This is a genomic window from Gemmatimonas aurantiaca (genome assembly GCF_037190085.1).
Taxonomy (GTDB): Bacteria; Gemmatimonadota; Gemmatimonadetes; order Gemmatimonadales; family Gemmatimonadaceae; genus Gemmatimonas; species Gemmatimonas aurantiaca_A.
On record NZ_JBBCJO010000011.1, the window covers coordinates 57,672 to 113,608 of the forward strand.

A 55,937-nucleotide genomic window follows, 5' to 3' on the forward strand; every position below is an offset into this window, starting at 1 on the left:
TTCATAGGACTGCCCTGGAGGTCGATATCTAAGTGATACGGAATATTGACCTGATCTCACAAAGATGTATCATTTAGTCATCCCTCAGACCCCACCGCATGTACGCTCAGATGGTCAACACCGGCGTCGCGCGCGTCGAATCCCGCGACGAGATGTCCCCCGAAGCCCGGCGCTTCCAGGATCGTGTGGATGCCGACATCCGCATCGAGCCGCGCGAATGGATGCCCGAGGCCTACCGCAAGACGCTCGTCCGGCAGATCTCGCAGCACGCACACTCCGAGATCGTGGGCATGCTGCCCGAAGGCAACTGGATCACGCGGGCGCCGTCGCTCGAACGCAAGGCCATTCTCCTGGCCAAGGTTCAGGACGAAGCCGGCCATGGGCTCTATCTCTACAGCGCCGCCGAAACGCTCGGCGTCTCGCGCGATGAGCTCACGCGGCAGCTCGTGACCGGCGCGGCCAAGTACTCGAGCATCTTCAACTATCCGACGCTCACGTGGGCCGACATCGGTGTGATCGGCTGGCTGGTGGACGGCGCGGCGATCATGAACCAGATCCCGCTGCAGCGCTGCTCGTACGGACCGTATTCGCGCGCGATGATCCGCATCTGCAAGGAAGAGAGCTTCCATCAGCGGCAGGGCTACGCCAGTCTGGTGGTGCTGTCCAAGGGATCGCCCGAGCAGAAGGAGATGCTGCAGGACGCGCTCAACCGCTGGTGGTGGCCGTCGCTGATGATGTTCGGCCCGCCGGATGCGGAGTCGGTGCACAGCGCGCAGTCGGCGCAGTGGAAGATCAAGCTCTTCTCCAACGACGAACTGCGTCAGCGTTTCGTGGACCAGACCGTGCCGCAGGCCGAGTATCTGGGCATCACGGTTCCCGACGCCTCGCTGGCCTGGAACGAAGAGCGTGGACACTACGATTACGGCACGATCGACTGGGCGGAGTTCCAGGCGGTGGTGGCGGGGAACGGTCCGTGCAACCGGCAGCGCATGCAGGCGGTGACGTCGGCGTATCACGACGGTGCATGGGTGCGCGAGGCGGCGGTGGCACATGCCAACAAGCAGGCGAACGCGCGCGCCGAGGCTTCCACCCTCCAGCAGAAGGCATCGTGATGAAGGAGTGGCCGTTGTTCGAGGTGTTCATCCGCAGCTCGCACGGGCTGGCGCACCGTCATGTGGGCAGTCTGCATGCGGCCGATGAAACCATGGCGATGCAGGCCGCGCGCGATGTGTACACGCGCCGCGGGGAAGGCACGAGCATCTGGGTGGTGCGTTCGACATACATCTCGGCGAGCGAGCCGGAAGACAAGGAGCTCAACTTCGAGTCCGCCGGCACCAAGCCGTATCGTCATCCGACGTTCTTCGAAGTGCCCGAAGAAGTGGGGCACATGTGAGCGCAGCGGTGGAAAGCCTGCTGCGTATCGGCGACAACGGCCTGGTCCTGTCGCATCGCCTGCAGGAAGCGGTGGGCCGTCTGCCGATTCTCGAGGAAGAACTCGCTTCGGCCAACGTGGCGCTCGATCTGCTGGGACAGGCGCGGCTCTGGCTCGCCCTGGCCGGTGAGATCGAAGGCGAAGGCCGTGATGCCGATGCGCTGGCGTTCTTCCGCGACGTGCGCGCGTTTCACAATGCGCTGCTGACGGAACAGCCCAACGGCGATTTTGCGTTCATCGTGGCGCGGCAGTTCTTCTTCGATGCGTGGCACTATCAGGTGCTGCGGGCGTTGTCGCGCGCGGCCGATCATCGGGTGCGCGAGATCGCGTCGAAGGCGCTCAAGGAAGTGGCGTATCATGTACGACGCAGCGGCGACTGGGTGGTGCGGCTGGGCGATGGCACCGAGGAGAGTCACCAGCGCATGCAGGCGGCGGTGGACGAGCTCTGGCCGTATGTCGACGAACTGTTCACCGACGACGACGTGGATGTGGCCGCCCATGCCGCGGGTGTGGGTGTGTTGCATGCGCCATTGCGGGCCGCGTGGGATACCCTCGTGCGCGACACGCTGGCCGCCGCGACGCTCACCGTGCCGCCGGCGTCCAAGTGGCCGCAGCGTGGTGGCAAGCAGGGACGTCACAGCGAGCATCTCGGCTACATTCTCGCCGATCTGCAGTACATGCAGCGTGCGTATCCCGGGCTGGCCTGGTAGGCAGAGCGTCCGATGATGTCCTCATCAACGATGTCCTCCATGAGCCGTCCCTCGGTCGAAGAGATCTGGGAATGGCTCGCGCAGGTGCCCGATCCGGAGATCCCGGTGATCTCGGTGGTGGATCTCGGCATCGTGCGCGATGTGGCCTGGGAACGTGGAGCAGACGGCAACGATCGTCTCGTGGTGCGCATCACGCCCACGTATTCGGGATGTCCGGCCACGCAGGTGATCGCGCACGATGTGCAGGCCGCGCTCGCCGAACATGGTGTGCCCGACGCTGAGGTGCTGATGCAGTTGTCGCCGCCCTGGACCACCGAGTGGATGTCGGAAACGGCCCGCGAACAGTTGCGGGGATTCGGCATCGCGCCGCCGGGATATGGTGGACACGACGAAGTGCTGGTGCCGCTCACCCGGCGTCGGGCCCCCGCGGCCATTGCCTGTCCGCGCTGTGGTGCCACCGAGACGCGTCTGGTGAGCGAGTTCGGTTCGACACCGTGCAAGGCGCACTACACCTGCCTCGCCTGTCTCGAACCGTTCGACTACTTCAAGCCGCTCTGAACAGGCGCCTCCTGGGTGCTCCCCTTGGGCAGCCGCTGCGGCCCTTCTTTCCCCGAAGACCACGTGATGCACGAATTCCATCGACTGCAGGTGCGCGATGTCCATCATGACACCCGGGACTCCGTGGTGTTGTCGCTGGACGTGCCGGACGACATGCGCGAGGCGTTTCGCTTTCAGCCGGGTCAGTATCTGACATTCCGTCAGACACTGGACGGGGAGGAGTGCCGCCGGTCGTATTCGATCTGCTCGGCGTTGCAGGACGAGGCGTTGCGGGTGTCGGTGAAGCGTGTGCCGCAGGGGCTGTTCTCCACGTGGGCGAATCAGACGCTCGCGCCGGGCACGGAGCTCGAGGTGATGCGGCCCAGTGGTCGTTTCACGGTGCAGATCGATCCGACGGTTTCGCATCACTATCTGGGGATCGCCAGCGGCAGCGGCATCACGCCGGTGCTGAGCATTCTCAAGTCGGTGCTGATGGGCGAACCGAAGAGTCATTTCACGCTCATCTACGGCAATCGGGCCACGGGATCGATCATGTTCCGCGAGGAGCTGCACGATCTCAAGGACCGGTTCCCGGATCGTTTCAGCATCGTGCATCTGCTGACGCGTGAATCGCAGGACATCGATCTGTTCAACGGCCGCATCGACGGCGAGAAGATCACGCGCCTCTTCGATCGCTGGATCGATATCGGCAGCATCGACGCGGCGTTCATCTGCGGTCCGGAATCGATGATGTTGAGCAGCGTGGCGGCGCTCAAGCAGGCGGGGCTCACCCAGGAGCAGATCAAGTTCGAACTGTTCACCACCGACGACAGCACACCGCGTCGTCGGCGTGCGGCGGACGGGGCCGCGGCCGCCGGCAACGGGGCGCTGGCGCACTGTGAGACCACGGTGATCGTCGATGGCCGTCAGCAGACGTTCGACATGCCACGCTCGGGCGAGACGGTGCTCGACGCCGGCCGTCGGGCGGGTGCCGATCTGCCGTATTCGTGCAAAGCGGGCGTGTGCTCCACGTGCCGCGCCAAGGTGGTGGAAGGCGAGGTGGAGATGGATCGCTGCTACGGGCTCGAGGACTATGAGGTGGCGCGCGGATACATCCTCACCTGCCAGAGCTATCCGCTCACCGATCGGCTGGTCGTGGACTACGATCAGTAGGAGGCCCCCCTCGCCGAGCCCGCGGAAACGGGAATACATTGTGCGATGTCCACGCCTCTCATCGATGCCCGCGCGCTGAGCCGGCGCTATGGCACGACCATGGCGCTCGATGGGTTCACGGTGTCGATCGCGCCGGGCATCACGGGGTTGGTGGGCGCCAATGGGGCGGGCAAGAGCACGTTCATCCGGATTCTGCTGGGGCTCGTCGAGCCGAGCAGTGGTGAAGTGACCGTGCTGGGCCACGATGCGAGGCGCGCGCGTGAGGCCATCCGCGCGATCGTGGGGTACATGCCCGAACACGACTGTCTGCCGCCGGAGATGACGGGCGCGGAGTTCGTCGCATTCATGGGACGTCTGAGTGGATTGCCGGCGCATGCAGCGCGGGAGCGCAGCGCGGAGGTGCTGCGGCATGTGGGGTTGTTCGAGGAGCGCTATCGGCCCATCGGCAGCTACTCCACCGGCATGGCGCAGCGCGTGAAGCTCGCCCAGGCGCTGGTGCACGATCCGCGATTGCTGATTCTCGATGAGCCCACCAACGGACTCGATCCGGCGGGACGCGAAGAGATGCTGGCCCTCATCCGGCGCACGGGACACGAGTTCGGAATGTCGGTGCTGGTGTCGTCGCATCTGCTGGGTGAGCTCGAGCGCATCGCTGAACGTATCGTCCACATCGAAGGTGGGCGGCTCGTCCGCGCGGAATCGATGCACGAACTGACCGGCGAACGCGCGACGCTGCTGGTGGAAGTGGACGGCGATCTGCCGCTGTTCATGGCGGCGCTGCGGGAGCGCGTACCCGTCGATACGGAGATCCGCCTGGAACGCCAGCGGGTGCTGATCACGCCCGCTGTTGGTGAGGGGGTCGGTGCGGGTTCCGGTGCGACGGCTGACAGGGCGACCGATGCGATCTCCGATACGATCTCCGACATGCTCGCCGACGCCGTGCGGGATGCCGCCGTTGCCACGGACGCCGGGCTGTTGCGCCTGCAGCGGCAGCGCGCGCGGTTGGACGATCTCTTTCGGGAGAACGTGCCATCATGACCGCGCCCGTCATTCACGATCTGGGCTATCGTCGGTACGACGGTGCACGGGACGGCGCGCGCGGTGCGTGGTGGGCGCTCTTCTGGCAAGGATTCCGCACGATGTTCGGTCTGGGCCGACCGCTGCGCGCGAAGATGATTCCACTCTTCGTGATCGTGATGACGCTGCTGACGTGTCTGGGCAGTGTGGTGGCGTCGGCGGCATCGGACGGCCAGTCGCCTATCCGCTACGGCTTTCTGATCGGATCGCAGCTCCTGCTGTTCGTGCTGTTCCTCGCGGCGCAGGTGCCCGAAGTGATCTGTCGTGACCGGCAGCATCGCGTGTTGTCGCTGCTGCTCACGCGGGCATTGTCGCGGCGTCAATATGCGACGGCGCGACTGGCCGCCGTCTGGGGTGCCACATGGGTGGTGGCCATGGCGCCGCTGCTCGTGTTGTATGTGGGAGAGATCGGCATTGCCGCCGATCCGGCGGCGCAGTTCGCCGAAATGGGCAACCGGATGGGACCGGTGCTGTTGCACGGTGTGCTCACCGCGTGGGTACTGGGATCGTTTGCCGTGTTCATGGCCAGTCTGACCGCACGTCGCGGATACGCCTCCGCGCTCGTGGTGGGATTCTTTCTCGTGACCGCCGCGGTGACGATCGGTGTGGAGGATCTCGACGTGATCCCCGCTGGAGTGAGCGAGTTTCTCGATCCCCTGCGGGCGCTGCGCACGATGGCGATGCTGTTGTTTCACGAGACCACACGCGCCATGGAGCTCACACCACCACCCGCGGTGATGGTGTTCGTGATGGTGTTCGTCGTGATGGGTGGCATGGCCGCCGCACTGGCGTTCCGTCGTATGGAGCGCTACGAGGCATGAGAGTCGAATGAGGGTCGCATGAACCCATCGCCGCTGCTGTTCGATCGTGTGACACAGTGGTACGACGACGTCGTGGCGGTGAACGACGTGTCGACCACGGTCGAACCGGGAATCACCGGATTGCTCGGCCCCAACGGCGCGGGCAAGAGCACATTGCTGCAACTGGCGGCAGGACTGCAGTCGCCCTCGTCGGGACGCGTGCTGGTGCATGGTGACAATCCCACGGGACACCCCCGGGTGTTTTCACGTCTCGGTATGGTGCCCGAGCGTGAATCCCTGCCGGAACGACTCGATGCCCGCGCGTTCGTGGAAGCGCGGGCCACGTTGCTGGGGATGCATGATGTCCGTGATGCCGCGCGCGCGGCGCTCGCGGCGGTGGAACTGGAAGACGTGGCCGATCGGCCGATCGGTGCGTTCAGCAAGGGGATGCGTCAGCGTGTCAAACTCGCGGCGGCACTGGTGCACGACCCCGACGTGCTGCTGCTGGACGAACCGTTCAACGGTCTCGATCCGCGGCAACGTGCGCAGACCATCCGCCTGCTCGAATCCCGTGCGGCGAACGGGGCGACGATCCTGCTGTCCAGTCACATCCTCGAGGAAATCGAAGATGTGGCCTCCCGCATTCTGGTGATGGTGGCGGGACGTCTGGCGGCCAGCGGCGATCATCGGACGTTGCGGCGACTGATGACCGACCGGCCGCACTCGGTCCGGGTGCGTGCGCAGCCCATGCGGGCACTGGCCGCGGCGCTGGTGACCTTGCCCGAGGTGCTGAGCGTGGAGATCGGGGCGCGGGAGCTTACGGTGCGCACGTCGGACTTCGCGTCATTCGCGCGCCAACTCGCCCGCATCGCACAACGCGAGGCCATCACCTTGCACGAGGTACAGCCGGCCGACGAGTCGCTGGAGCATGTGTTCGCGTATCTGGTGAACCAATGAACACGACCTCACGCGCGACACATCCGTCACCGGCTCCGCGTGCCGGATCTCCCTCATTCGTTGCCACGGGATGGGTACTGGCCCGCATGGCGTGGGCACGCACGATGTCGCCGCCGGTGATCGCGGCGGTGGCCGGGCTCGTGGCGCTGCCCATGGTGTTCGCGCTGCTGTTCGCGACCGGCGCGAGTGCAACGGTTGGTGTGACCGGCGACGCCACGGATTTTCTGCTGCAGCGTTATGGATCGCTGGTGAGCGGCCTGGCCACTCCGCTCATCGCGCTGCTGCTGGGCACGGGGGTGTGGAATGCCGAAGCCGAAGACGGCACGCTGTTGTATCTGGTGACGACGACCACGCCACGGTGGTGGATCGTGGCTTCACGATGGTTGTTCGCGGCCATGCTCACCGGCGTGTTGTCGGTGGTGGCCGTGTGGGGCACCGGCATGATCGTGCCCGGTGATCAGAACGCCGATGGCCTGGTGACCGCCTTCTCCGTGGCCGTGCTGTTCGGCAGCGCGGTGTACTCGGCGCTATTCACATTGCTGGCGCTGCTCACCCGTCGGGCGCTGATGGTGGGGCTGCTCTACGTCATTGTCTGGGAAGGGGCATTGGCGGCGACTTTCCAGGCGCTGCGGTATCTGTCGGTGCGTCAGTGGATGATCACCGTGGCGGCATCGCTGACCGGTCAGAATCACGTCCCGCTCGAAGGAGGACCATCGACCGGGTTCGTGATCGTGTCGGCCATCGTCGTGGTGCTGGCAACGATATGGCTCGGCGGCCGTTCACTGCATCGACCGCGTATCGCACGATCGTGAGAGGCCGTGGGGGAACACGGGTCGTGTGATCCGTGTTCCCCCGCGCTGTTCTCAGCGGAACGACGCGACGCGATCGACGGTGTGGCGATGCGAGACAAAACCGTCTTCGGCCGCGCGTCCTACGGCCACGAGTGCGGTGATGGTCGCCTGCGCCGGAATGCCCAGCAGGGTCTTCACCTTGTCGGGATCGAAGCCGAGCATGGGCGAGGTGGCGAGTCCTTCACTCTCGGCGATGAGCAGGAGGTAGCCGAGGGCGATGTTGGCTTGGCCGTTGGCCCACTGGGCGCGGGCTTCGGCGGGCATGGCGCCCAGTCGCTGCTGCAGCCCGCTGATGGTGGCGTCGCGCTTGTCGGCGTCGAGATCCGGGTGCACGATCTCGTTCAGCGATGCGAGGGTGTCGTCCATGTCGGCATACATCGCGATGACCACGGGCGCTTCGGCCACCTGCTTCTGATTGAACGCGGCGTCGCGGAGCTGGCCCTTGAGACTCTGGTCGCGGACGACGATGAAGCGCCACGGCTGGAGGTTGTGCGCGGACGGCGCGCGTCCGGTGAGCTCGAGGAGGCGACGGACTTCTTCGTCGGTGACGGGGATGTCCTGATAGGCGCGTACGGACCGTCGGGCGAGGGCGGCCTCGGCGGCGGTGCGGGGCGCATGTTCGTGGAGGAGTCCGGTGTTCCCGACCAATCCTGCTGCTGTGTCTGTGGTGAGCATCTCAGTGTTTTCCTGTTGGCGCAACGTTGTTCGTGAAAACAGATATATGGGTAAGAGTGAAGGACCACAGGGTGATCGTCAATCGATCGGGCAGTTCTGTCGGATGCGGCGGAGGAGCGTGGTCAGCTGAATCCGCTCCGGCTCGGCGAGCCCGGAGAAGATGGCCGATTCGGCGTCCTGAGCGGCAGGGGTGACGGCGGCCAGCAGTTCGCGGGCTTTGTCGGTCAACATTGTGTGCACGATTCTGCGATCAGTATCATCACGGTATCGAGACACCAATCCGGCATTATCAAGGCGATCGAGCATTCGGGTAATATCGGGACCCGGTGCGGCCACATGGCGCCCCAGTTCACTGCAGCCACCGCCCTTACCGCTCCGCAGCTGGATCACCAGCAGCAGCTCGTACTGCGCCGCCGTGATGCCGAACGGCTCCAGCGCGCGGGCCATGGTCCGCTCCATATGCGCGGTGGCGGCCCGGAGCGCGTGTACCGATGCGGCTGGCGAACTGCACAGCTCGGCTTCAGTTGCGGGGGAAAGAGAGGCGGTCTGCGTCATCCTGGAAGTTTACTGCAATGGGTCATGTGCAACATTATTCATGTTGCAACGAACATTGTCAAGACAATCCATGAAAACGACAGGGCGGAGAAACGGCGATTGCCGCCCAAGTGCCAGAAATCGGGGGGCCGCAGTTTCGCCAACTGCGGGCCGAGCATACATTGCGCTCTCCGCCTGATGGCGGTGTCGGCGCCGTCGCCAAGTGGTAAGGCAGGAGACTGCAAATCTCCCACCGTCGGTTCGATTCCGACCGGCGCCTCATTAGGGCAGTTCTGGGTTTGGAGTCTAGGGTTTCGAGTATGCACAACGGGGCGGTCCATGCGGACCGCCCCGTTGTGTTTTGGCGGATCGGGAGTCGCGGGTCATCGGTCCCGTAACACTACGGAACCTGCCTCCCGAAACCCGGCCGTTCCTCCCCAACCCCCCACGACCCAAAACTGGCGAGTGAGTCAGCGTTGGTGGGCGCGCCATGCCATGAGGAATTCCTGAACCGCGCCCCGTGCGTACAGCGCAAGCTGCATCGTGTCAGTTGGTGATTGCATCGCGACCTTCCCGCCAAGTTCGAAGATCGCATATCCGCGACAGCCATACTGCGCCGGATCTGCAAATGCCCCTTCAAGGATTGCCAGCGCCTCGCCTACGAAAGGGTTGTTTGCGACGGGGCTCTGCGTTGAATCACGGGCTACGGCCCGCGGGCCACCGGGCCACCTCGTCAACAACCAGACGATGTCGAAGGCGTCCTTGTTTTTCTGCCGATTCCTGAGTGCCAGACTCTTGAGTACGAGCAATGGGAGTATGTTCGCCACCCAAACCTGAACTCGCGCTCTTCCTGCCGAAATCTCATCGGGAGGTCCAAGCAGGTCGACCTCGAGCGTACGTTGCTGAATATCTTCCAGGGCCAATTGGCCCGCCGGAAGTCGAAATGCACCGATCTCGTCTCCGGGTCTATTGGGCGACTCCTCACCAATTCTGCCGGCGGCAGGAGCACCACCAATGCTCGTCACCCCGTCTGCGGGCGCGAGAAACTCCATCGCAATCTTTATCCCGTCGACGGTCCGTACCCACTGCCATGTGCTCTCACCGACTCCGTCGTTCCGCTTCCTCGGCTCGAATCCGAGCGCTTTCAGGTTTCCGAGCAACGACGCGTAGAGGGTGTCGTCGTTGGTGAGTTCAACCTGTACGCAAAGATCGATGTCGTTCGTTCCCGGATGGAGCTCCTCCCGGAACAGTGCGTCGATGTGCTCGCTGTCGAGTAGTAGTGTGGGAGCGAGCCCGCCGATCAACACGAGACGAGGGAATTGCTGCCCATCTATCGCTTTGACAATTGTCGCGAGCGCCCGATGGCACGCACCAAGGATGTCGTGATTGTAGTCAAGACGCGTCGGATTGACCGATTGTTCGTCAGCGGGCGACATCGATGGTCGGGATGAAGGGCGACATGATTCAGTGGCAACCAGGACGCTAGATAGTGGTGCTTGTCAGAGCCATCGAATTCCGAAGGGCTATCGCGATCTCTTCGTATCGTCCTCGTCCATCGCGTAGTGTCTCGATGACAGCGCGGGGTCGTGATACTAGTGACAGTCCTCGCCACAAATCAGCAGCTGGCGGCAGATCTTGTTCTTCGTGCAGCGCATGTCGAAGTCTCGCGTTCTCGTCAGCTTCAACGTCATCGTTGCCGTTCACAGCTGCCCTCATAGACAACGACAGACGGTGGAGTGCCCACGGATCTTTGGCGGTCTGCCGTATCGTGATGGATCCGCCGTCGGAGACTACCTGACCGCCAAGCGCGGTTGCAACCGCATCGACTGGTGTCGCATTGGGGATCCAGATGGTTGCCATCGGATAGGTCGTGAGCGTGGGCTCGTACAGATTTGCCGCCGCCGCTCCGGCGAGCGCCCAGGTTTTCACCGAATCGTTCAGTCGTGCCAGTCCTTGAAGGAGTTCCTGTGGTGTGCGTGACCAGACATAAACCTGGCTCTCTTCGACGGGGGCGTGGTCCTCGGCGCTCCACAGATCCAGGAGGCCGGCTGCGTCGATCACATTCCAGCTCCTGGTGCGTCCGCCGCTGCGGGTCGGCTCCAGGATCTTCTCCCGTTCGAGGCGATGCAGCACGTACGTCGCCTGCGGCTGAGTGACTCCAGCCAACGCCGCGAGTTGTGTTGTCGTCACGCCGTGCTCGAGGCGGCCGGGGGTCGTGGCGAGGAGGAGCAGCGTCTCCGCACAGCGGCCGGAGAGTCCAATGAGGCGAGTGGGTCGCACACCCGCTTCATTCGGAGTGGGCGATGCCGATGTATGCCTGCGCCCCTCTACGTGGATGAAGAATGGCGGAGCCTGCAGGTGCAGGTGTCCCGTCAATTGCTCTGCCCAGGAGACGCCTGCGTTTGCGAGTTCGTCGCGGATCGTGCCCGGCAGGCTCCGAACCGTGAGCAATGTGTGCATCGGGCCGATCTTTCTGGACAACTCCTTTGCTCGCCGCATCCCTTCGGGCCCCGAAATCCCCGAGGCGGGGATCACTCGGTAGACTATCGACTTGGTTCCCGGGCTTTGCAGGGTCATGCGGACGCCGAGCGGGTCGATGTTGACCCGCACTCCTGGCAGGGTGCGAAGCCTGCGGACGAGCCAGTCTGGGATGCGGATCATGATAACTGGATGTTGTATAATAAACGACCTGTTTATTATACATATTTCGTTTATTATCACAAGATGGCAATTGACAGACCATCGCTTGAGGTCGTGATAACGGGGCGGTCCATGCGGACCGCCCCGTTGTGTTTTGGCGGATCGGGAGTCCCGGGTCGTCGGTCCCGTAACACGGGACCCGTATCCCGAAACCCGGCCGTTCCTCCCCAAACCCACCACCCACCACCCGCTACTACCAGTAGATGTTGATGTCGTACAACGACGCCCCGCCACGCGGGTCATGGATGCGGATCACCGCCGTATAGTTGTTCCAGGCGGCCGGCTGCTGCACGACATCCACGCTGCCACGACCCACCTGCGTCTCCGTCCGCACGGTCACGGCCCGCGAGGGAAGACCGTCGCCCCGCAGATTGCTCGAGACATCGCGCGCCGGCTGACCACTGCGCGCGATGGCGTCCACCCGACGACCGGAGATGCGAAGCTCCACCACGTCGTCCACCTGGCCGCTCCAGCGCAGGAACCCCGACTCGTTGCTGCCGTTGTTTCCCCGTCCATGGCGGTCGTCGTCGCGACGGTTGTCCCAGCGATCATCACGTCGGTCATCACGCCGATCGTCGCGTCGGTCGTCACGCGGGTCGTACCGTGGATCATGACGGGGGTCATACCGTGGATCAGGTCGCGGGTCATATCGCGGGTCATACCGATCGTTGCCGCCACGCGAGTCGTACCGATCGTCGCCCTGCCAGTACGCAGTGAGCCGATAGTTGTCGGCTCCGCCCCGCGGATCACGCACACGGATGGTGGTCGTATACCCGTTGCGCGCCGACGGCTGTTCGATGACGTCCACATCGCCGCGCCCATCGTTGAGTCGGATGTACACATCGCCCCGCCCACGCGGCAGGGCGGTGCTCACACGGGCCCGGTTGGGAAGACGGGCGTCGGTCCCGCTCACGCGCACGTCGTTGCCGCGCATGGTGATGTACACCTCGCGGTCGACGCGGCCCGTCCACGTGAACAGGGTGCGATTGACCGTGGCTGCATGAGCCGGCGCCGCGCCGGCGACACCAACGGTGGACGTGAGCAGTGCGGCGGCGAGCGAGCGGTTGATCAGACGATGCAGGGTCATGGTACGGTCTCCCGAAGTTGGTTGCCCGTCCAATACGCATCGGCAATGCCAGTGCATAGTGCTTTGGTCGTAGTCCCGATGAGGGATATCGGGCGTGCTTTACACGGTCCTCTGCAAGTTGTTGTCGTTTCATCGCTTCCCATCTCTTGTCGAACCGAGGTCCGAGCGCCTATTGTGGGTCGAGGCGCTTCCTGGAGGCCTTCGACAGTTGGCCAACTGTCCACGATTTCGGACAGTTCCTGTGAACGCCAGCGGACGATCGCATGACGACACCTTTGCTTCTCATCCTGGTGGCGGCGCTGGCCTTTCTGGCCACGCATGTTGCCTACGAGTGGCTGGCCAAGCGCCTGCTGATCGTGTCCGGCGCCGAGTATCTGATACTCGGGGTCCTGCTTGGTCCGCAGGTCACTGGCCTGTTCACGCCGGCCGCGATCGAGGCGTTCCAGCCCATCGCGATTCTCGGCATCGGCTGGATGGGAATCACGGCCGCATTGCCGCTGCGCCTGCAGCGACTGGTCCGCATCCCGGCGGTGCACTACCGGCTCGCGCTGGTGGAGGCCATCGCCACGCTGGCGCTGGTGACGGCGGGTGCGGTGTCGGCACTGCATGTGGCCTTCGAAGTGGATGTAGCCATGGCGCTGGCCCCCGCATTGTGCCTCGGCGCCATCGCCGTGGCGTCGACACCGGCCGGTCTCGATGTGGCCTATGGTGACCAGCGCAACGACTCCCGTCGTCGTGCGCCGGTGCTGCTGCAGATCGAAGTGGCCAATGGCATGGACGCGTTCCTGAGTGTGCTCGCCTTCGGCATCATGATCGCGATGATGCATGTGGCGGCGCCGGTCATGATCCGCGCGCTGACCACCACGGAATGGGTGGTCGTGACGCTGGGCATCGGCGCGGTGGGCGGCACGCTCTTCCATCTCTTTCTCGGCAACGAACGCAGTCCCGACCGCCTGTTCATCTCGCTGGGCGGTGCGGTGATCCTCACGTCGGGCGCGGCGGCCTATCTCAATCTGTCGCCCACGCTGGCGGCGTTCGTGATGGGAGTGATTCTCGTCAACTCCCTGCGGCACACGGGACCGGTGGAAGAGGTGCTGCGTGGTGCGGAGCGCCCGCTGTACTACGTGCTGCTGTTGCTGGCCGGTGCATCGTGGGCGCCGGCATCGAATGTGGTGTGGTGGCTGGTGATCATTCACTACGTGGTGTTGCGCACACTGGCCAAGTTGTGGGGCACGGGGATCGTCACCTGGCTCAATGGCGCACAGTCGGAAGTGGGACTCGACTGGGGCCGCGCGCTGATCGGGCAGGGGCGTCTCACGATCGCACTGGCGCTCGACTACTCGCGACGTGGTCTTCCGTATGGTGACGTGATCTTCACGTGCGCTGCGGTCTCCGTGGTGTTCACCGAGTTCTTTGCCGCACGTTTCGTGCGTTCGGTAGCGGCACCGCTGGTGGCGCCGCTGGAGACCCTGTCGGCCACCACCGAAGCCGTGGTGGGGACGGTGACGGAAACGATGACGCACGCGATCCCCGGATTCCTGCGCCAGGAGCGCGGTGAATCCCGGCCGGATTCCGAGTCGCGTTCCGATTCGCATTCAATAGCGCATTCGGTGTCGCATTCCGATTCGCCTTCCGACGACGGAGCGCGCTGATGCGTCGTCTCGTCATTCTGCTGGTGCTCTACGCCGTGATGGGTGGCGTGTTCGTGCTCGGTGGCATCGAGGCGGGCACCCCCACGCTGATGCTGTTCGGCTTCCTCATCCTCGGCGCGTACAGTGTGGGCGAGCTGGTGAAGCCGCTCGGCATTCCGAAGATCGTCGGCTATCTCGTGGCCGGTGTGCTCTTCGGTCCGCCGGGGTTGGGATATGTCTCCAAGCCGGTGCTGGCCGAACTGAACGCGGTGAGCAATCTCGCGATCGCGCTGATCGCGTTTCTTGCCGGCGCCGAGTTGCAGATGTCGGAGATCAAGGCGCGGGGCGCGGCCATCATGAAGATGGTGTCGGTGGAACTGGTGCTCACGTTCGCCTCGGTGACGGCGGTGATGGTCGCGCTGCGTGGTCTGCTGCCGTTCATGGCGCAGGCTCCCATGTCGGAGGCCATCGCGTTCTCGATGCTGTTCGCCGCGGTGGCGGTGGTGCACTCGCCGGCCGTGACGATGGCGCTGCTGACGGAAACGCGGGCGAATGGTCCGGTGGCGCGCTACACCCTGGGTGTGGTGCTGGTGATGGACGTGGCGGTGGTGCTGATCTTCTCGCTCGTGCTCGCGGCCGCGCGTTCGCTGGTGCCACCGGCGGGCGACGATGGTGGTGTGCAGATCGGCGCCGTGGTGTGGGAGATCGGCGGATCGGTGATCGTGGGCGCGGTGCTCGGCGCAGGCATCGCGGCGTATCTGCGATTCATCAGCCGCGAGCTGTTCATCTTCGGCCTGCTGGTGGCGCTGCTCGGGGCGGAGGTCGCGCGCATCCTGCACGTGGAGACGCTGCTCACGCTACTGGTGGCTGGCTTCGTGGCGGAGAATGCCGGTGGCGGGCGCGGTGCGGAGTTGCGTCACGCGCTCGAACGTGCCGCGGCGCCGGTGTTCGTGGTGTTCTTTGCGCTGTCGGGGGCAAAGATCGATCCACGCACGGTCCTGCCGTTGTGGACGATCGTGGTGCCGGTGGTGCTGGTGCGCATGGCCGGCATCTGGTCGGGCATGCAACTGGGTGGCCGGTGGGCGAGACTGGATCCCTCGATTCCGCAGCGCGCGTGGATGGGATTGGTCTCGCAGGCCGGGGTGGCGATCGGACTCGCCACAGTGGTGGCCGATGTCTATCCGGAGCGAGGGGGGCAATTGCGTGCGCTGCTGCTGGCGACGATTGCCATCAACGAGACGATTGGCCCGATTCTATTCCGTCTCGGCCTCAAGCGAGCGGGCGAGCTGACCGAAGGGGGCTGACCGAAGGGAAGAAGATGTTGCAGCCGTTGCTATGAATCTCCTCCCTGACCAGCTCCTTCCTGCGTCCTCTTGATATCGTGACGCGGTGGCGCCGAGTGTGTCCGGATGAGGCACCAGGCACCCTACATCGAACACGCGTCATTCGGATGAATTCGGCGCCCCGGCGTCACGATATCAAGAGGACGCAGGAGGGAGCTGGTCAGGGAGGAGATCGATAGAATTCCTTCGCTGGGGGTGCTACTTCAATTCATCGCTCGGGCGCGTCGGCCGAGTACGGCGCGCCCGATCCGTCGTAACCATCCGGTTTGCACGGCGGGGAGGGCAGGGGGTTCCTCACCCAACACCACGCGATAGCCGTCGATCTCTTCGTTCGCGTAGGCCAGAACCCGACGGACATCGTCTTCCGTCAGCGGTTCGAACGGCTTGAACTGGAACGGATGCCGGCGTGTTTCGTCGGAAAACGCATGCATGGCCGGCCACTCGCGTGAAAGCCGCGGCATGAGTTCGAGCACACTCGCGAGCAGTTGTTTGGGCGTGAGCTGCTCGCCGAACGAATAGGCCAGATACCGGTCCTGCGCGAGACGCCAGAAGGCGTCGGTGGCATCGTTGATGCTCACCGCATCGTATTCGAGCGCGGTGCACATGAGTCCCCACAACACATGCTTTTCGCGTCCCGACATGTTGCGCGTGGGGGACTCGGGCGCCCGGTGCCAGTGACGCAGGAATCCCCGGTCGAGCAGATAGCCCGTGGGGAATCCATGTCGCCACATGCGGAGGTTGAACTCCGTCCACTCGCCCCAGAACTGGCGGCGCGGATTGAAACCGCCGATGTCGGTGAAGAGACGACGATATCCCGCCACGAGCATGCCCTGGACGGGCATGTACCGGATGCCGTCGAGATCGACGTACGGTGTGGACTCGCGCGGCTTGAAACGCACGTCGGTGTCTTCCTCGAACGACGGAAGACCGACGATGCCCAGAGGCTTTTCGCGCAGCACACGTTCGATGCCCGCGAGGATGTCCCCGTGCAGCGTGAGGTCGTCGTCGACGAACGCCACGAGCGGCGTGCGGCAGACGGCCAACTGCACACGACGTCCACCACCGATGGTAGGATCGGTGGAATTGACGTACACCCGGATGGGCAACGTGGGCGCGAGCGCCCGGATGCGGGCCTCGATGGCCAGCGGCTCCTCCTCGGAGACGCTGTTGTGCACCACGACGACCTCGAAAGCCGGCTGTGCCGGCAACGAGGCGAGGGATTCCAGCAGACGACCGAGAAACTCGACGCGGGAGGGAATCGTGAGCAGCGAGAACGTCCAGCGCGGCGGTTCATGAGCCGCACGCGCATTGGGGCGCATTGGCGCCGTCACGCGGCGACCTGGTGCAGGCGGTTCAGCATATCGATCCATCCTCCTGGTCCTTCCGGACTCAACACGATGGCGCCGGGCAGCGACGCCAATGATCCGAGAGGACCACGGTGCGGGTTGCGTATCACGAAGCGCAGATCGGCTTCAGCAAGCAACGAGATGTCATTCTCCTCGTTGCCAATGGCCGCAAGCAGGGGTGGTACCCCGTGCTGCCGGAGTTTGTGCCGCAGCGCACGAAGCGCGGCGCCTTTCCCATGTGCTGCCGTGAGCGTGAGCCAACGTCCGCCGCGTCGCAGTTGCAGCGCATGCCGGGCAGCCTTGTCACGTAGCACTTGCAAAGCATCCACGTCAAGAACCTCGGGGTCGAGCAGAATGCTGTTCCGTCTCGCGGCGAGTGCACGCCGCACGGATGCCGGCGTGCGAAATCCCAATGCGCGCCATTCTGGCACATCGAGCTGCCGCACATCGGCGCGATGAAACGCCGGGACGTCCTGCATGAGCGCTTCGAGCGCCGATACATCGGCGGCGAACTGTTCGATGGCGAGTCGTCGGCGCCCCGCATTCGTGATTGCAAGCCGGTCGTCCGGTGTCATTGTTTCCACATCGATGCCGAGCAATGCGCCGTCCTCGGCGATGCAGGGACCATAGAGCCCCAGTGCGCGTTGCAGCACGGTGAGTTCGCGCATGGTGCGGCTCGATGCCAGCGCCACCTGCACCGGCGCGCCGCGGGCCGCGCCCAGTGCGGAGAGATGTGCACGCAGTTCGTGCGGTGCGCAGGGCAATTGCCCGCGTTCGTCGATGAGCGTGCCATCGACATCGCTCACGATGAGCAGTGGCCGGGAAGTCGCGCCCGTCGCGCGTTCGAGTGTGGTCATCAGGGTGGGGTCGGGGTGATGGTGCGATTGTTCTTGCCGTTGTCACTGCCATGGCCATCGCGCGACGCTCCGCGCAGCGCGAGCAGCGTCGCGCCGATCACGCCGGCGCAGAGCGATCCACCGAGCACGCCCAGTTTGGCGGCATCGAGATGCGTGCTGCTGCCGAATGCCAGGGCGGCCACGAACAGCGACATGGTGAAGCCGATGCCGCCGAGCATGGAGACACCGAACAACCCGTACCACGTCGCGCCGGCGGGCAGCGATGCCCAGCGCATGCGCACGGCCAGCCAGGCGGCGCCGGAGATGCCCAGCGGCTTGCCGATGAGCAGACCACTGGCCGTGGCCAGCGTGGCTGGCGCGGTGGCCAGCGCACTCAGATTGTCGGGGATGACGACGCCCGCGTTGGCGAGCGCGAACAGGGGAATGATGCCGTAGCTGACCGGGAACTGCAGGGCATGCTCGATCTGATGCTCCACGCTGCTGGCGCCGCGTGCGGGAATGGTGAACGCCAGCAGCACGCCGGCTATGCTGGCATGCACGCCGGAACGATAGACGGCCACCCACAACACGACCCCGAGCAGGACATAAGGCCAGGGACTGTGCACCCCGCGTTTGTTGCACAACATCAAAGCCCCCATGATCACGATCACGGCGGCGAGGGCGGCGGTGGAGACGGTGGACGTATAAAACAGTCCGATGACGAGTACGGCGCCGATGTCGTCGGCAATGGCCAGTGCGGCCAGGAAAATGCGAAGCCCCGCCGGAACCCGGTCGCCAAGCAGCGCCATGATGCCCAGCGCAAACGCGATGTCCGTGGCCATGGGAATGCCCCAGCCGGATGCGGCGGGGGTGCCCAGCGCGATGGCCGTGTAGATCGTGGCGGGGACGAGCATGCCGCCGATGGCGCCGACGATGGGCAATGCGGCCTGCCGGATGGACGTGAGGGCGCCGTCCTGCAGCTCGTACTTGATCTCCAGCCCCACCATCAGGAAGAACAACGCCATCAGCGCGTCGTTGATGACGTGATGCAGCGACATGCCGGCAATGGGGAGTTCCCATACCGCGTGATACGAGTCACCGGCGGAGGAGTTGGCCCAGATCATCGCCGCGATCGTCGCGGCCAGGAGCAGCAGTCCGCTGATGGACTGACTGGGCTTGGGCGCCTCGGTGGTGATGAAGCCGTCGTTCGTGGCTGAGTTCATCGCTGCAGTGGCCGTCGATGGGGTGTTACTCTCTTGGGGACAGGCGGGGACAGGTGCGGTGACCCGGCCGGTCCACGTTCCGTCTCAAAGTAACCTCACAAGGGGATCCCCGACTTCCGGACGTGGTACGAAGACATACCATCGTTCCGCTCTTCATCTTCATTCGCCGTTCCGTCTCCGACTCCCTCGCCGCTGCGTTTGCCGATGCCCGTTTCGCTCCGCTCCCGTGCGCTCTGGCTCATTCCGCTGATTGCGGGTGGACTGGCCGCGGCATTTGGTGGCGGCGTGTGGTTCGAGCGCCATCAGGCGGCGGCACGTGACGAATGGTCGGATGCGCGTCTGTTGTCGCAGGCCATCGATTCGGTGCGCGTGAATGCGCTCGACTCGCTGCCGAGCGACGAATTGATCCGGCGTGCGGTGGCGGGGATGCTGCGCGAATTGCACGACCCCTATGCCGCACTGCTGCGGGGGGAGGGTGTGCAGCAGTATCGCGGATCGCTGCTGGGTGAAGGGCGTGGGCTCGGACTCACGCTGCGTCGTCAGGACAATGGGGCCAGCATCATTCGCGTGGCGCACAATTCGCCTGCGTACGCGGCGGGGCTGCGCGCCGGCGACCGCATCCTGCTGGTGGACAGCGTACCCGTGCGCGAGGGGTGGGGCAAGCAGCGCGACAGCACCGAAGAGGTGCCCTCGCGTCATGTGGTGACGGTGTGGCGGGCGCCGCTGGGGGACACCAGTACGGTGACGCTGCATCGGACCACCTGGCACATGTCCGCCGTAGCGGAACAGGGGCTGCTCTCCGATTCGGTCGGGTATGTGCGGTTGTCCACGATGACGGCGCGTTCGGCGTCGGAGCTCGAACAGGCGGTGGAGGAGCTGGTCGATCGGGGAGCCCGTGCGCTGGTGCTCGACCTGCGCGGCAACGGCGGCGGCCTGTTCGAGGAGGGTGTGAAGGCGGCCGGGTTGTTCCTGCCGCGCGGCGCGGTAGTGGCGTCACTGGCGGGACGCGGCGGCGCGGCGCCACAGCCGCATCGGGCGCCCACATCGCGCTGGCCGTCGCTGCCGCTCACCGTCCTCGTGGACGCGGGGACGGCGAGTGCCGCCGAGGTGACCGCCGCGGCGCTGCGTGACTACCGGCGTGCGTTGCTGGTGGGCGTGCCCACGTACGGGAAAGGTGTGGTGCAGCGCGTGGTGACGTTGTCGAAGGAGTTGTCGCTGCGATTGACCACGGCACGCTGGCTCACGCCCAAAGGCGAAGCGCTCGAACGGCGTCAGGGCAAGGGCGCGGAGGCGCGTGGCGGCATCGAACCCGATGTGCTGCTCGACGATGCGGTGCGGCGTGACCTCACCAGCCCACCGACCACCTGGAATGGCACGTCGACGGCGCTGGTGAATCGCCTCGCGGATTCCCTGGCCATTCACGCGCTGAAAGAATCCTGGGCCATCACGCCGCTGGCGATGCTGGAAGCGCGCATGCGGGTGGCCCTGGCGCAGATGGTGCCTCGTGACGTGTCCGATCCGGTGGCCCGCACCGAGTGGGTCACGGTGGGCACCCGCATGGCGGTCCTGCGTGTGCTCGAAGCCGAACAGGCCACCGAGCAGATGCTGCGTTATGCCGTGCGGAGCGATGCGGCGTTGCGGGCGGGTCTCGATGTGCTGACTCCCGGCGCGGATGTGTCGCATGTGGTTCCGGCGCCGTTGCCTGCCTTGCTCGGGCGACGCGTGCTGGAGGTGCCTTGAGGAAGAGAGAGGGGATTGGGCGCGTGAGTCTGGCCGTGGGCCTGTTGCTCGCACTGACAGGCGGCGCGGAGGCACAGCGGCGGGAGACCGCTCCCCTCGATGCCTGGGTCGTCACCCGGTATCGCTCGGCGCACTTTCTGGTCGACAGCATGGCCACGTCGGCGTCGCTGACTCCGAGTGGACCGCTGCCACGCATCGAGAGTGTGCGCAGTGGTCGCACCAGCGACACGCTCTTGGCCGTGCATTTCGGAGTCCGCGAGACCGCGCCGGTCATGCCGGTCTCCTCGCGTGTGCGGCTGGTGGGCCCGAACGGTACCATCGTCCCGCTCACGGCCCGGGTGGCCGAACGGCGATTGTTCCGTGCGCCCCGGGTTCCCGATGCCGACCCGGCCATCGATGCGCAGTGGCGATACGGTTGGGCGTATCTTGTGGTACTGCCTCATGACGATGACCGGCCGGCCGGACGTTACCGAAGCTGGCTGTTGATGCCGGTCACGTCGATTCCAACCCCTCCGTGACGCTTTCGAAGTTTTCGTGGCTGATGCTGGTGGGTACGTCGCTGCTGACCGTGGCGGGCGCACCGCTCGCGGCGCAGAGTACCAATCAGCGTACCAACCAGAGCGGCAACAATGCTCCGTGGCGCAGTGCGTCCGCGGACTCGCTTGTGTCGCGGGCGATCACGCGACGCGGCGTGCAACTGGCCGACAGCACGCTGCTGTCGTATCAGGCCGATGCGCACGGGTTCCTGGCGTTCCTCGCGCAGTTCGGCGAGGGGCTGATCATTCCTCCCAAGGTGGTGCAGAGCGAGGAACTCGCCCTGTCGATCGCCTGGTGGCAACCCGGACGCAGTGCGCAGCGTCTGGTCGGGCGTCGCGATACGACACTGCTGCCTGCCAACGTGGGCTACTATCGCGATCGATACGGCGTGGTGCTCGACAATCTGCCCGATCGCATCCGTCTGGGCGATGGACAGGATGTGCGCGATGTCCCGCATCCGCTCGCGGCCACCGCGCAGGCCATCTACGAATACGCGATGGGCGACGCGGTGCGCATCCGCATCCCGGGCCGTGAGATCCTGGTGGACGAAGTGCGATTCCGTCCGCGTGATGCCAGTACACCGGCGGCCATCGGCTCGGTGTATCTCGATCGCGAAACGGCGGCCGTCGTGCGGTTGTCGATGACCTTCACGCGCGCGGCCATCATCGACAAACGCATCGAGACGCTGGTGGTGACGCTGGAGAACGGTCTCGTGTACGAGCGGTACTGGTTGCCGCGTCGGCAGGAAGTGGAGGTATCGCGCGGCAGCACGTGGTTCGATATCCCGGCACGCGGCATCGTGCGGGGCCGCTGGGAAATTTCGAACTACACGGTGAACGAGCGCATTCCCGCACCGGTGATGCTGCTGCCGCGATGGAGCTCCATGCCGCGCGACAGCCTCAGAGCGCATCCGTTCGAAGGACGGGTGATCGATGCCCTGCCACCGGAAATCCAGATCGCGAGCAGCGAGGACGTGGTGCGTGCGCGTGTGCAGGCGGAAGCCGCGGTGCGTGCGGCGATGCTGGCCCGTCCGGCCACGGCATCGGTGACGGGGCGCGGGGTGAGCGACCTGGCGCGCTTCAACCGTGCCGAGGGGCTGGCGCTGGGACTGGGTGGTGCCCATCGCACGGGCAATGGCATCCAGGTGAGCGCGCGGGCGCGGTTCGGGTTTTCCGATCATGAAGTGAAGGGACACGTCTCCATCGGACCGGCTCCGGCGTTCGGACGCACACCCACGCTGCAACTGTTCGTGGAGCGCGACTATCGCGAGCTGGCCCTGGCCGAGCGCGCGGGGGTGACCAATTCGCTGGCGTCGTTGCTGTTCGGCAGCGACTACACGCAGTCGGTGGACACACGCGCCGCGGGCATTGTCTGGCGTCGTGCACCGAACAGCGCATTCAGTTGGCGGTTGGCGGCCGAACAGGATCGCCTTACCCACGTGACGGCCGATCCGCTTTCGCGGCATTTCGCGCCAACGTTGCCGGCATGGCGTCTGGACGGCGCGCGTGCGGAGGTGCAGGGCACGGGTGGCTGGGTTCCTACAGAGCCGTCGGCTACCCGTGGTCTGTGGATGCTGAGCGCGAGTCTCGGGGCCTACCGCGGGAGCTTCGACCGGGAAATGCTCGAGCCGGTCACCGGGTCGCCCGGTGTGGAGACGCAGCGTGTGTCACCGCTGGTGGGTCGGGCGCAGGGGTTGTTGCAGCTCACGCGTTCCCTGGGTGGCGATCGCGCGCTCTTTCTGCAGACGTTCGGCGGTGTGGCAGGCGGTCGTGCGTTGCCACCGCAGTGGCTGGTCTTTGCCGGCGGACCGTGGACGGCGCCGGGTTACGATGCGCAGCAGTTCGGTGCGCGTGCCCTGCTGTCGCAGCGTGTGGAATTCCGTGCGCCGGTTCCCGCGCCGTCCATTCCGCTGGGCCGCTTCGGATCGTCACCGGGGCACATCACGCTGGCCCCGTTCGTTCAGGCGCTGGGCACCGCGTCGGGGACGCCAGAACGTCCGACGAGGGCCGGTATGTATCCGTCGGCGGGCGTGGGGATGCTGTTCTTCTACGACCTGCTGCGCGCCGATGTCGCACGCGGATTGCGCGATGGACACTGGCGTTTCTCCATCGATATCGACCGGAGCTTCTGGGGGATTCTGTAAGTGGAGGAGACCAAGCGGTACGATCGTGCGTACTTCGACAAATGGTACCGGCATCCGCAGCATCGTGTGAAATCGCCGGCCGAGTTGGCGCGGCAGGTGGCGTTCGTGCTCGGCACGGCGGAGTTCGTTCTGGGACGACCGGTGCGATCGGTGCTGGACGTGGGGTGTGGCGAGGGACAATGGCGGGGTGCGCTGCTCGAACATCGTCCCCGATTGCACTATGTCGGAGTCGATCCCAGCGCCTATGCCGTGCAGCGATATGGCCCGCGGCGTCATCTGTTGCTGGGCGGGATCGAATCGCTCGATACGCTGCCACTGCGCGAGTCGTACGATCTCGTGGTATGCTGTGGCATGCTCAACTATCTCTCCGCGGCGCAGCTCACGAACGGACTGCCACAGGTGACGCGGCGAACGGGCGGCATGGCCTATCTCGAACTGTTCGCGCGTGAGGACCGCTTCGAGGGCGACACCGAGTGGCCGACGCCAAAACCGGCGGCGTGGTATCGCGAGGCGCTACGGGCGGCCGCCCTGACGGCCATCGGGATGCAGTGTCATGTGCCGACACGCGACGCCGACCGGGTGTCGGCGCTGGAACGGCTCTGATCATACGGCGAGATTTCGGCGAGATTTCAGAGAGATCCCGGTAGAGATCTCTGCGGGATTCGAGCGGTACATCTCCCACCGATCCGATGCCTGGCACCACGACCGCACCAACCTCCGCCACCTGGCGCACTTTTCTCGATACGCTGCGCGACGAGCGTCGGGAATGTGGTGCGCCCCGTCCCCTGCGCGCGCTGGCGGAGGAATTCGCGCTGCGGGCGCTGGCGCTGATGTTCCCGCAGTTCGCGCCGCCCTCGCGGTTGAGCGTCGAAAGTGTGGACGAGGAAGCGGCGCATCTGGAAGCGTTGCTGCGTGCGGCGATCACGCCGCTGATGTCCGAGGCGGACCCGGTCGTCGTGTCGATGCTCGATCGATTGCCGGCGGTGCGGGCGATGCTGCTGGAGGATGCGCAGGCCATCACCAGCGGCGATCCGGCGGCGGCGAGCATCGAGGAGGTGATCATCGCCTATCCGGGTTTTCTGGCCACGGCGGTGCATCGGTTGTCGCACGAGCTGTATCTGCGGGAGGTACCGCTGTTCCCGCGCGTACTGTCGGAGTGGGCGCACCGTGAAACGGGGATCGACATCCATCCGGGCGCGCGCATCGGTGCGGCGTTTGCCATCGACCACGGCACGGGCGTGGTGATCGGCGAGACGAGTGAAATCGGCGATCGGGTGCGCATCTACCAGGGCGTCACGCTGGGCGCGCTGGCGGTGAGCAAGAAGCTGCAGAACCGCAAGCGTCATCCCACCATCGGCAACGATGTGGTGATCTACGCCAACGCGACCATCCTGGGCGGCATGACGCTGGTGGGGGATCGTTCGGTGATCGGCGGCAACGTGTGGCTGACCTCGTCGGTGCCCGAGCGCTCGGTGGTGCAGTTCACGAGCCGCGTAGAGCCGCGTCCGACGCCCGATCCCGACGGGAACGACGATGGGATCGAGTTTCACATCTAGCCACGCCATCTTCACCTTCAGTGCAGCATCCCACGACACCCGCACCTCCAGCCACAGGATTTCATGCGCGTCTCGAACATTCTGGAAACGATCGGTCGCACGCCGCACGTGCGGTTGCAGCGACTCTTTGGCGATGCGGAGGTGTGGCTGAAGCTCGAACGCGCCAATCCGGGTGGCAGCATCAAGGATCGTATCGCCCTGGCGATGATCGAGGATGCGGAGCGCCAGGGGTTGCTCGGGCCGGGCAGTGTGATCATCGAGCCCACGTCGGGCAATACCGGCATCGGGCTCGCGATGGTGGCGGCGGTGAAGGGATACCATCTCATTCTCGTGATGCCCGAATCGATGTCGATCGAACGGCGACGCATCATGGCGGCCTACGGTGCGTCGTTCGATCTCACGCCACGCGAGCAGGGCATGAAGGGCGCGATTGCCCGGGCACAGGAACTGGTGGCGTCCACCCCCCGCGCCTGGATGCCGCAGCAATTCGACAATCCGGCCAACGTGCGGAGTCATGCCGACACCACCGCGCGTGAGATCCTCGAGGATTTCCCCGAAGGCATCGACTATCTCATCACCGGCGTCGGCACCGGCGGGCATATCACGGGCGTGAGTGAGGTGCTCAAGCGGCAGTGGCCGACGCTCAGGACGCTGGCGGTGGAACCGGCCAAGTCGGCGGTGATCGGCGGCGGTGCCCCGAGTCCGCATCGCATCCAGGGCATCGGCGCGGGCTTCATTCCCGGCAACCTGCACACCGACACGCTCGACGGCACGATCGCGGTGAGCGAAGAAGACGCCTATCGGTTCGCGCAGCGTGCGGCGCGTGAAGAGGGCATCTTCGTGGGCATCTCGAGCGGGGCGGCACTGGCGGCCGTTGCCCAGACGTTGCCTTCGCTTGCGGCAGGCGCCCGTGTGCTCACGTTCTGCTACGATACCGGCGAGCGATATCTGTCGATCGATGGACTCTTTCCCGTCTGAACTGGCGACACTGATCGCCGCACCGCTCATCGGCGTGCTGGCCGGCGGTACGGCCGTGTGGCTCGTGGCGCGCCGTATCGCACGGGCCGAGGTGGCGCGGGCACGCAGCGAAGCGATGCAGGAAAGCGAGTCCCGGGCGCGGGCCACCGAGATGGCCCTGCGCGAACAGCTGGCCAGACACGAAGTCGAAGCGGAGATCACGACACGAAACGGCAACGTGGCGGATCTGCTCATGCCCATCCGCGAAACGCTCACGCGATACGATGCGGCCCTCACACAACTCGGACAGGCGCAGGCACGCGTGGCCGGCCAGATCGGGGAACGGCTCGATGCGGTGACGCTCGCCGGGGAATCGTTGCGCCACGAGACGCAGCAGCTGTCGCAGGCACTGCGTGCACCATCGGTGCGGGGGCAGTGGGGAGAGCTGCAACTGCGTCGGGTGTGTGAACTGGCGGGCATGCTGGCCTACTGCGATTTCGAGCCGCAGGTCACGGTGCGTGGTGAACACGGCGTACAACGCCCCGATCTGCTGGTGCGGTTGCCCGGCGAGCGTCGGTTGATCGTGGATGCCAAGGCGCCACTCACGGCGTATCTCGAGGCCATGGCGGCCACCGACGAACGCACACGCTCGGCGCGTCTCGCGGCCCACGCGATGCAGGTGCGGAGTCATGTGCAGCAGCTGGCGGCCAGGAAGTACTGGGCCCAGTTCGACGATGCGCCCGATTTTGTCGTACTCTTTCTTCCCGGCGAAGCATTCTTCGCGGCGGCGCTCGACGCCGATCCGTCGCTGCTCGAATCCGCGCTCGAGGAACGTGTGCTGCTGGCCACTCCCACCACACTCATCGCACTGCTCAAGGCGGCGGCCTACGGATGGCGACAGGAGCGGGTGGCCGATGACGCGGCGGAAGTGGCGGCGCTGGGACGGGAATTGCACGAACGACTGGCGGTCTTTGACGAGCAGCTCGCCGAACTGGGGCGCGGACTGCAACGCGCCGTGCAGTCGTACAATCGCGCGCTGGGCAGCCTCGAACGCCGGGTGCTGGTGAGTGCGCGCAAACTGGGGGCGATGAGCGGTGTGAGCACCACACCGGAAGCGCTGCTCGATTCACCGCCCCTGCTGGATATCACCGTGCGCGGCAGCGATGATGAGCGTCTCCATGAGCGTCACGAGGAACGGACCGATACATGGACGCATACAGGGAACAACGGGCTTCACGATGAACGGCATGCCGACCATCAGAACTGATCTCGCACACTGCGTGGCCACACGCGTGATCCGCCGGGAACGCAAAGGGTCTTCGTCTCCGGTGGTGGCGGAAACCACCGACGGCGCCCGTTTCGTGAAGCTGCACGGTGCTTCACAGGGCACCGCGCCGCTGGTGGCCGAGATCATCGTGGGCGAACTGGCGGACGCGATCGGATTGTCGGTGCCGGAGCGGAGTTTCGTGGAGTTGCCCACGGGAATCCCGAGCGATGATCAGAACGACGAACTGCGCGATCTGCTCGATCGCAGCATGGGCACGAATCTCGGATTCGCCCTGCTGGAGGGAGGGCGCGATCTCACGGCCAGTGAATTCGGCTCGGCGAATCTCGTCACCGCCGCGCGTGTGCTCTGGCTGGACATCCTCGTGCAGAACCTCGACCGCACGCCGCGCAACGCCAATCTCATGATGCGTCGCGGCACGATCTGGCTCATCGATCATGGGGCGTGTCTGCCGTTCCAGCACGATTGGTCGAGCGTCACGGAGTCGCACCCTGGGCGCGGATACGACATCGAAGGACATGTCTTCGGGTGGGCCTCACCCGTGTTGGGCGATGTCCATGCGCAGTGTGCGCCGCTGCTGACGCGCGAAGTGCTGCGTGCCGCGGCGCAGCCGGTCCCCGACGCCTGGATCGGTGGGGATGCCACGCGTCGCCGCGAGGGATTCGCGGCGTTTCTGTGGAAGCGGCTGGTGGCGATGGAACGGTCGTTCAACGCTCCCGAAGGCGCGTGATGCCACTCGCCGGCTAGAGCGACCCGAGCAGGTCGTCGATGGCTTTGCGGTCGGCGTCTTCGAGCGAGTCGGCACCGTGAATGATGCGCTGTAGGATGTCGACCGCTTCCTCGGCGAGGTTGTCGGGGTGACGACGATCCTTTTCGAAGCGCACGATATGACCGAGCAGGATGGTTTCGAACGGCGACTCCTCGTCGTCGTCCTCCTCATCCTCGTCGTCATCGTCATCCTGGCTGCTGACGGTGGACTCGTAGCTCGGCACGCTGGCCTTCCAGGGCTCGGACGTGTGCGCGTCGGCTTCGAGCAGCGAACGCGGAACGAGCGCGAACAGCCGACACTGCAGTCCCGGTTCCTCTTCATAGGCGAAGAGCCCCAGCGGCACCGGCTCCTCGAACAGGCGCAGATCGATGAGTCGCTGAATGGCCTCGACCGGCATGGCACTGCGGGCGACGAGACGACCGTCGATATATGCCGCCAGTGCCGACGAATCGGGTGCACGCGGATCGTCGAGCCGGTCTATCACAATCTCCACCGGTTCCCGCGTGGTCACGAAGACCGCCTGGCGGGCCTCGTCGTCATCGGGAGTGGCGTCGTCTTCCGGAAGCTCGAATTCGTCAGCGGACATCGGATCGGTGCGTGAAAGGACCTCTGGCAGGTTAGGCACCGGAACACGATGCGGGAAGGGTCAGGCGCCGTCGAATGATGTCAGGTGGCACTGACCACATCGTTCACATCGGTGCGTTCGAAGACCGAACCCAGCCAATGCAGCACGGGCCACAGTTCGGCGAGCAGCAGCAGCCCGCCCAGCACGGTGGCGCCGAGTACCGACCAACCGTTCCAGTCGTCGGTGAGCCATACCATCAATACCCCGAGACCCACCGGAAAGACCAACGCGATCGCAGCCACCAGCGTGGTGGCGCCGGTGGTCAGGAGATTCTGCCCCATGGTCTCGAAACCGCGCGCTTCGGTGCCCAGTCGCACCCAGGCCGGAAAGAGCAGAGCGGTGCCGTTCTGGACGGTGAACATCAGGGCATTGAACACCGGGACGGCCACCACGATGGACACGAGCAGGGGAATGGTCGCACCACTGTCCAGCAGCAGCGAGGGTTCCTGCAGGAACATCACCAGAGGCACGATCATGAGCGACCAGACGGTGATGGAATGCAACAATGTCACCGCGGCGATCTCCGCCATGACGATGCGCCAGCCGGGCAGCGGCATGGTCTTGAGCATCGCCAGTCGTGGCAGGTCGAGACGCAGATCGAAGCGCATCCAGAGCGGCCCGAGAAACAACAGCATCGCGCCCCATCCGATGGTGACACCGACGAAGGCATCCCCGATGCGATCGGATGCGGAGCGGGATGCGAAGGCCAGCGCCGCGAGCCCCACGGTGAACGCGACGAGCTGGGTGCGCCAGGCCCCCCCACGCAGTGCGGCGGCCACGTTTTTCCAGGCGATGGCCACTTCGGGGCGCCCGGTGAGTGCGAGCGGGGGCACCCGCGTGAGCTTGCCGGTGCGCGAACGCGCCTGTCCCATCTGCGAAGAACGGAACCGCTGCATCCGTTCGACGCGATGTTGTGTGGCTTCGAGCGCGGCTTCCTCGAATGCGCCGTCGAGACGCAGCAACCAGAAGTAGTGGAGGAGCAGAATGCCCGCCGACCAGAGAATGGCGAGCCCCCATCCGCTGCCGTTGGCGAGGCCGATGGGAGCAAGCAGGGTGCGGATGGGCCACAACGCGAGCGACGGCACCGGCGCATTGAGCGTGCCCACGAACACGTCGAATGTGGCCCGTGCCCCATGCACGCTGGCGGCGCGCAGCATGGGCCAGCTGTCGATGACACCCCAGGCCACGGCCCCGATCAACGCCACGAACACCACGATGGGGATGAGACCGCGGCGCCGGCCCGCCGGGCCGTGTTCGATCACGCTGGCACGCACGATGCTGGCCGCGAGACGATGAAAGGCCAGCGTGGTGAAGAGGATCCAGAGCGCGAGCGCCCGCTCCCATGCGGCCAGTGAACCGGCATTGCCGCGCAGGATCACCGTGAAGATCAGCGTGTTGAGCAGGATCGCGAGCTGCATGCGCACGAGTTTGGCGTGGACGAGGCCACGTCTCGTGATCGGCGCGGGGAAGAGGAACTGCACCTCCGCGGCGGTGAACGCGAGCGCACTGCGATCGCTGCCGAACAACCACCACCGTGCACTGGAGAACAGCAGAAAGGCACTCACGAGCACGATGGTGACGTCGTTCGTGATCAGACGATTCACCGAGAACTCGCTGGTGTGCGTGTTGCGGAGCAGGGCCCACCACAGGTACAGCGCGCCAATGACGACGGCGGCGAGATATCGCGGACTGCGCACCCGTGCGGCCTGCGCACGCAGGCGATTCCACAGCGTGCGTGTGTAGAGGTAGCGCAGTGCGACGAACGCGCGCTTCGTGGGCGTCTGCGGTGGCATCTGCGGTGGCGTCTGCCAGGGCGTCTGTCGGTCGGTCATGACCGTCAGGTGTCGCTGCCCGTGAGCGCGATGAAGATCTCCTCGAGGGATTTGCCGGCCAGCGCCGGTCGTTCGGTCACGATCTCGTCGATGGTGCCGAACGCCACCGCCTGTCCGCGTCGGATGACGAGCAGGCGGGTGCACAGCTCCTCCACCAGATGCAGGAGATGTGAACTGAGAATCACCGCCGTGCCCTCACGGGCGCGGGCGCTGATGGTCTCCTTCATGCGACGGATGCCGACCGGATCGAGGCCGGTGAGGGGCTCGTCGAGCAGCAGGGCGGCCGGGCCGTGCAGCAGGCCGCAGGCGATGGCGAGCTTCTGCTTCATGCCGCGCGAGAGTTCACTGGGCAGCGCGTCCCGCTTGGCGGTGAGTTCGAGCTCCTCGAGCAGCAGCGGAATGCGCGGCGCGGCGTCGGCCACACCATACAGTCTGGTGACGAACTGCAGGTGTTCGACCACCGTGAGATAGTCGAAGAGTTGCGGTTCGTCGGGAATGAAGGCGAGCCGGGCCTTGGCGGCCACGGGATCGGCCTGCAGGTCGATTCCCGCAATCCGGATGGTGCCCGCCGAGGGCTGCAGAATGCCCGCGAGCGCCCGCAACGTGGTGGTCTTGCCGGCGCCGTTGGGGCCGACCAGGCCAAGCACATCGCCGGGCGCGACATGGAACGACAGCGACTGCACCGCCACGGTGTCGCCATACAGCTTGGAATATCCGGCGACGTCGATCACGGCCAGCGCGTCGTATCGGGCATCATGGAGTCGGGTCGGGGAGCAGCAGGGTCGACGAGAGCGTGGCGGAGAGGGTGGTGCCGGCCGGGAGGCAGCGCTCCTTGGTCGTGTTGCGGGCCGCGGCCACGGTGCCGGCGGCCGCACCGCCCGCCGCCCCGATCACGGCGCCTTTGGTGCTGCCCCCCAGGATGCGTCCGAGGATCGCACCGGCGACCGCGCCCGTGATGACTTTCCCCTTGTCGCCGCCCTTGGAGACACTCCGTTCCGTGACGGTGGCGTCGGCCACCTGCACGCCGCCCTCGGCCGGAATGAACTCACCATTGAGTTGCACACCTTTCAGGCGAAACGCAAACTCGCCGTTGGGCCCGGGCGGCGCGAGCTCCACCAGGACCGGGGTGCCAGCCGGCAGCAGGGCACCCTCCGGTCCGGACACGGCCTGCGCCAGGGAGACGACGAACCGGTCACCCGGACGGTTGGCCAGCGTGCAGATCTCGGCGCCCGTGGCTCCGGCCAGGATGGCGCCGGCCCCGATCCCGTGGCGACGTCCGCTGCTTTCCCCGGCCGTCGGGGCCGGCGCGGAAGCCGGTCCAGCGGGTGTCGTGGCTGGTACCGATGCCGACGCTGTGGCAGCGGGGGCGGGTTCCGGTGACACGGGCTGGGGGGGACGCGTCGTCGTTGCAGAAGGAGCCGACGATGCCGGTCGTCCGGCCCGGGATGGTGCCGGGCGGGGGGTGGTTGCGGCCGTGGGCGCCTGCGGGGTGGGTCTGGCCGCGGGCGTCCGGGGTGTGGGGGCCGACGGCGTGGTCGCGATGGCGGTGTCGCCGATGGCCACGGTCGAGGCCGCCGAGGCGGCGAGCGTGAGATCACGCGCGAGCGCCGAATCGACCGACGCCGTCTGACGATCACGACCGCAACCCGCGCTCACCAGCAGCATGGCCCCGGTGAAAACGCAGGCGAGTGTGCGAAACACACGCAGATCAAGTTGCGGCATATGACAGACGATAATCTGAGAACGAGCGACGCTGCCACCATCAGGCTCCATGCCGACGGTCTTCCGTTGAGTACGCCAGGCGCAGCACTGCGTTCCACGTACCGAACGTACTGAAGCCGATCGTATGCCCGTCCATGAAGTCGACATCACGCCGCCGCCTACGGCCCAGCATGTATTCATCGCCCGCCAGCCGATCTTCGATCGGACGCCGAGTCGGGTGGCGTACGAGCTGTTGTATCGGGCCTCGCGCGAGGCCACGGCCGCGCAGTCGGGGCTTTCGGCCACGTTCATGTGTGGCGATACCGCGCTGCACGCGCTGCTGTCCATCGGGCTGGAGCGCCTGACGGCCGGTACCAGAGCGTTCGTGAACATCACGGAAGATCACCTCCTCGGAGAGTTGTACAAGATCTTCGATGCCCAGGCGGTGGTGCTGGAGCTGCTGGAAACGATCGACGCGACACCGGCGGTGCTCGATGCCTGCGAGCGCGCCGCGGCGGAGGGCTACCTGCTCGCCCTCGACGACTACGACGGTCGCGATTCGCTCGACCCGCTGCTGCCGCTGGTGTCGATCGTAAAAGTGGACGTGTTGCCGTGGACACAGTCGGGAACACTCGACCAGCTCGCACCCCTCGTCGCGAAGCTGAAGGCGCACGAACTCACGATTCTCGCCGAACGGGTGGAGACGCCGGCGCAGCTCGAGCAGTGCCGGGCCATGGGGTTCGATCTCTTCCAGGGCTACGTCTTCAGCCGGCCGGAAACGCTCGACGGACGTGCGGCCAACGTGCATCAGGCGGCCGTGTTCCAGATCGTTTCGATGCTCAATCAGCCGCGGGTCACGGAACGGGAGCTGGAAGACGCGTTCCGCAGTCATCCCTCGTTGTCGTTCACGCTGCTGCGTATCGTCAACTCGGCGTCCTTCGGCGGGCGCAGCGTGGATTCCATCTCCCACGCCATCCGGTTGGTGGGACGCGAAGCCCTGTCACGCTGGATGATCATCATGCTCGTGGCCTCGGTGGGCGCGCGCAGTGCCGTGGCACACGAAGCGGTGATGATGGCGCTGGTGCGCGGCCGCTTCTGTGAAGTGGTGAGCGCCCATGCCGGGCACGGCGATCCATCGGCGCGGTTCCTCGTGGGGCTGCTGTCCCGCATGGATACACTGCTGGGACTGCCGATGGAGCAGGTGCTGGAACGGTTGCCGGTGAGCCAGGACGTGCGCGACGCCTTGCTGTTCTCGCGGGGGCCTCATGCCGACGTCCTGCTGCTGGCCGACGCGTACGAACGCGCCGACTGGGATGCGGTGGAGCAGGAAGTCCCGGGCATGCGTGCCGCGTTCACCGAGCTGTATACGGAATCGGTGATGTGGGCCGGCGACCGGCTGGCGAGCGCCACGCCGTCGTGATCCGCGTTCTGCGCCCCGCGGGGTGATGTCGGTTCAGCGGGGCCGGCTCAGTAGTTCCGCTTGATCGGCTCGGCGATGCTGTTCACGATCGAGTCGCGCTTCCCGGTGGCCAGCTCGGCCGCATTCGCCGCGCTTTCCGGCACGTTGGTGAACGGAATGAGAATGGAGATGCGACGGTTGGCCGCGTCCATCGGATCGTCGAACACCCGGGGCTTGGTGTCGGCATAGCCACGCACTTCGGCGATGCGATTGGCACCGATGCCCGCCGTCTCGAGCACACGTCGGGCGGCGTTCGCGCGGTCGGCCGACAGCTCCCAGTTCGTATACGACGCATCCTTGCCGAATTTCGCGCCGTCGGTGTGTCCTTCGAGCACGAGCGACTGCGACAGCGGGGCGAGTTCCTGACCCACGAGCTGCAGCGTGAGCACCGTGGCGGTGTTCATGCGCGCGGAACCCAGCGGGAAATAGACATCGCCCCGGCCCGACTCCACGAGTTCGATGCGGAGGCCTTCCTGCGTGACCTGGACATCCACGAGCGCGTTGAGGCGCTTGAGCGAATCGCTGGCGGCGAGTTTGTCGAGAATGGTCTGCCGCAGCTGTTCGAATGTGCGTTGCTCCGTGGAGCGCACGATCATGCGCAGCGGCGTGCGCTGGATGCTCGTCACCGACGAACCGGTGGCGAGCGGACTCGAGCCCGCGCCGTAGCCCTTCTTGTATCCCACCGGATTGGCGAAGTAGCCCTCGATGGCCTGCTTGGTCTTGTCGTCCATGCCAAGAATCCACATCACCATGAAAAACGCCATCATGGCGGTGACGAAGTCGGCATAGGCCACCTTCCACGAGCCGCCGTGATGTCCGCCTCCACCGACGATCTTCTTCTTGACGATGACGACCTTCTTGCCTCCGCGCGCCGCCATGGGTTACGCCGCCTTCTTGCGCGTGAGGTCTTCGAGCTCGGCGAAGCTGGGGCGCTCGTGCGGTTCGATGTTGCGGCGCGAAAACTCCACGGCCGTCATGGGTGCATCGCCACGGGCGAAGGACAGCAGTGCCGTGCGGATGCAGAGCATGTAGTCGTGTTCCGCGTGCAGGCGCGTTTCCATGGCCTTGGCGAGCGGTCCGAACACGCCGTACGCCAGCAGGATGCCGAGGAACGTGCCGACGAGTGCGGCGGCCACCTTCTCACCGATCTCGGACGCCGCGCCACCGATCGAGCCCATCGTGATGATGACGCCGAGCACGGCGGCCACGATGCCGAAGCCCGGCATGGCGTCGCCGACGGTGGTGATGGCGTGCGGCGCGAGCATCGCCTCGTGATGATGCTTCTCGAGATCCACGTCCAGGATCTCGGCCAGATTGTGATCCTCCACCGTGCCCGTGAGCAGCACCTTGAGCGTGTCACAGAGCAGCGACACCGCGTGGTGATTGTTCATGAACGACGGATACTTCTGGAAGATGTCGCTGGATTCGGGCGACTCGATGTGCGCTTCGAGACCCACCAGTCCATCCTTGCGGGCCTTCTGGAAGACTTCGTAGAGTACCTGCAGCAGTTCGGCGTAGGCCTTCGCCCCGTACGGGTTGGGCTTCAGCAGACCCAGGGTCTGGGCGATACACGCCTTGAGCACCGACGGCGGATTGGCGATGATCAGCGTACCGAGCGCCGCACCCCCGAGGATGATGAATTCGTTCGGCTGAATCAGGACGGCGATCTGTCCATGGTGCATGACATAGCCACCGATGACTGCGCCGAAGACGACAACCAGGCCGATGATGACGAACACGCGAGAGAATCCGGAGTGCGAGTGGAGAGGGAGTCAGCGATGACCGACACAGGGGAACACCGGCACGCCGGCGAGGCGGCGGGTATCACGCGCTGGCTCGTCATTCACGACGATCTGCTGCGGGGACTGGCGCACGCCATGAGCAATCGTCTGGCGACGATCGGGGCGGTGGCCAGTGTGCTCGGAGGCGGCAGCACCCCCGACGAACGATTCGTGCGGGGATTGCAGCAGGACGCCGATCAACTCGAGGCGCTGCTGCAGACACTGCGGCAACTGCCGCGTCGGGACGACGCGCTGCCCGAACCGATGCTGGTGGCCGACGCCGTGGAAACGGCGCGCCGGCTGGTGGAGCATCACCCCGATCTGCGGGCGGTGGGCGTGACCGTGAAGACGCGGAACGACGTCGTGCCCGTGCTGGCAGATCCCGCGGCGCTGGCCCACGCGATGGTCGTGAGTCTGCTGGCCGCAGTGCGGAATGGTGGAGCGGAGCCGGACCTCGTGATCACGCTCGAAACGATCGGCGACGAAGTCGTCGTCCACGCGGGTGGGGATATCGATACCCCAGCCGTGTTGGCGCAGGCCGTCCAGGCCGCGCATGCCGATCGTGCCGCCATCGACTGGCTGTTGAGCGGCAGTCACGGACATGCCGATCTGGCGGCGCCGGGCACGGTCATCCGTCTGCGCACGCTTCAGGCATCGCGTCGTCGCGCGGGATGACATCCGGGATGACATCAGGCGGACGCCTCGGGTGACGACGGCTTGGGGGTGGAGGTACCCGCGGCGATGGGGGCGCCCAGGGTTGCCATCCACGACGCGTCGGCCGGCGCGGCGGCGCGCTGATTCTCCTGCGCCACCTGCTGCGCGATCTCCCCGCGAAGGATCTTGACGTTGTTCGGCGCTTCGATGCCGATGCGCACGCCCCCGCGGTCACAGGAGACCACGACGATGCGGATGCCGCCGTCGATGATGATCGAGTCGCCTTCGCGACGTCCGAGAATGAGCATCGCGCGTCAGACGAGAGAGAGCAGGGTCTTGAGCATTTCATCGGCCGCCGTGATCATCTTGGCTGCCGCCTGATACGACTGCTGCACACGCAGCATGTTCACCAGCTCCTCGTCGGTGTTCACCCCGCTCACCGACTGCCGGCGCTGATCCGTCTGCTGAGCCAGACTTTCCGCCACGGCCGCGGCATCGGTGGCCGACGCCACGTCCACCCCGAGACGCGTGACGAGCCCTCGGAAAAACCCGAGGAACGAGCCGGTCTCCGTGGTGCCGTTGGTCGCGGTCCAGGTGACCGTGCCTTCGGTGATGCGCAGCGCGGCAATGGCCTGCGCGGTGGTGTTGTCGGTGGTGCCGTTCGGATTCCCACTCGCCGCGATCTTGCCCGGATCGGCGGCCACCGCCGCGTCGAGCTGGATCGTGGACGCGCGCACGGGATTGGCGACCGAGCCGGGATCGAAGAAGTTGCCCGCGGCCGTGCCGGGCACCGTGCTGCCGGTGAAGACATAACCGCCGGTGTGGGCGGTGTTCACCGCGCTCACGAGCTGGCTGGCCATGGCATCGAGACGACCACGCACCGCCGGAATGTCCTCGTTGAGGACCTTCACGATCGCCGACAGTTCCCCATCGAGCGGCGCCAGCCGGTCGGGAGAATTGCCGAGACGGATGCGCACCGGCACATCGGTCACCGGCACCGTCGGTGGAGGAACGATGGTTTCCAGTTGCGCGGAGACCTTGTTCCAGGTGTCGCCTTCAACGAGCGTGGAGTTGCCGATGACCACCGTGACGGTGCCATTCGGCTGATTGACGACACGGGTGCCGGCGACCTTGGACAGTTCGTCGAGGCGCGAGTCGCGCATGTCGCGCAGATCGTTGGCCACATGGCCATTGCCTTCGCTGGCCAGGATGCGCGTGTTCAGCTCCGCGACCTGCGAGGCGAGCGCATTGATGCGACCGACGGTGTTGTCGAGCAGTTCGAGATTGGACGAACGCTGCTGGGTGAGCTGCGTGTCGTAGCTGTTCAGGAGCTGGGCGAGCTGCCGGCCGCGCTGCTGCACGACGGCGCGTGCGGCCAGGCTGTTGGGCTGCGCCGAGAGGTCGCTCCAGGAACTCCAGAACTGGTCCAGCGCATTGGCCATGCCCGTGTCACTGGGCTCGCCGAAAACGTCTTCCACCTTCTGCAGCAGATCGCGACGCATGGTGCTGTTGCCGTTCGCCACATTGGCCGAACGGAAATTCTCGTCGAGCAGGATGTCCCGCTTGCGCTGGATGGTCGCAATGTGGACGCCGGTGCCGACGTTGCCGTTGTAGAGACGGACAGGGGTGTTGGCCGCCAGCACGACTTCCTGTCGCGAATAGCCTTCGGTCTCCGCATTCGCCACGTTGTGCGAAATGGTCTGGAGTGCCGTCTGGTGCGACAGCAGTGCGCTGCGCGCGATGCTGAACAGGCCCGATCCCATGTCACACCGTCCGGTTGACGAGCACGCCGCGTGAGCCACTCGGTGTCGTGGGTACGACCCCTTCGGTGGCGTAGGTGGTGGGCATGGTCATGCCACCGGCGAGCGTGCGGACATGCTGCTGGGTGCTGCTGAGCGCTTCGCGCAGCAGCTTGCGGTTCATGCCAACTTCCCGGGTGAGCACGTCGGCGGCCTGCTGCAGACGCAGGCGCGCATCGCGCAGCCGTTCGTCGACGCGGTCGCCGAGCAGTTCCTCGAGTTCGCGCAGCGTGCACTCTTCGGAGCCGCCGAGCAGCACGTTGAGCTGACGGCGACGCTGCCGGGCCTGTCCGAGCGTGGCGAGAATGCGATGCGTGGCGAAGGTGCTGTCGTCCACGCCCTGGATATCGTCGGTCGCGACCGCGGTGCGTTGGTGACGCATCTGCGCGATGAGATCATCGAGCAGACGCCGTTCGCTGAACAGCGCGTCGTAGAGCGCCTCGAGCATGGCGGGCGAAACGCCGCCGGCGCGAGATGCGGTTTCAGGAGCGAGCAGAGTCGTCGGCGACATCAGTTCGTGGGTGATACGGTGTTCGTGGAAGCGGCATCGGACGCGTGATCGGCATTGCCGGCTGGCAGGAATCCGCGCAGCTGCCGATACAACGCCTCCGAGAGGCCACTCCCCAATTGATTGGGAGTTTCGGCAGCAATGTGCTCGTCCATCAGTCCGGTGAACATGTCTTCTCCGGCCCCGCCTGAAACGAAGCCTTCCTGCTGTGGAACGGTCGCGCGCATGACCTTGAACAACTGCTGCACGAAGAGACCTTCGAGTTGTTTGGCCGTCTCCCGGAGCTTGGTGTCCGCGTCGCCCGATCGGGGAGCGGTACCGGTGGTCCCTGCGCTGTTCGTGACGGACAATGCGCGGGATGTGATGCCGTCGATCATCGGACGACCACCTCCGCGGTGATGGCACCGATCTCCCGGAGCGCGGCGAAGATCGCGGCGATCTCGTTGACCGGGGTCTGTACGGCATGGAGCGCCGTGGCCACCCGCTGCACGGGAATGCCCGCCGGCAGGCGGACGCTGCCGGGAATGGCGGCGGTGTCGTTGTCCGCGAGCTGACCGATGGCCAGCGTGATGGCACCATGACTCACCGTCGCGGCGCCCACCACCATGTCGCCGCCGGCCACGACCGTTCCGTCGCGTCCGTCGATGACCAGGCGCGGGCGTACTTCGGAGGCGACGGCCAGGTCGCGGATCTTTGCCATGGCGACCGGCTTCTGCTGCACCGAATCGGCGAGCGTCACGATGACGGCGCCTTCGTCTTCCACGATGGCCGTCTTCTCACCCATCGCGCCGTTGATGGCGGTCGCGATACGGGTGGCCATGCCGAGATCGGGTTCACGCAGCAGGAGACGAGACACGGCGGCGATGGCCGGACGCGGCAGATCGGCTTCGAGCACGCCGCCGGTGGGAATGCGCGCAGTGGTTTCGTGCGTGGGCGCATACCGCGACGTGGCACCCCCGTCGCTCACCATCAGCGAGCCCTGCGCCGACGCGAGCGCCGGACCGTTGGCATCCGCCACCAGTGGCGTCATGTACAGCACACCGCCGCGCAGCGACCGGGCGTCACCCATGCTGGAGACGTGAATCTCGAAACGGCCACCGGCACGCAGATACGGCGAGACTTCCGCCGTCACGAGCACCGCAGCCACGTTGCGCATGCGGATGAGGTCGGGCGGCACTTCGATATTGAAGCGTCGCAGCGTATTGATCACACCCTGCACGGTGGGGCCGGCCGTCTGTCCGCCGATGGCGCGGTCGCCCGTGCCGTCGAGGCCCACGGCCAGACCGTACCCCACCAGGCGCACCGGCATCGCGCCTTCCTGCGCGGTGAGATCGCGGATTTTCACATCGTTCTGCGCGTGTGCGAGTGACGGAACGAACGACGCGCCGAGGATCAGGGACAGGGCCGCGACCCGCGCGGAGCCCGCGATGGAATGGCCCGCGGAGTGCATTGCGAAATGCCTCATGGAATGCCCTATGGAATGCTTCATGGCCAGAGCGCTCCGAGCACCTTGCTGACGAGGCCCTGCTTGGGTTTGCCGAGCGGGCCGGGTGACACATAGCCGATCTGCAGATCCGCCACGCGGCTCGATTCGACGAGGTTGGACACCGAGATGTCCTGCGCGCGCACCCAGCCCGTGAAGACGATGTCCTGTTTCGACTTGTCGACGTCGATCACCTTCGTGCCCTTCACCTGCAGCAGACCGTTCTGTCCGACGGCCACGACCCGCACACTGAGCTCGTTCTGAAAACGGTTCTCACGGCGTGCCTGTCCACGCTGCGTCTGGTCGGCGGCGTTGCGTGAATCGATGCCCACGCTCTTGGAGCTTTCGGGCAGACGGGCGTTCACCGACAGGCCACGTGTGCGTGTGTCCGTCGACACGTTCTCTTTCACGGCGGTGGAGATGGTGTAGTCGTCCACCAGCACCGTGATGATGTCCCCCACGGCAAAGCTGCGACGGTCGGCCGTCCACGACGCGCGGGGCGTGATGGTCGGAGCGGGCGGCAGGCCCGATGTGGAGTCGGCCGCGGCGGAGCCCGAGGCACTGCCGGTCGCACCCGCAGCGCCGGTACCAGCCGATTGTCCGGCGGGCTGCGCCTGCGCGGCAAGCGACCGGGGCGTGCCGAGCACGAGGGCGCCGGCCGCACCGAACGCGGTGCAGAGGTGACGAAGGTGAAGCAGTCGTGAACGCAGAGTGAGCATCATGCGTGGATCTCAGCGAAGGCGAACGGTATTCGGCGCGATGGCGATCCCATCGAGTCGACGGCTGCGGTCGATGCGCACACTCACGGGGGCGCCGATCGCCGCGGTATTGGTGGCCACGCCCGCGAGGACGAGGCGCAGTGGACCATCCTGCCAGATGGCCGTGACAGCGGAACCACTGGTCACCACGGGCGGCGCCATGACGGCCGGTGCACGCAGGACTTCTCCCTTCCCGATCGGACGACGCGTCACCCAGCCCGCGGTGGGACGCGTGGTGTCCGGTGCGATCGAACTCCACCGCCACACGATCGTGGTGTCCACGAGCGCGATGTCCTCGGCACGTAGCGTATCGCCACGGGCCAGTGATCGCGCGGCCACGGGCAGCGTGATCCGACGCTGATCGCGGTGGAGTGGCGTACCAGCAAGCGGCGTTTCCGCGTGTGGCGCTTCCACGCGTAGCGCCTCCTGGGCACGCAGCGCGCACGCGGCGCCGAGCGACATGGCCACGACCACGAGGATGCGGGAGAGCCAGAGCGGCATGGTGGTGGACTACCGCGCGATGTTGTTGGCGATCTGACTCATCTCGTCGGCCGTCTTGATGGCCTTCGAGTTGATTTCGTACGCGCGCATCGCGGCGATCATCTCGACCATTTCCTGCACGATCTCGACGTTCGAGCCTTCGAGGCTCTTCTGCTGCAGGCGTCCCATGCCGGAGTCATTGGGGAACCCGACCACAGGCTGTCCCGATGCCGCGGTGGGCGCGAGCAGGTTCTGACCGAGCGAGAGCAGCCCCGACGGATTGGCGAAACGCGCCAGTTCGATGCGACCGATCTCGGTGGGCTGGATGTCGTTGCCGCGCCGCACACTCACCACACCCGTGGCGGACACGGTGAATTCCGACGCGTCGTCGGGGATGCGGATGGGCGGCTGCAGTGCATACCCCGCGCTGGTGACGAGCACACCCTGGTCGGAGATCTGCAGACTGCCGTCGCGCGTGTAAGCCGTTTCTCCCGACGGCAGCTGGATCTGGAAGAACCCTTCGCCCTCGATGGCGACATCGAGATTGCGTCCCGTCTCCTCGATGGGCCCCTGCTCGTGCAGGCGCTGCACACCGGCCAGCCGCGTGCCGCGTCCGACCTGGATGGCGGGTGTGATCTGCGTGTCGTTCTCGCCGAGGACCTGCTGACCCTGCACGGTTTGATAGAGCAGGTCTTCGAAGTGCGCGCGGCTCCGCTTGAAGCCGGGCGTGTTCACGTTGGCGAGGTTGTGGGCGATGACTTCGGTGCGGGTCTGCTGCGCCATCATGCCGGTGGCGGCGGCGCGGAGTGCCGGATCCATGCGTTATTCCTCAGACGGGTTTGGCGAGATCGGTCACGGCGATTCCGCGTACCGCATCGATGGTGGACAGCGTTTGCTGCGCGGCGCCGTAGCGATGCAGCACGGACAGCATCTCGGTCATGGCGGACATGGGATTCACATTCGATTCCTCGAGGAATCCCTGCTTCACGGTGCGTTCGGCGGGCGGGATGACCTGCCGGGACGCATCGGGGATGAAGCGGGTGCCGCCTTCATGTTCGAGATCGGTGCCGGGCGCGACGCGTTCGATGCGCAGGCGCTGCTGCGGCTTGCCGTCCACGGTGATGAGACCGGTGGCATCGACTTCGACGGTGCCCGGGGGCAGCGTGATGGCCCCGTTTTCGCCGAGGACCGGATTGCCCTGATCGTCGGTGAGGCGGCGGTTGGCGTCGAGCCGGAAGTTGCCGTTCCGGACGAACCGTTCGCCGGCGGGCGTATCGACCACGAAGAACCCGTCGCCCTCGAGCGCGAGATCGAGCGTGTTGTGGGTTTCCGTGAGCGTGCCCGGCGTGAGGTCGACGGCGGTGTCGGCCTTGGCGAGCTGGTTGCCCATCATGCGCGCGAACGTCGTCTCCGCCTTGAAGCCGCGGGTGGACGCGTTGGCGAGATTGTTGGCGAGCACCTGCTGCTTGCGTTCCAGCATCTGGAGCGCGGAGGCAGCAGCGGACAACCCATTGTTCTGAACGGGACCTGGCATGTCGTGGTCGGAAGAGGGTACACGAACTCGCCAGGTGAGAAAGCAATGGGCGGGCCACGGGAGCGCGAGTGGGGAGTGTCTGTATAAGTCATTGCCATACAATGTCTTGTGGAAATCGCCGGCAATTCATGCCGCCGCGAATCGAGGAAAAGAGGTCGGCAAATCGTGCCGGTTGGAGTGGAGGAGGGTGGTGTGGCGGCGGGAGTTGCCGGAGGTAGTATCAGGAAATCGGTTGGTCTGGAACACCGCAATTTTTCCGGGAACCTCGCCCCGATCCGGCTAGTACGATGGGCTTTCCGTTCTGAACCAATATTCAAACCATCTGCCATGGATTCGGAGCCTCGTGTCATCTCCGGTGACCCCTCCGTATTCTCAGGTCGTCGATTAAAACTCCCCTTGTTGTGCCGGCTTGCCGGAACGGTGGGTGTTCTCGGCCTGACCGCATGCGAAGTGACGCGGGACGCTTCGACCGGGATCGATGCCGGCCAGGACTACCAGGTCGCGAGCGTCGGCATCCTCGACGATGTGGACGATGTCCGCGATGCGTTCATCGATGGGCAGCACCAGCTCTGGGTGCTTGGCCACTCCCAGCCGTTCATCCGCATCTACGATACGGGCGGTCGTCGTCTCTCCGAAGGTGGCCGGCGGGGCCGTGGGCCAACCGACCTGCTGTTTCCGTCGACGTTCATCCATCCCGCCGATTCCGGAAGTGCACGACCGCTGCTGCTCGACATCGGACGCCACGATCTGCTGACGCTGGACGGGCAGTTGCACGTGACATCGGTCGTGCCGGCGCGCACGGTGGTCGGCAACATGCGGGCGGACATGATTTCGCTGGTGTCCCAACTGCCCAACGTGGCCGTTGCGCGAGGGGATACGCTGCTGGTGGTACGCATCGATGGCAGCGCGGGCACGGCCATCGATCTGACCGCCCAGAGCGTCGTCAGAACGGTCGGCACACGCGACACGGTGCTCTGGCATGCGCCACTCGATCGTTCGACCCGTCTTTCCTGGTTGGTGGGCTATCCGCTGTGGGATGCCTGTGCCGATGGTTCGCTGGTGGGTGTGGATGCCAACGGCACGACGATCTCGCGTATCCGTCATGACGGTCGGGTCGAGGCGTTTGCATTGCCCTCCCGTTCGCGAAGAGCCACATCGGAAGCCGATCTGGTGGCGCTCTACACGGAACATCTGAAAGCCGAATATCGTGACGCGCGCCAACCGATTCCGCCGGCGGCCGATCTCGAGCGATCGGCCAGGCGCATCGTGGCCAATTCGGGATGGCAGGCCACGGACTCGCTGCCGGTGTTCGGTCGCCTGTCCTGTCTCGAACGGAACACGGTGTTGCTGCAGTCTTTCTCTCCCGATGAGCGACACCCGGGCAAGACGCGCTGGATGCGGGTGCGCGGAGACTCGGTGGATTTACACTGGTTCCCGCAGGGGTTTCAGCCGCTGTCCGTGGAGAAGGGGAATTTTGTCGGGCTGCTCTATGATTCGTTGCAGGTCGCATCGCTGGCGACCATCAAACCATTGAGGAAATAGGCGACCATGCCACGCCCGATTCTGAATGTTCTCTCTGCGGCTATGGCGGCCAGCATCTTCCTACAGGCGCCATTGTCGATGCCATTGCCGGCGCAGGATGCACCCCGTATCGCCCTGGGAAAGCCCGTATTGAAAACCGAGGCGTACTTCACGGACATCTCGTCGGTCGTTCGCCTGGCATCCGGCGATCTGGTCGTCGCCGACGCCGGTGGACAGGAACTGGTGCTGGTGGTGCGTGAGTCCGGTCGCATACGGGTCCTGGGGCGTGAAGGCGAAGGGCCCGGTGAGTATCGCGCACCACAGATGATCTTCGCGCATCAGGGTGACAGTGTGCTGCTGTATGATCCCCAACTGTTGCGGGTCTCCGTTTTTGATGGTCGCGCGCAGTATCGTCGTGCCGTCTCCGTGGGCACACTCGGTGGTGCCGCGAGTCCGCTGTCGGCGGACGACCGGGGACAGGTCTTCTTTCGCGGGCTGAATGGCGTCGACGACGATGGGCCGGTAATGCGCCTGTCCACGCAGACCGGCCGGATCGATACGGTGGCACGCCTGGCCGGCCCCAAGCTGGTCGACATGACGGGCGGCAATACCCGCGCGATCGGCAAGCAGGTGTGGCGGGTGATGCCGTATTCCGACGTGGATGCGTTCGTTGCTCTCGCCGGCGGCGGCCACATGATCGCCCGAAGCCGTTCGAATCGCCTGGAATGGTACGACGCACGCGGTCGCATGACTTCGGCGACCGCGTTCCCGGGAAAGCGATCGCCCATGACCGATTCCATCAGGAAGACGGTCACGCCCGTGCAGATGCAGGCCATGCTGCCCGCGACCCTGCCGGCTTTCGAGTACTATGCTGTGGTTCGATCTGCGGGCAATCGTGTCTGGATCAGAGCGACGATGCGCGTGGGTGACGAGTCCATCTGGTATGGATTTTCAGCGGGAGAAGAGAAACCGCGTGTCCTCACGCTTTCCCGTGGAGTGCGACTGGTAGGAGCGTTCGAACCCTGGCTGATCGTGGCTCGACGCAACGCGAGTGAGTTGCAGCATATCGAGATCCACCAAGTACCTTGAGCCGCTGAATAGGGTCGTGTCCCGTCGTGCGATCACCTGTTCCATGTCACGTGGAGGGGAGAGCGATGAACGTCAGAATTTCCGGTCCTCCCGCATTCCTGCCATTCCTGATGTGCTGTGCGATCGGTGTGCTGCCGGCGCAGACCTCTCCCCGACTGATGTCGACACCGGTGCAGCTGCGCAGTACGCCGCTGCCCGATCGGATCGGCAATCCGTCGATGCTTACCGGCTGCGCGCGCATGACGGGGCTGCTCGACTATTCCGATATGACCATTCACCGCTTCGATGCCAGCGGCCGGCGCGCCGGCGGTTACACGAAGGTCGGTCGGGGCCCGGGTGAACTGCTGGATCCCGGTGGTCTGCAGTTCGATGAACGGTGCCAGCTCTGGATCGGAGACACCGGCAACTCCAAGGTGCTGGTTCTCGATAGCCTGTGGCGGAAGGTGACGGAGTTTTCGGTACAGAGCCCGTTGCGCGGAGTGGCACCACTGGCTGGAGGCAAGGTGATCGTCGCCGTGCCCCTGTCCGTGACCGAAATGCTGCACATCGTCGATGCTACCGGACAACTCGTGGTGAAAGTCCCACTGCCGGAAGACTTCAGAACCCTCAATCCCATCGTGCGGGAGCGATATGTCGCCCGCCTGAACGACAGTCTCGCCGTCGTGCAATTCCGCTGGTTCGATCGGCGATTGCTGGTCGACGCCCGCGGCAGGATCGTGGCCGATTTCACGGGAGAGATGGGTGGTGAAGGACCGCGGGTGATCGAGATGGTGCTGGGCAAGGAGAGTCGCGGCTATCGGGTCGACTCGCGGTCGGCGGAGTTCGCGCGCAGCATCGGGACGCGAGGTGATACGCTGCTGGTGGTACGGGGACAGCCAAGCAGTGGCAGGAAGGATGAGCCACTGCCTCGTCGCACGCGTGTGCTGCGCATTCTGGCCACGACCGGACGAGTCATCGATGAACTGGACGTACCGGCCGGTATCAGCTGGATCGCCGCCACGGCGCGTGGTGTCTTCGCGGTGGGCGAGACGGACAACGGCTATGTGTGGTATGAACTCCGGCGATGATGCATGACACCACATCTATCATCGATACCATGATACCATGCTACTGATCTCGATGCTCGCACTCGGCGCCGTACTGACGCAGCCTCCCGTCAGCGCATCATCACGCGCCTGTGCCGACTACACTGCGGCCACCAACGCGCGACCCGTCGTCACGCCGGCCTCGTCGCTGCTGCGTGTCGTGCGTCGGGTGACGCTGCCCGAATCGGGACCGGCTGCCGTGCAGGGCATCAGAAGCCTCGACATGCGCGCCGACGGCACGATGCTGCTCGTCGATTCACGTCAACCGCGCGTCAGTCTCCGCACCGCCAGTCTCGGACTGACATCCATTCTGGGACGCGAAGGCAGTGGCCCCGGTGAATATCGCATTCCCATTCAGGGCTGGTTCTCGTCCAGTGGCGACATCTGGGTGCTCGACATGAACGCCGCGCGGTTGCAGGCCTATACCGCGTCGGGGACATACCGGAAGTCCGTACCGGGCATGCCACTCGATGCGCGCGTCGCGTTCGAACTGACGGACAGTTCGTTCCTGATCGTCGGCCCCACGCGGACACCCCGTGGCAATCATGTGGCCACCGCGTTCCGGTACAACGGACAGCAGGCCTGGAACAGTGTGCTGCTCGATCCGCGCGTGCTGGAACTCGATCTGATCGTCGATGGGGCATGGGCCACGAGATTGCGGGACGGTTCGGCCGTCGTGGGCATGTCGGTCGTGCCCGATGTCACGCAGATCGATGCGACCACGGGCGCCATTCGCTGCCGGTCGCGCATCCCCGCTGCCTTCTGGCGTCAACTGACGGCCAGGGAACGGCCACGCAATGCCACGCTGGCCGTGCTCAGGCAATGGATCGAAGCGGCGTCGGTGGCCCGTGTGGCCGTGGCCCTGCCCGACGGCGGGTTCATCGTCGAGATCGAAGGCGGGGCGAAGGGAACCGAGTCACCGCGTCGTTCCTGGGTGATGTTCGACGCTCGGCTTGCCCCGCATCAGGTGGTCGACGATGTGCCGGGCCGGATCCTCCGTACGAAGGGTGACACGCTCCTCGCGATCGACGACGAGGCGGCGGACGGCGTGGCGATTCACTATCTCGTTTTCACGGCGCCTATCGGAGTGCGGCGGTGAAGGGTATCCAGATTTATTGCAAACCTTTGTTGCTATTGTATTTGCGATCATAAGCCGATAGTTTGCATATATGCGTTCCGTCCGCTCTCCTGCGGCCCGCGGTCGTTTGGGCGGCATCCGCAGTCGCCGGCAACTCGACTCCGACACGGCGCGTGCCATGGTACGTGTGCGTGAGGCTCGACGCGCGTATCGACGGTACCATGCGACCTGCTTCTGGTCTTATCGCGCCGATCTCCTCATCAGGGCCGCAGATGTGCCCTGGGTGGCGGAGCAGTTGCGCAAGCACGGTGGCCGCGAGGAGTGGGATGTGGCGGCGCGCTTATGCCCCTGACCGCGTTTCAACATGAGGTGTTGGCTGTGCTCCGTCCGAATCGTCGGCCGGAGAGTCATCTCGCGGGCGCCAGCGCGCTGCATCTCGACCCGGAGTCACTGCGCAGAAGTGGTGATCTCGATGTCTTCCATGATGGTGTCGATGCGCAACGCGACGCATTCGTTCGTGATCGGGAGGCGCTGGTCGCGTCTGGCTTCGAGGTCGCCGTACTGAAGTCTTTTCCCGGATACACGCAAGCTGCCATCACGCGTGACGGGAACACCACCCTGGTCGATTGGGCGACGGATTCCGATTGGCGATTCCTCCCCGTCCAGACGCATCCGACGGCGGGCTATCTGTTGCATCCGATCGATCTTGCCATCAACAAGGTGCTGGCGCTCATTGGACGCGACGAGCCACGTGACTATGTGGATGCGCTGTGGGCGGACGCCGTCATTCTGCCATTGCCGGCATTGATCTGGGCGGCGAGCGGAAAAGACCCCGGCTTGAGTCCGTCGTCGGCACTGTCTCTGCTTCGCCGACGTGGTCGTCCTCATCCGGAGGAGATCGCACGACTGGATCTGACGGGTCCTTTCGATCTGGAAAAGGCCAAGACGCGATGGCTCAGCGCGCTCGACGAAACAGAGGTGTTCATTGCCAATGCGCCGCGGGAAACCGCAGGGGCGCTTTTTTATGACCCGCGACAGGAGGCCTTCCTGCTGCCTTCGGTTCCGATCGAATCGACCATCATCGTGCACCATGGTGCTCGCGGAGGAGTCGTTCCGGTGCTCACCGACGGCATGCTGGCCGATACACCGCAGATCCGTGATCCCGATGAGCAGGGGCCGGTGATGGGCTATCCGCGGGATCTATTGGAGGATTGATCGCTTGAGACACTTCCGGAAATAACCGAAAGCGTCTCATGAGGCCAACAATGAAGCCGTGCTCTTCCTACCGCGCCACAGCCATCGGCCCCGAGATCTCCAGCAGCATCGCCACCGCATCCACCGGCAGGCCCGTCTTCCGTGCGATCTCGGCGGGTTGCACGCCCTCGGCGGCCAGCGCCTGCACGGCGCGCGGGGTCTTCGAGACCCGCGCACTGCGCTGCGTGAGCGTCGGCATCGCCGCAGCACGTGAGTTCCGCTGACGACGCTGACGCCAGGCGTCACGCGTCCAGGTCATCACGCGCATCACACCGTAGCCCAGCGCCACGAGCAATGCGAAGGCCGCCAGACCCATGGCACCCATGATGCGCTGCTCCTTCGTCACCGCGGGTGACATGATGAACGCGCCGGCCACGAGGCCCACACCGGTCACCACCACCAGCAGCACCAGCAACTTGAACGCCTGCACGAGGCGCTTCCACGTCGCGGCCATGATCACGCCACCTGATCGCGGAGCGGCTTGAGCTCCACGCGCAACTTGCTCAGCGCCTTGCTACGGATCTGCGACACGCGCGATTCGGTGAGTTCGAGCACCTTTGCGATCTCGTGCAGCTTGAGTTCTTCGAAGTAATACAGCGACAGCACGATGCGCTCCTGCTCCTTGAGCCGCAGGATGGCGTCCTTGAGATGCGAGACTTCCTGCTCGTGCGTGAGACTGTCTTCCACGCCGCTGTCGTCGCCGTCCGTGAGGACTTCGGCGGGGACCGGCGTGGTGTTCTCGCGTTCACCAGGCGCCCGGTCGAGCGGAATGTGATGCGCGCCTTCCACGTCGGCCTGCCAGCGCCAGAGCGTTTCCAGATCGACGCCCAGTTGTGCGGCCAGTTCACGGTCTTCCGGTGCGCGGCCACTCACCCGCTGGAAGGCTTCGCGCGCGGCCGTGATTTCCCGCGTCTTGCGACGGATGGAGCGCGGCACGTGATCCTGCTTGCGCAGTTCATCGAGAATCGCACCGCGGATGCGGGGCGCCGCGAAGGTGCTGAAGGCCAGTCCACGCGAGGCGTCGAATCCTTCGAGCGCGGTCATCAGACCGATGGTTCCGGCGCTCACCAGTTCGTCGAAGTCCGCGCGCACGGCGAGTGTGCGGGAGACCTGACGGGCCACATGATGCACGAGGCCAAGATGCTCTTCGAGCAGACGGTCACGGGCAGTCTGATTGCCTGCCTGATACGACTGCCAGAGCTTGTTGTTCATGGCGACGGATCCCTGGGAAGGAGCGAATTGCACGATCAAACACCGGAACGTGAAAGGGGGCGGGCAGTCAACGCGCGCGTCACGACATCGTGCGCGGCAACGGCTGCTGGCGATCCAACGGCCGCATCGGGAAACGGCATCCCTTTGCGGAGTGCGGCGTCGAGCGTCGGGTCTGCGGGGATTGCACCGGCAAGACGCAGCGAGAGTCCGAGGAACTGGCGGGCACCGGTATCGATGGCATCGAAGCAACGCGTGGCGTCGCTCCCTTCCAGTCGATTGACGAGTACCTCCACCGGAAGGGCACCATGCCTGGCCGCGACGGCCTTGCAGAGCGCGTACGTCGCGGCGAGACCCACGGGGTCCGATCCCGAGGCGATGGCCATCAACCGCTCACCCGAATGGGGCGTGATCGCGGCCAGCACCGATTCGAGACGGGATCCGCAGTCGATCACCACCAGATCCATGCCTTCGGTGAGGCTGCCGAGTCGACGGAGACAGGCCTTGCGTTCGGCCGCGGTGAGCGCAGGCGCGCCCTCGGTGGCCCGGCGGGCCGCGCCGCCAGCCACCAGCGTCAGCGTGGCGCTCACGGGTGTGGCCACGTCGGCCGGGGTAGCCCGGCCTCCACGCAGATCCTGCCACGTGGCGCGTGGACTCACGCCCAACGTCATGGCCAGCGGTCCGACAAAATCGTCGGCGTCGATGAGCAGCACGCGATGACCTTCTCCCGCGGCGGCCACGGCCAGCAATGCCGACAGCAGTGTGGTGCCCGACCCTCCCCGGCCACTCGCGCAGAGCAGTGTGGTCGGACCGATGGCATCACCACCGCCCGTGCGCTTCACCCCACCGGTCGATGCCAGGGCATCGGCCTGTGAGCGTGGTGAGGGAGACGCCGTTCCACCGGCGGTGGGCACCAAAAGCGGCAGACTCATGCCGGTGTCCAATCCGGTTCGGCGTCGGCACCGAGGCCGAGGGTGCGCAGGAGACGCGGCATGCCGGGCTTGAGATCGGCCGGCACATCCTGCCCGTCCGTCACCCAGCGGGTGGGCATACCGAGGGACAAGGCCAGATCGGTCACGCCCGTCTCACGCGGCACTTCGTCCAGCTTGGACAACAACACATGCGTGGCGCCGCAGTGCGCGCGCGTGCCACGATAGGCCCGGCCGATGTCCACGGCGAGATCGGCCCGCAGCGACGCCGGCAACACGAGATGCACCTCATCGGGCGCGATGGTGTCAAGCAGCGAACGCCAACGCTCGGTGAGCTCCGCACTGGCCGGACTGCGTCCCGGCGTGTCCACGAGGACCACATCGCAGGTCTGCGACAGGCGCTTCATCGCCGCGTCCACTTCCTTCGCGTCGTACACCACTTCGAACGGCACATCGGCCAGTTCGGCGTAGGTCGCGAGCTGCTCCATGCCGCCCACGCGATACGTGTCGATGGTGAGCAGGCCGGGACGCGCCGCGCCGAACATGCCGCGTCGCACGGCCAGCTTCGCCGCTGTGGTGGTCTTGCCCGCGCCGGTGGGTCCCACGAGGGCGATGCAATACGGACGGCCGTCGACCTTGCGCAGCTTGGGCGGCAGTGGCAGCGGTTCGAGCCGGGCGCGCACCCGATCGATCGTGGCACTGGGCGCCGCCAGCACCTCCACCATCGGGATGCCTTCGTCACGCACCGTGCGGGTGTGCAGGATCATCACGTCGTCGCCGAGCAGGCGGCGCGCCCGATCGGCCACGCGTGAGAGATCGGCGCCGCGGAATCGCTCCATCGGCGCGTGATACGAGGCCAGCGATGCCGTGAATGACGCCGGAGACGGTGCGAAAAAAGGCGTATGATCAGCCATGGGACATCTCCCAGGTCGCGACACTGCTCAGCGTGATCTGCGCGGGCAGTTCGGCGAGTGAAACCACCGGCAGGTTCGGCAGCACCGGTTCGATGAGACGCCGCACACCCACCCGCAACGATGGCGGCGTGATGAGCGGCAACGGACGGCCATCCACCGCATAGGTGGTGGCGAGATGATTGAGATCGCGCAGCATGCCGGCCAGCGATTCCGGCGTGAGCACCGGTGCGTTGGGTTGCGACGCGCGCGGCGAGAAGAGACCGACCAGCGCCGACTCGAGACGCGGTCCGATGGTGATGCCACGCACCGTGCCGGTCTGATCGGCGAAGATGCGTGCGATGACGTTGGTGAGCGCCCGGCGCACCACTTCCGTGAGTGCTTCGGGGTCCTTGGTGGTTTCGGCGCCGTCGCCCAGGGCCTCGAGAATGGTGACCAGATCGCGGATGGGCACCCGCTCGCGCAGGAGGCGTTGCAGCACCCGATGCAGCACGCTCAGCGACACCTTGCCAGGAATGATTTCGTCCACGAGCGCGGGGTGCGACTTCTTGAGCGTCTCCACCATCTCCTGCACTTCCTGACGACCCAGGAGCTCGGACGCGCTCGACTTGAGCGTTTCGAGCAGATGCGTGGCCACGACGGTGGTGGGTTCGACCACCACGTATCCCAGCGCTTCGGCCTCGGTGCGACGTGCCGAGGCGACCCAGCGCGCGGGCATGCCGAACGAGGGGTCCACCGTTTCCATGCCATCGATCTCGGCCACCACACCACCGGTGTTCAGGGCCATCAGGAACCGCGGCAGCACTTCGGCACGCGCGACTTCGGAGCCGCGCAGTTTGATGATGTATTCGTTGGCCGGCAGACGGATGTCGTCGCGGATGCGGATGGGTGGAATGAGGATGCCCAGTTCCAGCGCGGCCTGTTTGCGCAGCAGCGAGATGCGTTCGAGGAGATCGCCACCCTGACTCTCGTCCACGAGCGGAATGAGCGCGTAACCCACTTCGAGTTCGATGGGATCGATCTGCAGCAGATCGCGCATCGGATCGGGCGGTGGCGGCGGTTCTTCCACTTCCACCGGCTTGCTGAGCGTCGCGAGTTCGAGACGACGCACTTCAGCCTTGGCCGACGTCCGTGCGAGTGCCGCGGCACCGCCGGCCATGGCCAGGAACGGAAACATCGGCAGTCCGGGGATGAGCGCGAACGAGCCGAGCACACCGGCGGCGATCCACATCGCGCGCGGATGCGTGCCGAGCTGCTTGCTCAGCACCGCACCCATCTTGTCGGTGTTGGTCGCGGCGGTGACCATGAGGCCCGCGGCCGTGCTGATGATCAGCGCCGGCACCTGCGTCACGAGACCGTCGCCGACCGTGAGAAGGGTGTACGTGCCCGCGGCCTTACCGATGTCCATGCCGCGCTGGATGACACCGATGAAGATGCCGCCGACGATGTTGACGATGACGACGAGAATGCCGAGGATCGCGTCGCCCTTCACATACTTGGAGGCGCCGTCCATCGCGCCGTAGAAGTCGGCGGTGCGCGCGATCTCATCGCGGCGCGTGCGGGCTTCCTTCTCGTCGATCAGACCGGCGGACAGATCGGCGTCGATCGCCATCTGCTTGCCGGGCATGGCATCGAGGGTGAAGCGCGCCGCGACTTCCGCGATGCGGCCGGCACCCTTGGTGATGACGATGAAATTGATGCCGGTGAGGATCAGGAAGATGACGATACCGACGGCATAATTGCCGCCGATGACGAACTGTCCGAATGCCTCGATGACCTTGCCCGCGTGTGCCTGCGTGAGAATGAGGCGCGTCGAGGAGACGTTGAGCCCCATGCGGAAGAGCGTCAGCAGGAGCAGCAACGCGGGAAAACTGCTGAAATCGAGCGGATTGGTCGTGTAGAGGGAGACCAGGAGCACCACCAGCGACAGCCCGATGCTCGCCGCGAGGCAGAGATCGAGGAGGACCGGCGGCAGCGGCACCACGATGAGGGCAATGACGAACACCACCACCAGGGCGATGGCGATTTCCGCCTTTTTCGCCCCGGCAGAAGTTGCCGGAATCGGGAGCGCAGCACTGGTCATATATCACTCACTATGCAGCGACCGTGCCACGCCATTTCCGGCCGTAGCGCTCCTGCTGGCGCATGACGAAGGCGAGCACTTCGGCCACCGCCAGATACATCTCCACCGGGATGACCGTACCCACCTTGGCCACTTTGATGAGTGCGCGGGCGAGCGGCTTGTTCTCGATGACGGGCACGCCGTGCTGGAACGCCAGTTCCTTGATGCGCTGGGCGATTTTGCGCTCGCCGAGGGCCACGACATAGGGAGCCGGCGCGACATTCGGATCGTATTTGATGGCGATCGCGATGTGCGTCGGATTCACGATGACCACGTCGGCCTTGGGAACGGCCGCGAACATCTGTCGACGGATGCGTTCGCGGGCGATGGCGCGGCGACGTCCCTTCATTTCGGGATTGCCTTCCTGCTGCTTGAATTCCTCCTTGACCTCCTGCTTGGTCATCTTGAGGTCTTCCATCGTCTTCCAGCGCTGGAAACCGTAGTCGGCCGCGGCGAGGACGAGGAACATCATGCCGGCATTCTTGATCAGTGCGAAGCCGTATTTGCGCACGACTTCCACCAGCGCCATCGGGGACGGCGTCAGCGCCAGCGTCTGCACATCCGGCCAGGCGTTCTTCAGCGTGACGTACACGGCGTAGCCGACGATCGCCATCTTGAGCAGCGCCTTCGCGAGTTCCACGATGGACTGCTTGCCCAGGATGCGTTTGGCGTTGTTGAGCGGATTGAGACGTTCGAACTTGGGCTCGAGCGTCTTGGTCGTGAACAGACCACCGGTCTGCATGGCCTGCACACCCACGGCGATCACGGCCATCGCCGCCGTCACGCCGATCATGGCCGCCATGGTGCGGAAGCTCATGATCTGCAGCCAGGGAATGAGACCGTTGCCCATGCGTTCGCCGCTGCCGGCCGACGACAGGCTCGTGCCCATGGTGTCCAGCAGGAAGCGCCAGAGCTGCGGTCCCGTGAACGAGAAGACGAGCAGAAAGCCCAGGAGGAAAGCGGCGGTGGCGAACTCGGGGCTTTTGGCGATCTGCCCCTTCTCGCGCGCTTCCTCCAGTCGTTTGCCAGTTGGTGCTTCGGTCTTTTCGCCGGATTCGCCTTCAGCCATTGCCGCGTCTCATCAGCGCCTCCCCGCCGGTGCGGGGGCCGAGCCAGATGGCACACCAGGTGCCACCTGCGCCGCCCGCACAAAGGAGTCGAGGGTATTGCCGTACGGTGTCGTCCAGTCACCGAGCGCATGCACGATGAGCCCGATGGACCCGGCGAAGGTGAGCAGGCCGATCCCGATCTGCAGCGGAAAGGCGAGGCTCATGATCTGCAACTGCGGCGCCGCGCGTCCGAGAATGGCGAGCGCGATGTTGGTGACGAGCACCGCGGCGATCACGGGCGCCGCGAACTGCAGTCCCGTGGCGAAGATGGTGGACCCGGCTTTCGTGAGCGCGAGGAATCCATCGCGGAAATCGATGGGCGTGCCCAGCGGCAATGCCGTGAAGCTGCGGGCCACGCCTTCCAGCATGACGATGTGTCCACCGGCCAGCAGCAGCAGCGTGAGGGCCATGATCTGCATGAACGAACCCAGGATTGCGCCCTGGGTGTTGTTCACCGGATCGAAGATGGCGGCGCCGGAGAGACCGATCGTGGTGGTCATCAGTTCACCGGCGAATTCGGCGCCGGCCACGACCAGTGCCGCAGCCAGTCCGAAGGCAAAACCGATGGCGGTTTCGGCGAGGAACGTGCCCGGTGTGATCGCCAGCGTCTCGCGGTTGGAGGTTGCCAGCGCCGTGGGCAGCAGCAATACGGCGAAGAGCACGAGCAGCGCCGTGCGCAGTCGCATGGGCACCGTCTTCGCCGACCACGCGGGAGCGACGAGCAGCAGGCCGCCCACCCGCAGCGCGGTGAGCACGAAAGCGGTGGCCACGCCGGGAGCAAAGAAGTCCGGGAGCCCGAAGATGAGCGACTGACCCACGGGGCTGCTGGGGTTCACCGGTGGCGGGGACTCAGCCGACCATCGCGGGAATGCCGCGAATGACCTGGGTGGTGAACTTGATCAGGATCTGCATCAGCCAGGGGAGGCCGACGATGAACGCGCCACCGACCAGAATGAGCTTGGGCACGAAGACCAGGGTCTGTTCCTGGATCTGGGTGACCGACTGGATGATGGCGATGACCAGACCCACGCCGAGCGCCAGGAGCAGCAGCGGCGCCGCGACCATGAGGGCAGTCATGATCGCATCGCGGGTCAGGTCGATGACGAGCTGGTGAGAC

The 55,937-nt window shown here is 65.5% G+C and carries 58 protein-coding genes and 1 tRNA gene (1 of these 59 only partly in view); 28 read left to right on the forward strand and 31 right to left on the reverse strand.

Annotation, left to right across the window (positions count from 1 at the left end; translation table 11 throughout):
* Positions 1-98: 98 nt before the first annotated feature.
* The 9 genes from paaA to WG208_RS13705 all read left to right on the forward strand — a co-directional run bounded on the left by paaA (position 99) and on the right by WG208_RS13705 (position 7,498).
* A complete protein-coding gene (paaA, locus tag WG208_RS13665; RefSeq protein ID WP_337171930.1) occupies positions 99-1,112 on the forward strand; it encodes a 1,2-phenylacetyl-CoA epoxidase subunit PaaA in 1,014 nt (337 codons plus the stop codon).
* Positions 1,112-1,393: a 1,2-phenylacetyl-CoA epoxidase subunit PaaB gene (paaB, locus tag WG208_RS13670; protein WP_337171931.1), complete on the forward strand. Its 282-nt coding sequence runs from the start codon at positions 1,112-1,114 to the stop codon at positions 1,391-1,393. Before paaA ends, paaB begins: the two co-directional genes overlap by 1 nt.
* Positions 1,390-2,142: a 1,2-phenylacetyl-CoA epoxidase subunit PaaC gene (gene paaC, locus WG208_RS13675; RefSeq protein ID WP_337171932.1), complete on the forward strand. Its 753-nt coding sequence runs from the start codon at positions 1,390-1,392 to the stop codon at positions 2,140-2,142. The genes paaB and paaC overlap by 4 nt, the downstream gene beginning before the upstream one ends.
* Positions 2,143-2,181: 39 nt before the next feature.
* Complete coding sequence (gene paaD, locus WG208_RS13680) at positions 2,182-2,700, forward strand: 1,2-phenylacetyl-CoA epoxidase subunit PaaD (RefSeq protein WP_337171933.1); 519 nt, start codon at positions 2,182-2,184, stop codon at positions 2,698-2,700.
* Between the two features lie 66 nt (positions 2,701-2,766).
* Complete coding sequence (gene paaE, locus WG208_RS13685; protein ID WP_337171934.1) at positions 2,767-3,852, forward strand: 1,2-phenylacetyl-CoA epoxidase subunit PaaE; 1,086 nt, start codon at positions 2,767-2,769, stop codon at positions 3,850-3,852.
* Positions 3,853-3,897: 45 nt separating this feature from the next.
* Positions 3,898-4,890 (forward strand): ABC transporter ATP-binding protein, encoded by a 993-nt coding sequence (locus WG208_RS13690; protein WP_337171935.1) that lies wholly within the window; start codon positions 3,898-3,900, stop codon positions 4,888-4,890.
* On the forward strand, positions 4,887-5,750 hold the full coding sequence (locus WG208_RS13695; RefSeq protein ID WP_337171936.1) for an ABC transporter permease: 864 nt from the start codon (positions 4,887-4,889) through the stop codon (positions 5,748-5,750). Before WG208_RS13690 ends, WG208_RS13695 begins: the two co-directional genes overlap by 4 nt.
* Before the next feature lie 18 nt (positions 5,751-5,768).
* On the forward strand, positions 5,769-6,686 hold the full coding sequence (locus tag WG208_RS13700; RefSeq protein ID WP_337171937.1) for an ABC transporter ATP-binding protein: 918 nt from the start codon (positions 5,769-5,771) through the stop codon (positions 6,684-6,686).
* The gene (locus tag WG208_RS13705) at positions 6,683-7,498 is read left to right on the forward strand and encodes a hypothetical protein (RefSeq protein ID WP_337171938.1); all 816 of its coding nucleotides are present in this window, start codon (positions 6,683-6,685) and stop codon (positions 7,496-7,498) included. Before WG208_RS13700 ends, WG208_RS13705 begins: the two co-directional genes overlap by 4 nt.
* Positions 7,499-7,549: 51 nt before the next feature.
* On the opposite strand, the gene WG208_RS13710 is transcribed toward WG208_RS13705, so the two are convergent.
* Positions 7,550-8,212, reverse strand: a complete 663-nt coding sequence (locus WG208_RS13710; protein WP_337171939.1) for a nitroreductase family protein — start codon at positions 8,210-8,212, stop codon at positions 7,550-7,552.
* Positions 8,213-8,290: 78 nt separating this feature from the next.
* Positions 8,291-8,767 (reverse strand): MarR family transcriptional regulator, encoded by a 477-nt coding sequence (locus WG208_RS13715; RefSeq protein ID WP_337171940.1) that lies wholly within the window; start codon positions 8,765-8,767, stop codon positions 8,291-8,293.
* 188 nt (positions 8,768-8,955) lie between these two features.
* Here WG208_RS13715 and WG208_RS13720 point away from each other — a divergent pair.
* Positions 8,956-9,026 (forward strand) — tRNA-Cys (locus WG208_RS13720).
* 190 nt (positions 9,027-9,216) lie between these two features.
* On the opposite strand, the gene WG208_RS13725 is transcribed toward WG208_RS13720, so the two are convergent.
* From WG208_RS13725 to WG208_RS13735, 3 genes are all read right to left on the reverse strand, one after another.
* Positions 9,217-10,182 carry a hypothetical protein gene (locus WG208_RS13725; protein WP_337171941.1) on the reverse strand — a complete coding sequence of 322 codons (966 nt, stop codon included), beginning with the start codon at positions 10,180-10,182 and terminating at the stop codon, positions 9,217-9,219.
* Positions 10,183-10,228: 46 nt separating this feature from the next.
* Positions 10,229-11,407: a helix-turn-helix domain-containing protein gene (locus WG208_RS13730; RefSeq protein ID WP_337171942.1), complete on the reverse strand. Its 1,179-nt coding sequence runs from the start codon at positions 11,405-11,407 to the stop codon at positions 10,229-10,231.
* A gap of 232 nt (positions 11,408-11,639) precedes the next feature.
* On the reverse strand, positions 11,640-12,533 hold the full coding sequence (locus tag WG208_RS13735) for a hypothetical protein (protein WP_337171943.1): 894 nt from the start codon (positions 12,531-12,533) through the stop codon (positions 11,640-11,642).
* Positions 12,534-12,796: 263 nt separating this feature from the next.
* Here WG208_RS13735 and WG208_RS13740 point away from each other — a divergent pair, with 263 nt between their 5' ends.
* Together WG208_RS13740 and WG208_RS13745 are read left to right on the forward strand one after the other, a co-directional pair.
* Positions 12,797-14,185, forward strand: a complete 1,389-nt coding sequence (locus WG208_RS13740) for a hypothetical protein (protein WP_337171944.1) — start codon at positions 12,797-12,799, stop codon at positions 14,183-14,185.
* A complete protein-coding gene (locus WG208_RS13745; protein ID WP_337171945.1) occupies positions 14,185-15,468 on the forward strand; it encodes a cation:proton antiporter in 1,284 nt (427 codons plus the stop codon). The genes WG208_RS13740 and WG208_RS13745 overlap by 1 nt, the downstream gene beginning before the upstream one ends.
* A 242-nt stretch (positions 15,469-15,710) precedes the next feature.
* Here the strand turns inward: WG208_RS13745 and WG208_RS13750 are convergent, their stop codons facing one another.
* Genes WG208_RS13750 through nhaA form a run of 3 tightly spaced genes read right to left on the reverse strand, consistent with a single transcriptional unit; the run spans position 15,711 to position 18,912 of the window.
* Positions 15,711-16,838, reverse strand: coding sequence for a glycosyltransferase family A protein (locus WG208_RS13750; RefSeq protein ID WP_337171946.1), 1,128 nt, complete (start codon positions 16,836-16,838; stop codon positions 15,711-15,713).
* Entirely contained in the window at positions 16,835-17,710 is an 876-nt protein-coding gene (locus WG208_RS13755) for an HAD hydrolase family protein (RefSeq protein WP_337171947.1), read from the reverse strand. The genes WG208_RS13750 and WG208_RS13755 overlap by 4 nt, the downstream gene beginning before the upstream one ends.
* On the reverse strand, positions 17,710-18,912 hold the full coding sequence (gene nhaA, locus WG208_RS13760) for a Na+/H+ antiporter NhaA (RefSeq protein WP_337171948.1): 1,203 nt from the start codon (positions 18,910-18,912) through the stop codon (positions 17,710-17,712). Before nhaA ends, WG208_RS13755 begins: the two co-directional genes overlap by 1 nt.
* Positions 18,913-19,116: 204 nt before the next feature.
* Here nhaA and WG208_RS13765 point away from each other — a divergent pair, with 204 nt between their 5' ends.
* From WG208_RS13765 to WG208_RS13800, 8 genes are all read left to right on the forward strand, one after another.
* A complete protein-coding gene (locus WG208_RS13765) occupies positions 19,117-20,652 on the forward strand; it encodes a S41 family peptidase (RefSeq protein WP_337171949.1) in 1,536 nt (511 codons plus the stop codon).
* A gap of 23 nt (positions 20,653-20,675) precedes the next feature.
* Positions 20,676-21,170: a hypothetical protein gene (locus WG208_RS13770; protein ID WP_337171950.1), complete on the forward strand. Its 495-nt coding sequence runs from the start codon at positions 20,676-20,678 to the stop codon at positions 21,168-21,170.
* Positions 21,167-23,332, forward strand: coding sequence for a hypothetical protein (locus WG208_RS13775; protein ID WP_337171951.1), 2,166 nt, complete (start codon positions 21,167-21,169; stop codon positions 23,330-23,332). The genes WG208_RS13770 and WG208_RS13775 overlap by 4 nt, the downstream gene beginning before the upstream one ends.
* The gene (locus WG208_RS13780) at positions 23,333-23,935 is read left to right on the forward strand and encodes a class I SAM-dependent methyltransferase (RefSeq protein ID WP_337171952.1); all 603 of its coding nucleotides are present in this window, start codon (positions 23,333-23,335) and stop codon (positions 23,933-23,935) included.
* 86 nt (positions 23,936-24,021) lie between these two features.
* Positions 24,022-24,888: a serine O-acetyltransferase EpsC gene (epsC, locus tag WG208_RS13785; protein WP_337171953.1), complete on the forward strand. Its 867-nt coding sequence runs from the start codon at positions 24,022-24,024 to the stop codon at positions 24,886-24,888.
* Between the two features lie 63 nt (positions 24,889-24,951).
* Entirely contained in the window at positions 24,952-25,866 is a 915-nt protein-coding gene (gene cysK, locus WG208_RS13790) for a cysteine synthase A (RefSeq protein ID WP_337171954.1), read from the forward strand.
* Positions 25,847-27,112 (forward strand): DNA recombination protein RmuC, encoded by a 1,266-nt coding sequence (gene rmuC / locus WG208_RS13795; protein ID WP_337171955.1) that lies wholly within the window; start codon positions 25,847-25,849, stop codon positions 27,110-27,112. The genes cysK and rmuC overlap by 20 nt, the downstream gene beginning before the upstream one ends.
* Complete coding sequence (locus WG208_RS13800) at positions 27,093-27,860, forward strand: HipA family kinase (protein WP_337171956.1); 768 nt, start codon at positions 27,093-27,095, stop codon at positions 27,858-27,860. Before rmuC ends, WG208_RS13800 begins: the two co-directional genes overlap by 20 nt.
* A 13-nt stretch (positions 27,861-27,873) precedes the next feature.
* On the opposite strand, the gene WG208_RS13805 is transcribed toward WG208_RS13800, so the two are convergent.
* The 4 genes from WG208_RS13805 to WG208_RS13820 all read right to left on the reverse strand — a co-directional run bounded on the left by WG208_RS13805 (position 27,874) and on the right by WG208_RS13820 (position 32,078).
* Positions 27,874-28,485, reverse strand: coding sequence for a hypothetical protein (locus WG208_RS13805; RefSeq protein WP_337171957.1), 612 nt, complete (start codon positions 28,483-28,485; stop codon positions 27,874-27,876).
* An 80-nt stretch (positions 28,486-28,565) separates the two neighbouring features.
* Positions 28,566-30,356 carry a putative ABC exporter domain-containing protein gene (locus tag WG208_RS13810; protein ID WP_337171958.1) on the reverse strand — a complete coding sequence of 597 codons (1,791 nt, stop codon included), beginning with the start codon at positions 30,354-30,356 and terminating at the stop codon, positions 28,566-28,568.
* A 5-nt stretch (positions 30,357-30,361) separates the two neighbouring features.
* Complete coding sequence (locus tag WG208_RS13815) at positions 30,362-31,087, reverse strand: ABC transporter ATP-binding protein (RefSeq protein WP_337171959.1); 726 nt, start codon at positions 31,085-31,087, stop codon at positions 30,362-30,364.
* A 22-nt stretch (positions 31,088-31,109) separates the two neighbouring features.
* Positions 31,110-32,078 (reverse strand): hypothetical protein, encoded by a 969-nt coding sequence (locus tag WG208_RS13820; RefSeq protein WP_337171960.1) that lies wholly within the window; start codon positions 32,076-32,078, stop codon positions 31,110-31,112.
* Positions 32,079-32,202: 124 nt separating this feature from the next.
* Here WG208_RS13820 and WG208_RS13825 point away from each other — a divergent pair, with 124 nt between their 5' ends.
* Positions 32,203-33,477, forward strand: coding sequence for an HDOD domain-containing protein (locus WG208_RS13825; protein ID WP_337171961.1), 1,275 nt, complete (start codon positions 32,203-32,205; stop codon positions 33,475-33,477).
* Positions 33,478-33,524: 47 nt separating this feature from the next.
* On the opposite strand, the gene WG208_RS13830 is transcribed toward WG208_RS13825, so the two are convergent.
* Together WG208_RS13830 and motA are read right to left on the reverse strand one after the other, a co-directional pair.
* The gene (locus tag WG208_RS13830; protein WP_337171962.1) at positions 33,525-34,394 is read right to left on the reverse strand and encodes a flagellar motor protein MotB; all 870 of its coding nucleotides are present in this window, start codon (positions 34,392-34,394) and stop codon (positions 33,525-33,527) included.
* A gap of 3 nt (positions 34,395-34,397) precedes the next feature.
* Complete coding sequence (gene motA / locus WG208_RS13835; RefSeq protein ID WP_337171963.1) at positions 34,398-35,255, reverse strand: flagellar motor stator protein MotA; 858 nt, start codon at positions 35,253-35,255, stop codon at positions 34,398-34,400.
* A gap of 39 nt (positions 35,256-35,294) precedes the next feature.
* Here motA and WG208_RS13840 point away from each other — a divergent pair, with 39 nt between their 5' ends.
* The gene (locus WG208_RS13840; RefSeq protein ID WP_337171964.1) at positions 35,295-35,972 is read left to right on the forward strand and encodes a hypothetical protein; all 678 of its coding nucleotides are present in this window, start codon (positions 35,295-35,297) and stop codon (positions 35,970-35,972) included.
* A gap of 14 nt (positions 35,973-35,986) precedes the next feature.
* On the opposite strand, the gene WG208_RS13845 is transcribed toward WG208_RS13840, so the two are convergent.
* The 9 genes from WG208_RS13845 to WG208_RS13885 are packed head-to-tail and all read right to left on the reverse strand — an operon-like array spanning position 35,987 to position 42,513.
* A complete protein-coding gene (locus WG208_RS13845; RefSeq protein WP_337171965.1) occupies positions 35,987-36,259 on the reverse strand; it encodes a carbon storage regulator in 273 nt (90 codons plus the stop codon).
* A 6-nt stretch (positions 36,260-36,265) separates the two neighbouring features.
* Positions 36,266-37,714: a flagellar hook-associated protein FlgK gene (gene flgK / locus WG208_RS13850; RefSeq protein WP_337171966.1), complete on the reverse strand. Its 1,449-nt coding sequence runs from the start codon at positions 37,712-37,714 to the stop codon at positions 36,266-36,268.
* A 1-nt stretch (position 37,715) separates the two neighbouring features.
* The gene (gene flgN, locus WG208_RS13855) at positions 37,716-38,261 is read right to left on the reverse strand and encodes a flagellar export chaperone FlgN (protein ID WP_337171967.1); all 546 of its coding nucleotides are present in this window, start codon (positions 38,259-38,261) and stop codon (positions 37,716-37,718) included.
* The gene (locus tag WG208_RS13860) at positions 38,261-38,635 is read right to left on the reverse strand and encodes a rod-binding protein (RefSeq protein WP_337171968.1); all 375 of its coding nucleotides are present in this window, start codon (positions 38,633-38,635) and stop codon (positions 38,261-38,263) included. Before WG208_RS13860 ends, flgN begins: the two co-directional genes overlap by 1 nt.
* A complete protein-coding gene (locus tag WG208_RS13865) occupies positions 38,632-39,723 on the reverse strand; it encodes a flagellar basal body P-ring protein FlgI (protein ID WP_337171969.1) in 1,092 nt (363 codons plus the stop codon). Before WG208_RS13865 ends, WG208_RS13860 begins: the two co-directional genes overlap by 4 nt.
* A 20-nt stretch (positions 39,724-39,743) precedes the next feature.
* Positions 39,744-40,463 (reverse strand): flagellar basal body L-ring protein FlgH, encoded by a 720-nt coding sequence (locus WG208_RS13870; RefSeq protein WP_337171970.1) that lies wholly within the window; start codon positions 40,461-40,463, stop codon positions 39,744-39,746.
* A gap of 9 nt (positions 40,464-40,472) precedes the next feature.
* A complete protein-coding gene (gene flgA / locus WG208_RS13875) occupies positions 40,473-41,000 on the reverse strand; it encodes a flagellar basal body P-ring formation chaperone FlgA (RefSeq protein ID WP_337171971.1) in 528 nt (175 codons plus the stop codon).
* A gap of 9 nt (positions 41,001-41,009) precedes the next feature.
* Positions 41,010-41,798: a flagellar basal-body rod protein FlgG gene (gene flgG, locus WG208_RS13880; protein WP_337171972.1), complete on the reverse strand. Its 789-nt coding sequence runs from the start codon at positions 41,796-41,798 to the stop codon at positions 41,010-41,012.
* Between the two features lie 10 nt (positions 41,799-41,808).
* Positions 41,809-42,513, reverse strand: coding sequence for a flagellar hook-basal body protein (locus tag WG208_RS13885; RefSeq protein WP_337171973.1), 705 nt, complete (start codon positions 42,511-42,513; stop codon positions 41,809-41,811).
* Between the two features lie 420 nt (positions 42,514-42,933).
* Here WG208_RS13885 and WG208_RS13890 point away from each other — a divergent pair, with 420 nt between their 5' ends.
* From WG208_RS13890 to WG208_RS13915, 6 genes are all read left to right on the forward strand, one after another.
* Positions 42,934-44,055, forward strand: coding sequence for a hypothetical protein (locus WG208_RS13890; protein ID WP_337171974.1), 1,122 nt, complete (start codon positions 42,934-42,936; stop codon positions 44,053-44,055).
* Between the two features lie 6 nt (positions 44,056-44,061).
* Positions 44,062-45,123, forward strand: a complete 1,062-nt coding sequence (locus WG208_RS13895; RefSeq protein ID WP_337171975.1) for a hypothetical protein — start codon at positions 44,062-44,064, stop codon at positions 45,121-45,123.
* Positions 45,124-45,188: 65 nt separating this feature from the next.
* Positions 45,189-46,190, forward strand: coding sequence for a hypothetical protein (locus WG208_RS13900; RefSeq protein ID WP_337171976.1), 1,002 nt, complete (start codon positions 45,189-45,191; stop codon positions 46,188-46,190).
* Between the two features lie 37 nt (positions 46,191-46,227).
* Positions 46,228-47,307, forward strand: a complete 1,080-nt coding sequence (locus WG208_RS13905; RefSeq protein ID WP_337171977.1) for a hypothetical protein — start codon at positions 46,228-46,230, stop codon at positions 47,305-47,307.
* Between the two features lie 70 nt (positions 47,308-47,377).
* On the forward strand, positions 47,378-47,638 hold the full coding sequence (locus WG208_RS13910; RefSeq protein ID WP_337171978.1) for a hypothetical protein: 261 nt from the start codon (positions 47,378-47,380) through the stop codon (positions 47,636-47,638).
* Positions 47,639-47,664: 26 nt separating this feature from the next.
* Positions 47,665-48,501: a hypothetical protein gene (locus WG208_RS13915; protein WP_337171979.1), complete on the forward strand. Its 837-nt coding sequence runs from the start codon at positions 47,665-47,667 to the stop codon at positions 48,499-48,501.
* A gap of 67 nt (positions 48,502-48,568) precedes the next feature.
* Here the strand turns inward: WG208_RS13915 and WG208_RS13920 are convergent, their stop codons facing one another.
* The 8 genes in view from WG208_RS13920 to WG208_RS13955 are tightly spaced (at most 35 nt apart) and all read right to left on the reverse strand, a layout consistent with a single transcriptional unit that may run on beyond the window.
* Positions 48,569-48,994, reverse strand: coding sequence for a hypothetical protein (locus WG208_RS13920; protein ID WP_337171980.1), 426 nt, complete (start codon positions 48,992-48,994; stop codon positions 48,569-48,571).
* Positions 48,995-48,996: 2 nt separating this feature from the next.
* Positions 48,997-49,752, reverse strand: a complete 756-nt coding sequence (locus WG208_RS13925) for a FliA/WhiG family RNA polymerase sigma factor (protein ID WP_337171981.1) — start codon at positions 49,750-49,752, stop codon at positions 48,997-48,999.
* A 35-nt stretch (positions 49,753-49,787) separates the two neighbouring features.
* Positions 49,788-50,681: a cellulose synthase operon protein YhjQ/BcsQ gene (locus tag WG208_RS13930; protein ID WP_337171982.1), complete on the reverse strand. Its 894-nt coding sequence runs from the start codon at positions 50,679-50,681 to the stop codon at positions 49,788-49,790.
* Complete coding sequence (locus tag WG208_RS13935) at positions 50,678-51,592, reverse strand: hypothetical protein (protein ID WP_337171983.1); 915 nt, start codon at positions 51,590-51,592, stop codon at positions 50,678-50,680. The genes WG208_RS13930 and WG208_RS13935 overlap by 4 nt, the downstream gene beginning before the upstream one ends.
* Positions 51,585-53,672, reverse strand: coding sequence for a flagellar biosynthesis protein FlhA (gene flhA, locus WG208_RS13940; protein WP_337171984.1), 2,088 nt, complete (start codon positions 53,670-53,672; stop codon positions 51,585-51,587). The genes WG208_RS13935 and flhA overlap by 8 nt, the downstream gene beginning before the upstream one ends.
* 10 nt (positions 53,673-53,682) lie before the next feature.
* Complete coding sequence (gene flhB, locus WG208_RS13945) at positions 53,683-54,780, reverse strand: flagellar biosynthesis protein FlhB (protein ID WP_337171985.1); 1,098 nt, start codon at positions 54,778-54,780, stop codon at positions 53,683-53,685.
* 12 nt (positions 54,781-54,792) lie between these two features.
* A complete protein-coding gene (fliR, locus tag WG208_RS13950) occupies positions 54,793-55,656 on the reverse strand; it encodes a flagellar biosynthetic protein FliR (RefSeq protein ID WP_337171986.1) in 864 nt (287 codons plus the stop codon).
* 13 nt (positions 55,657-55,669) lie between these two features.
* On the reverse strand, positions 55,670-55,937 hold the 3' portion of the coding sequence (locus WG208_RS13955) for a flagellar biosynthetic protein FliQ (RefSeq protein WP_337171987.1). Its footprint extends 2 nt past the window's final position; the window shows 268 of its 270 coding nt (coding positions 3-270); only part of the start codon is in view: it crosses the right edge, with 1 base visible at position 55,937; its stop codon occupies positions 55,670-55,672.

Coding starts and splice junctions, on each gene's coding strand:
- paaA (WP_337171930.1), top strand. CDS start 99: ATGTACGCTCAGATGGTCAACACCGGCGTCGCGCGCGTCGAATCCCGC.
- paaB (WP_337171931.1), top strand. CDS start 1,112: ATGAAGGAGTGGCCGTTGTTCGAGGTGTTCATCCGCAGCTCGCACGGG.
- paaD (WP_337171933.1), top strand. CDS start 2,182: ATGAGCCGTCCCTCGGTCGAAGAGATCTGGGAATGGCTCGCGCAGGTG.
- paaE (WP_337171934.1), top strand. CDS start 2,767: ATGCACGAATTCCATCGACTGCAGGTGCGCGATGTCCATCATGACACC.
- WG208_RS13690 (WP_337171935.1), top strand. CDS start 3,898: ATGTCCACGCCTCTCATCGATGCCCGCGCGCTGAGCCGGCGCTATGGC.
- WG208_RS13695 (WP_337171936.1), top strand. CDS start 4,887: ATGACCGCGCCCGTCATTCACGATCTGGGCTATCGTCGGTACGACGGT.
- WG208_RS13700 (WP_337171937.1), top strand. CDS start 5,769: ATGAACCCATCGCCGCTGCTGTTCGATCGTGTGACACAGTGGTACGAC.
- WG208_RS13705 (WP_337171938.1), top strand. CDS start 6,683: ATGAACACGACCTCACGCGCGACACATCCGTCACCGGCTCCGCGTGCC.
- WG208_RS13710 (WP_337171939.1), bottom strand. CDS start 8,212: ATGCTCACCACAGACACAGCAGCAGGATTGGTCGGGAACACCGGACTC.
- WG208_RS13715 (WP_337171940.1), bottom strand. CDS start 8,767: ATGACGCAGACCGCCTCTCTTTCCCCCGCAACTGAAGCCGAGCTGTGC.
- WG208_RS13725 (WP_337171941.1), bottom strand. CDS start 10,182: ATGTCGCCCGCTGACGAACAATCGGTCAATCCGACGCGTCTTGACTAC.
- WG208_RS13730 (WP_337171942.1), bottom strand. CDS start 11,407: ATGATCCGCATCCCAGACTGGCTCGTCCGCAGGCTTCGCACCCTGCCA.
- WG208_RS13735 (WP_337171943.1), bottom strand. CDS start 12,533: ATGACCCTGCATCGTCTGATCAACCGCTCGCTCGCCGCCGCACTGCTC.
- WG208_RS13740 (WP_337171944.1), top strand. CDS start 12,797: ATGACGACACCTTTGCTTCTCATCCTGGTGGCGGCGCTGGCCTTTCTG.
- WG208_RS13745 (WP_337171945.1), top strand. CDS start 14,185: ATGCGTCGTCTCGTCATTCTGCTGGTGCTCTACGCCGTGATGGGTGGC.
- WG208_RS13755 (WP_337171947.1), bottom strand. CDS start 17,710: ATGACCACACTCGAACGCGCGACGGGCGCGACTTCCCGGCCACTGCTC.
- nhaA (WP_337171948.1), bottom strand. CDS start 18,912: ATGAACTCAGCCACGAACGACGGCTTCATCACCACCGAGGCGCCCAAG.
- WG208_RS13765 (WP_337171949.1), top strand. CDS start 19,117: ATGCCCGTTTCGCTCCGCTCCCGTGCGCTCTGGCTCATTCCGCTGATT.
- epsC (WP_337171953.1), top strand. CDS start 24,022: ATGCCTGGCACCACGACCGCACCAACCTCCGCCACCTGGCGCACTTTT.
- cysK (WP_337171954.1), top strand. CDS start 24,952: ATGCGCGTCTCGAACATTCTGGAAACGATCGGTCGCACGCCGCACGTG.
- rmuC (WP_337171955.1), top strand. CDS start 25,847: ATGGACTCTTTCCCGTCTGAACTGGCGACACTGATCGCCGCACCGCTC.
- WG208_RS13800 (WP_337171956.1), top strand. CDS start 27,093: ATGCCGACCATCAGAACTGATCTCGCACACTGCGTGGCCACACGCGTG.
- WG208_RS13805 (WP_337171957.1), bottom strand. CDS start 28,485: ATGTCCGCTGACGAATTCGAGCTTCCGGAAGACGACGCCACTCCCGAT.
- WG208_RS13810 (WP_337171958.1), bottom strand. CDS start 30,356: ATGACCGACCGACAGACGCCCTGGCAGACGCCACCGCAGATGCCACCG.
- WG208_RS13820 (WP_337171960.1), bottom strand. CDS start 32,078: ATGCCGCAACTTGATCTGCGTGTGTTTCGCACACTCGCCTGCGTTTTC.
- WG208_RS13825 (WP_337171961.1), top strand. CDS start 32,203: ATGCCCGTCCATGAAGTCGACATCACGCCGCCGCCTACGGCCCAGCAT.
- WG208_RS13830 (WP_337171962.1), bottom strand. CDS start 34,394: ATGGCGGCGCGCGGAGGCAAGAAGGTCGTCATCGTCAAGAAGAAGATC.
- WG208_RS13840 (WP_337171964.1), top strand. CDS start 35,295: ATGACCGACACAGGGGAACACCGGCACGCCGGCGAGGCGGCGGGTATC.
- WG208_RS13845 (WP_337171965.1), bottom strand. CDS start 36,259: ATGCTCATTCTCGGACGTCGCGAAGGCGACTCGATCATCATCGACGGC.
- flgK (WP_337171966.1), bottom strand. CDS start 37,714: ATGGGATCGGGCCTGTTCAGCATCGCGCGCAGCGCACTGCTGTCGCAC.
- flgN (WP_337171967.1), bottom strand. CDS start 38,261: ATGTCGCCGACGACTCTGCTCGCTCCTGAAACCGCATCTCGCGCCGGC.
- WG208_RS13860 (WP_337171968.1), bottom strand. CDS start 38,635: ATGATCGACGGCATCACATCCCGCGCATTGTCCGTCACGAACAGCGCA.
- WG208_RS13865 (WP_337171969.1), bottom strand. CDS start 39,723: ATGAGGCATTTCGCAATGCACTCCGCGGGCCATTCCATCGCGGGCTCC.
- WG208_RS13870 (WP_337171970.1), bottom strand. CDS start 40,463: ATGATGCTCACTCTGCGTTCACGACTGCTTCACCTTCGTCACCTCTGC.
- flgA (WP_337171971.1), bottom strand. CDS start 41,000: ATGCCGCTCTGGCTCTCCCGCATCCTCGTGGTCGTGGCCATGTCGCTC.
- flgG (WP_337171972.1), bottom strand. CDS start 41,798: ATGGATCCGGCACTCCGCGCCGCCGCCACCGGCATGATGGCGCAGCAG.
- WG208_RS13885 (WP_337171973.1), bottom strand. CDS start 42,513: ATGCCAGGTCCCGTTCAGAACAATGGGTTGTCCGCTGCTGCCTCCGCG.
- WG208_RS13895 (WP_337171975.1), top strand. CDS start 44,062: ATGCCACGCCCGATTCTGAATGTTCTCTCTGCGGCTATGGCGGCCAGC.
- WG208_RS13900 (WP_337171976.1), top strand. CDS start 45,189: ATGAACGTCAGAATTTCCGGTCCTCCCGCATTCCTGCCATTCCTGATG.
- WG208_RS13905 (WP_337171977.1), top strand. CDS start 46,228: ATGCTACTGATCTCGATGCTCGCACTCGGCGCCGTACTGACGCAGCCT.
- WG208_RS13910 (WP_337171978.1), top strand. CDS start 47,378: ATGCGTTCCGTCCGCTCTCCTGCGGCCCGCGGTCGTTTGGGCGGCATC.
- WG208_RS13920 (WP_337171980.1), bottom strand. CDS start 48,994: ATGGCCGCGACGTGGAAGCGCCTCGTGCAGGCGTTCAAGTTGCTGGTG.
- WG208_RS13925 (WP_337171981.1), bottom strand. CDS start 49,752: ATGAACAACAAGCTCTGGCAGTCGTATCAGGCAGGCAATCAGACTGCC.
- WG208_RS13930 (WP_337171982.1), bottom strand. CDS start 50,681: ATGAGTCTGCCGCTTTTGGTGCCCACCGCCGGTGGAACGGCGTCTCCC.
- WG208_RS13935 (WP_337171983.1), bottom strand. CDS start 51,592: ATGGCTGATCATACGCCTTTTTTCGCACCGTCTCCGGCGTCATTCACG.
- flhA (WP_337171984.1), bottom strand. CDS start 53,672: ATGACCAGTGCTGCGCTCCCGATTCCGGCAACTTCTGCCGGGGCGAAA.
- flhB (WP_337171985.1), bottom strand. CDS start 54,780: ATGGCTGAAGGCGAATCCGGCGAAAAGACCGAAGCACCAACTGGCAAA.